This window comes from Micromonospora sp. 4G55 (assembly GCF_016803375.1).
Genome location: NZ_JAEVHN010000005.1, coordinates 1 through 48,768 on the forward strand (window position 1 = coordinate 1; position 48,768 = coordinate 48,768).

The window sequence follows — 48,768 nt, forward strand, 5'->3', positions numbered from 1 at the left end:
ACCGGTCGGAATCGGATCCGACCCTGTCGTCCCCGCACGAGCGGGGGTCTTCCCAGCATCAGCTGCTCGAACGGCGCGAACTTCCCATCGTCCCCGCACGCGCGGGGGCCTTCCCCGACCGGGGGCGGCCCATGTCGGACGTGCTGATGTCGTCCCCGCACGCGCGGGGTCTTCCCCGGCACTACCACGCGGCGTCCCGGCGGAGGCAGTCGTCCCCGCACGCGCGGATCTTCCGCCGATCCCGCTGTCGGCTGTGCCTGAAAACTGCCGGGAATCCCACCAGTCAACGCAAAGACCCGACTTGCGGCGGGAGAGGATTTCGTGTGCGCGCCAAGAGCCGCATGAGAGTTCATGCAACCGCCGTGGTCTTCCGCGTGTCGACCGTAGCGCAAGCGCACGTCGGTGGACGGCGGTGAGTGCAGGCATACGGGCCCGTACGGCCGAAAACCGCTTGCTTCGCCCGGTGGGCTCAGAAAACGCGGTATCCATGACGTTCCGACGGGCAGCAAGCCACCCCGCCAGGGTCCCGCTCCGCACCACAGTCCAAGGTCTGCCAGCAAGACCCGTACGCGGTTCCAGCGAGCGGCTGGGCGGGTGTCCATGCCGGGTCTCCAGGCGGCACGATGTGAGGCGTGACCGCGCCAGCCCGCCCGCCGCTTGCCGTGCTGGATGCGGTGCTCGAGCGGTTGACCTACGTCAACGAGGAAACCGGCTACACCGTCGCCCGCGTCGCCACCGACCGCAGCGCCGACCTGTTGACGGTAGTGGGATCCTTGCTGGGCGCGCAGCCGGGCGAGAGCCTGCGCCTGCACGGACGCTGGTCGTCGCACCCCAAGTACGGCCGGCAGTTCGAGGTGGACTCCTACACCACCGTGCTGCCCGCCACGATCCAGGGCATCCAGCGCTACCTCGGCTCCGGTCTGGTCAAGGGCATCGGGCCGGTGTTCGCCGAGCGGATCGTGGCCCACTTCGGCCTCGACACCCTCCGGGTCATCGAAGAAGAGCCCGCCCGCCTGGTCGAGGTGCCCGGGCTGGGACCGAAACGTACGGCGAAGATCAGCGCGGCGTGGGAGGAGCAGAAGGCCATCAAAGAGGTGATGGTCTTCCTCCAAGGCGTCGGGGTGTCCACGTCACTGGCGGTGCGGATCTTCAAGCAGTACGCCGACGCGTCCATAGACGTGGTCACCAAGGAGCCGTACCGGCTGGCCGCGGACGTGTGGGGCATCGGGTTCAAGACCGCCGACACCATCGCCCAAGCCGTCGGCATCCCCCACGACAGCCCCCAACGCGTGATGGCTGGGCTGCAATACACCCTGTCCGAGGCCACCGACAACGGCCACTGCTACCTACCCGCACCCCAGCTGGTCGCCGACGCCACGAAGATCCTCAACGTGCCCGGCGACCTCGTCACCCGCTGCCTCGACGACCTCGCCGCCGACGAAGGCGTCGTCCGCGAAACCCTGCCGGGTGCCCACCGTGAGCCGGTGCAGGCGGTGTACCTGGTGCCGTTCCACCGCGCCGAACAGTCCCTCGCCGGCTCCCTGCTGCGCCTGCTGCACGACCGGGCCGACCGGCTGCCCCACTTCACAGGCGTCGACTGGGGCAAGGCCCTGGCGTGGTTGAAGGCCCGCACCGGCGCCGAGCTGGCCCCCGAGCAGGAACAGGCCGTCCGCCTCGCCCTCACGTCAAAGGTCGCGGTGTTGACCGGCGGGCCGGGCTGCGGCAAGAGCTTCACCGTCCGCTCGATCGTCGAACTCGCCGCCGCGAAGAAGGCCAAGGTCACCCTCGTCGCCCCGACCGGCCGCGCCGCCAAACGCCTGTCCGAGCTGACCGGCCACCCCGCGGCCACGGTGCACCGGCTGCTGCAACTGCGCCCCGGCGGGGACGCCTCCTACGACCGGGACAACCCCCTCGACGTCGATTTGCTCGTGGTCGACGAGGCGTCCATGCTCGACCTGATCCTGGCCAACAAGCTCGTCAAGGCCGTTCCGCCCGGCGCGCACCTGCTCCTGGTCGGCGACGTCGACCAACTCCCGTCGGTCGGTGCCGGCGAAGTCCTGCGGGACCTGCTCGCCGCCCCTGCTGTTCCGCGGGTGCGGCTGACGCAGATCTTCCGCCAAGCCGCCCAGTCCGGCGTCGTCACCAACGCCCACCGCATCAACGCCGGCCGAGCACCCCTCCTCCAAGGCATATCGGACTTCTTCCTGTTCCCATGCGACGACACCGACGCCACCGCCGCCCTCGCCGTCGATGTCGCCTGCACCCGCATACCAGCGAAGTTCGGGCTCGACCCCCGGCGGGACGTGCAGGTCCTCACCCCCATGCACCGCGGCCCCGCCGGTGCCGGCACCCTCAACACCCTGCTCCAGCAGCGCCTCACCCCGCACCGGGAGGGTCAACCGGAACGGCGGATGGGTGGGCGGGTGTTCCGCGTCGGCGACAAGGTCACCCAGATCCGCAACAACTACGACAAGGGCCAAGCCGGCGTCTTCAACGGCACCCTCGGCATCGTCACCGCCCTCTCCACCGAAGAGCAGACCCTCACCGTGCGCACCGACGAGGACGAGAGCATCGACTACGACTTCGACGAACTCGACGAACTCGCCCACGCCTACGCCATGACCATCCACCGCTCCCAAGGCTCCGAATACCCCTCCGTCGTCATCCCCCTCACCACCAGCGCGTGGATGATGCTGCAGCGCAACCTGCTCTACACCGCCGTCACCCGCGCCAAGAAGCTCGTCGTCCTCGTCGGCTCCCGCCGGGCTCTCGCCGCCGCCGTACGCACCATCGGCGCCGGCCGCCGCCACACCGCCCTCGACCACCGCCTCACCCGCCTGTGATACCGGCCGTTGAGATCGGTTCGGGGGCTTGTCGCCCTCCAGAGGCGCCCAGCGAGTCACGATCAGGCAAATCCCTGCTTGTTCGGTTGGCGCCGTCCGGTCACGGTCGGAGGTGCTCAAGGCCCGCAGGCAGGACAGCAACGTCGACCACCCGGCCGCCGTAGTGTCGACGATGTGATCGTCTGCGGTGTCGCCGCCTAGGGGTTGGAGTTGTCTGAGGCCACCAAGTCTCGCTCTGGTCTTGGCGCTGTCTTCGCCGAGCCGGGCTATCGGCGGCTATGGGCGGCGGGAACCACCTCGGCGTGAGGGGATGCGTTCAACACGGTTGCGTTGAGCCTGCTGGTCTTCGACGTCACCGGCTCCGGTCTCGGTGTCACCGGCGGTCGCGGCCGAGATCATGCCGGTGCTGCTGCTGGCCCCGCTCGCCGGCGCGGTCGTCGACCGTATCGGCCCGAGGCGGGTCATGGTTACCGCCGACGTCGCGCGTATGGTGCTCGCCGCGCTGCTGCCCCTGCTCGCCGGTAGCCCCGCGGCGATCTACGCGGTGGCGTTCGGGATGTCGGCTGCGGCAGTGTTCTTCAACCCCGCCGCAGGGGCGGTGCTGCCCGTTCTGGTCGGCGACGATGAACTCGTCTCCGTGAACAGCGGTATCTGGACCGCTGCGGTGCTGTCGCAGATCGTGCTCGCCGCTGGCGTCCTCGTCGCCACCGCCGGCTACACCCCCGCCTTTCTGATCAACGCCGTGAGCTTCGCCGTCTCGGCGTTGTTCCTGCTGGGCCTGCGGATACCTCGTCCGCCCCGCGGCCGGGTGTTCGCTGGCTTCGACCTCACGTGGCAACTCGGTCGCCTGATGTCCCTCGCCCTCGGTGGCATCACCGCCGACCTCCTCGGCCTGCCCGCCGTCTACGCCGGCGGTGCCGTGCTGCTCGCCTTCGCGGTCGTCATCGGCTGGACCGTGGCGGGCATGCCCGACCAAGAGCAAGATGGGCTTGTGAAGGTGCAGCTGTTGGTGGTCGAGGATTGCCCGAACGAAGGTCGGGCCGCCGCCGTGCTGCGCCGCGCGCTCGACGAGGTGGGCCTGCCGGCGGTGCCGGTCACCATTCGAGTGGTGACCAGCCAGGCCGAGGCTGAGCAGCTCGGCTTCCTCGGCTCACCCAGCTTTCTCATCGACGGCTCGGACCCGTTCGCCGCACCCCACCACCGCCCCGCCATGGCCTGCCGCCTCTACCGCGACGGCCCTGGCCTGTCAGGTGTGCCACCGATCGGACGCCTGCGTCAGGCGCTCAAGCAAGCCGCCGACATCACCGCGACGAAGCCGCTGCAGTGACCGTGATTCCCTCCCGCTACCGGCCGCCGGGATTTAACCAGGCAGCCGGGCGGTGCGAGAGCTTTTCACGACGTGAGGGACCTCGCGAGCCGCACCGCTGGCGGTAGCGCTTGCCCATATCAGCTGGAGCACCTGACGAGTCGATGCGGCAGCGCCCAAGATCCGCGTCCACCCAGACGTCGCCGGAACCAACTGACTCGGCCGCGCTTCGGCTAATCAAGCGATGACTGCAACGATCAGGCCAGCGGGAGTCTGCTCAGTCCGTGCCGGCCTGGTGCTTCGAAGACCTGCGCCTCAGGCTCCCGCTGCCGTCTGTATGAACAGCGGGCGGCTAAACCGGGGGCCCTCCGGGTGGTCGTATCGCGCCCATCCTAGCGACGCCCAGAAGTCGTCGGCTTCCTCGCTGAACGCGAGCAGCCGTCGTTCGGGATGCCTTGCCACTAGCGCCTGCATGATCTTGGTTCCGACGCCTCGGCGTCGCTGCGAAGCCGCTACCTCGATGAGTTGGATCTCAAGTGCTGTGTCGCCGAGTTGAGGGGTTCCTACGTAGTGATCGATCGCGACGTCGGAATCAAGCTCGATCCGTGCCACCTCGACCCCATCACTGTGGACCTCCAGCAAGGTGTACGAGCTTTCGCCGTAGAACGACCGGTGGTTCCACCAGCTCGGGTTGAAGTCGTCGTTGTCCGCGAACGGAAACCAGACCAACCGGTCACCCGGTCCGGGCCGCTTCTCGATGAAGTCGAACGTCACTCGACGCATCCTATTTCGATGCGTGGATCGGGCTGGTGCCGGAGGTGGCAGCAGTGCCACCGCCAGTGCGCTCGGCAAACGCGCCCTCACCAACGACAAGATCAGCGTCGCCGGGAACAGCGTCATCGAGGAGATCCTCGGCCGCGATGGCGTCGTCGCTACGTCAGCGGTGTGTTCGTCGCCATCGGCCACGACCCGCGCAGTGAGCTGTTCCGCGGCCAAGTCGACCTCGATGCCGATGGCTACGCGAAGGTCGATTCTCCGAGCACCCGCACCAACCTGGCCGGCGTCTTCGCCGCCGGCGATCTTGTCGACCGCACCTACCGGCAGGCCATCACCGCCGCCGGCACCGGCTGCGCCGCCGCCCTCGACGCCGAGCGGTACCTCGCAACCCTGTCCTGAGTGGCCGCCGTGACCGAGCTGGTCGCTCGCCCGCACGCCGGCCACGTCGACCGGGCCTAGGCAACGACGGCTGCCGCCGCAGGCAACAGATGATGTTTGGCTCGATGCCCTCGGCTCACGGCGGGCCTCCCGCGGTATGCGATGGTCTCTCGCGTCGTGGCAGCGGGGGAGTGTCGGTGGTGCCGGTTAGGCTGGCGGTCAGCAGAAGACCCCGCAGCCACGGGCGCACGGGGGCGACTGGCTACGGGGCCGTTTCTTGATTCGCACCCAGGAACATACCCGGTGAAGGTTGCCGGCGGCAGATGATGGCGCCGCCGGGCGAACTTTCTCACCCGCGCCTCCTTCTTGCTGTGCCTGCGGGGTTCGGCCATGGCCGGCTTCCGGCCGGAGAAGGAGGACCGCGATGTCGCTGGAGGAACAGCTCGAAGAGGGCCGCAAGACCCTTGAGGTGACACTGGAGGAACTGCGTGAGGCTCGCAGGCGCCGAGGGCTGCTTTGCGCGGCATTGCTCGACGCGTTCCCCGGTGCCCGCACGTACATCAACGGATCGGTCGCGCACGGTGACGCGAACACGCCGCTGACCGACGTTGACCTCGGCGTCGTGGTCGACGTGGCCGGGTACGGCCCGAACGGTGCCGGGCCGTTGCCGCTGATGGAGCAGGCCCGCGACGCGATTCGGGAGCACCTCAAGGACGAGTTCGACAACCTGACGGTCACCGTCGAGGGCCAGAAGAGGTCCGTGCTGGTGCGGTTCGGCGCGCCGGTCACCGCGGGCGAGAAGGACTTCACCGCCGACGTGATCGTGGCCCTGGACCACCCGGACGAAGGGTTGTGGATCCCGAACACCACGATCGCCGCCGGGTGGGACCGGGCGCACCCGGAGGAGCACACCGAGCTGGTCTTGCAGGCCAACGAGGACACCGGCAACGTGTTTGCCCGCACGGTGCGGCTGCTCAAGCACTGGCGTGCCCACCACGGCAAGCCGCTGTGTTCCTGGAACATCAAGGCCTTGGCTCTGGGCTGCATCGCGGACGAGAAGCGGCCCCTGCTGCAGGCGCTGCACGACTTCTTCACCCACGCCGCCGACGAGATGGCCGCCGGGCTCACCGACGACCCGGCGGACGTCGTGGGCAAGATCAAGCTGCCGTCCGGGACTACCCGCGAGGGCGCGGCCTGGCGGCTCGGGCTGGCACGGGACAAGGTGGCCGCGGCCATCGAACACGAGCAGGCCGGCCGGCCCGCACTGGCCCAGCACGCCCTGCACAGCGTGCTGCCGCACGTGGTCGCCGACAGCGACCAGGGCGCGCAGATGGCCGAGCAGGCGCTGCTGACCACCGGCGCGTCGGCCGCCAGCCTCATCGTCCCGGCGCCGGACACCCCCGCGCGGGCGTGGTCGCCCCGGTGACCGACTGGTACGGCCGGCGAGCGTCGTGGTGGGTCCCACTGGAAGCCGCCGCCCGGCGGCGGCTGGGACCCGCCCTGTCGCACCAGCACATCCTCGACCCGTCCTGCTACACCGGGCAGTGCGAGATCCTCGTCTACCGCATCGAGGCGCTGGAGGTGGTCGGCGACCCGGAGCCGGTCGACGTGACGATCCGCTTCCACAAACTGCCGCCGTACAACACATACGGGCTGGCCCCGGAGGACTACCCCCGGGTCTTCGCCAAGCCGGGGGGCATCTCCAAGCACCGGATGCCGACGACGGCGCGTTGTGCATGTGGATGCCGCTGGACCCGCCGCAGCGCCGGTGGACCGACGACAAGGGGCTGCTCGAACTCGTCGAGCTGACCCGCCAGCACCTGTTCCTCGAGAACTACTGGCGCCAGAACGACGGGGTGTGGCTGCTTGAGGACGCACCGCACGGACTTCCTCGAACCCAGGGAGGTGACAGCACATGGTCTACGCCCAAGCCGCGCAATCCGGCTGGACGGCCGCGCAGACGGCGGTCGTCATCGTCGCCGTGATCGCGATCCTCGGCGGTGTCATCTCCGCATCGGTCACCTACACGCTCAACCAGCGCGCAACCCGCAGGGAACGGCAGGCCAAGGCGTTCGCCGAGGCACTCAACGCCGTCGAGGACTACGCCGAGATGCCCTACCGGATCCGCCGCCGCCGCGACACCCCCGAGGCTCGCTATGACCTCACCGACGAGGTCAGCAAGATCCAGTCTCGGCTGGCGTACCACCAGGCCCTCCTGCAGATCGAGGCACCCGAGGTCGCCGCCAGCTACGTCGCGCTTGTCCGTGCCACCAAGACTCAAGCCGGCGGGCAGATGCGGCAAGCGTGGCAGCAGCCGGTGCTCACCACCGACGCCGACATGAACCTGCCGGTCCGCTACCCGCGAGACAAGATCGATGTCGCTCGAGGCACCTGCATCTCAACCATGCGAGCCGTCCTCCGACGACGCCGGACACGCCACGCGCCCACCCTTCCCACCGCCAATAGCGACCAGCCCCAGATCGCTCCTCCGACCGATGGAGACGATCAGCATTAGCGTGGCCGGGACGCGCCCGGCGATCCCTGGCTGCTCGGTGGCTGCTCGGACGTCGGGAAACTGGCACCGACGGACAGGGACGCAGCCGGACTGAAGGACCAGCGCGGAACCCTATAATCAATCGACGACCGGGAGTGTCACCTGCGCGTAGCGCCTGGACCTGCGGAGACGTAGCCGGACGTCAGCGGACTGAAACGGTTGTGGGCGGACTCGTGTGTGCGCCAGGATCTGACTACGGATCTGTGAGAAGGTTAGGGGTTCGAGTCCCTTCGGGCGCACAAGATCATAAGAGCCTGACCCGCGGAAACGCGGGTCAGACCTTTCATTTGTCCGTCCCTTATGGACGTGTGGCTGCTCGGTGGCTGCTCGTCCGACGAGGGTCCCCTCCGTCCCGGCTTGTCCGGTGGATTTCGAGCTGGTCCATGTGGGGCTTGGCGATGGGGTCCCGGGTTCGCATGGCCGCGAGGCATACTCCATCGACCCAGGGTTATGTCCGGGTGGGTTCCCTCGAGCCGATGGCTCGGCTGGGGCCGGTGGTTGGCCTTGCCGAGCCGGTGGCCGCTGCCGATGCGGTGAACCATCCGGAAGCGGTCGTGCGGATAGAGGCCAGTTTGGAAGGCCGGGAATCGGCGTCGCTTGTCGTCGATGGTGAGGCGAGCGCGGCTGAAGTCTTCACGCTTCGTCAGGACTGGCGTGTTGCCGCCTCGGCAGACCCGAACGTGCCCGTTGCTGTGCTGTCGTGGGGGCGGGCTGCCCCGAAGTGGGGAAGCACCCTGGTGGGGCCGCCTGCTCCAACGCCGGTGACAGACCCGGTCTGCGTTGGATCCGGCGGGTCATATCCGGGATGGTCACTCGTCCGGGTGAACGCCTTCCGGCCACCGCCCGCTTCATCCCTGGGCGAACGCGGCTCTGGCGGAGTGACCGGCGACCCCGGGGGGCGCTTGGTAGCCGGGCGCTGGCCGCATTGTCCGGCCCGACCGGTGTCAGCGCGGCCTGCCCCGCCGGCGGCGTATCAGCCACAGCACCAGTAGCACGACCACGGCGATAACCACCAGGCAGCAGAGCAGGCCTGCGCCACCGCGCGGCCTGCGCGCGGCGGCCTCCATCACCCGCTCGCCGGTCCCCGATGCCCAGGCCGTGACGGGTACGAACACCGAGAGCACGACCGCACCAAGGACCGCGGCGAGACGGCCCCACCATTTGTTCCATGCAGACATGCCCTCATCTTCGCCGAGAAGGACAACCGCGGCATGCCAGATGAATGAGACGAGAAGCCACAAATACGGCGAACGGCCGGATGTGCCTCCGGGTCCTCGCGACGAGTAGCGACGACAGGACCGAACCTTGCGACCTCTGGGCTACCTGCGACCTCTGGGTGATGAGCCCAGCAAGCAGTCGCCGGCGTCCGCCGGATCCACCTTTCTACGTCGTGTAAGGCCTGATCATGGTGCTGGTGCCGCTGTCCATGGGTCCACCGGTGTACAAGAGTCTGCTGCGCTACCTGCTCGCCGCTTTGCCGGTGGCGCTCGTGCTGGCCCGCAGGGCACACCACCCCAAGGTCGACGGGTGGCTGGCCGCCGGCTTGGCCCTCCTTCAGGGCGTGCTTCCTTTCGTGATCTGGCTTGCGTCACACGGCCGGGTGACCAGGGCCCAACGGCCTGCCCGCGCACGGCACCGGTCGGTACTGTCACGGGCGTTGGAGCGGCGGGCGCGGAAGTGGTGCCGGGCCCGCCGCTCCCACCATGTCGCCCGAAGGGGTTCCCGCGTCGGCAGGTCTAGCGTCCTTGCCGCCCCGCCCTTCGGCGTGTGGTGACGGGGCGACGGACCATCAGGGGGCCGCCGCCGACAGCAGCGGATGTCCGTCGCCCCGTCGCCCAGCAGTCATCCAGCCGCGCCCGCTCGTCGCGGACTCCGAGCGAGGGTTATCCCCTGTAGAGGTGTGCGAGGGTCGCGCGGATGGCCGGGACCGTCGGGTGTTGATGCGTCTGAACGGGTCTGGATCGCGCCGTTGGTACCTTGGTCCCCTGTGTTCGCTAATGTCATTACGTTGCGGCAGGCGAACGGGTGGCGGGCCGGGCTGTCCGTGCGGCGCGTGGATGGTGGATCGTGCTGGGCGCCGCGCGCGACGGCCAGACGAGTCGGCCAGCGGGAATGGCGAGCTACTTACCTTGGCCGGCGGAAGCGCCGTCGGGAAGCGCCGAGATGAGGTTTCCGGCGAGGGGCATGCCCGCAGCCGAACTGCGGGCACACCCTCGCATGCCCCTCCTCACGGGTTTGGCCGGCGAAACTGCTGGGTCTCGTCGCTCACGTTGCCGGACTGGTACTGCCGCAATGCCCCGCCTCGGGTGCCGGACATCGACGACTCCGGCATCACCTGGGTGGGCTGTGCGCCCCGGTCGGCCATCTGCCGCTCGTAGTCGGCGCGGCCGGCGCCTTGCGCCTGCCGCTGCTCGCGGATGGCCCGGGACTCCTCCGCCATGCGGTCGAGCCACCGATCCCAGCGGGTCTGCATCGGCTTCACCAGGCCACCGCCGACACCGATGATCAGGATGCCGGCCACCGTGGCGAGGAACGCGATCAGCACCGGCATGGTGACCGTGGTGGCGATGCCCACCTGGTTCAGCGCCGCGATCACGCCGAGCGCCAGAATGAAGACCGCCGCCAGATTGGCCAGCACCCGGCCGTACGAGAGCCCGCCGAGCGCACTGGTGATCAGGTCCCGGACCGCGTTGGCGATGGCGGCGGCGGCGATCACGATGACGATCGCCACGAAGGCCCGCGGCAGCCACGAGATGACGCCGCGGATCAGGTCACTGATCGGGTTTGGTCCCCAGACCCCGAAGGCGAACTGCAGGGTGAACAGCAGGACCGCGTAGTACGCCAGTCGGGCCAGGATGTCGCTGGCGTCGTACTTGCTGCGTTCGAGTGCGCGTTTCACGCCGCCGCGTTCGACTGCGCGGTCGAAGCCCACCCGTTCCAGTACCTTGTCCACGATCTTCAGGACGGCTCGGGCGACGAGCCAACCGATCACGAGGATCACGATGAACGCGACCGCCTTCGGAACGAAGAGCAGCACGGACCGCCACAGATCGACCAGGGCGCTGCTGATGTTGACCTGGTCGACCGCGAGGGTTTTCTGCATGATGTCCCTCCTGTCGCACGAAACTGCGAACGCCCGCATACCCGGACGGTCCGCCGGCACGCCGCGCCGACTCGCGGATTCCCGACAGGCCCTGGCGAAGAGGTAGTCGTTGCAGGGCTTCCGGCGTCTCAGTTCGGGTGGTTCGGGAGGCCTCCACCTGGAAGCGGCTCGTCAGGATTGGCAGGATCCGGCGCAGCGGGTCGGCGTTCCCTGCCGGTCATCGGGCAGTAGCACACCCTAGCCGGGCTGCCACGCCCGTTGAGGACGGCCACGATGATCCGGTCGGCTCCTGTCGCCTTCCAGCCCGACGGGTGCACCGTCCAACGCAGCGAGATCATCTCGAGATGCTTCGCTACTGCTACCACTGAGCGCGTCCAAGCGCCGCCGGGCTGTCGGTAGTAGGCGATGGGGGCGCCGGATACGCCTGGATTATTGCCTCGCTGGGTGCATAGCAGGTCGGCGCATTCGATCCCGGCGCCTGGTCGTTAGCCGGCCCGGCCCCGGTCCCGAGATGTGACACAACGAGGTATGGGCCGGCCAGCACGGGGACGAGGTACTGGGCCAGGCGTTGCCGGAGCTGCCAGGTTGCGATCTCTGTTGGTGGTTGGGGTGATCGGATGGTGGGCATACCTCGATCTGGTCGCCTCGTTGGTGTGCCTCTGCGGCGATCTGACCGATCCGCTTCCCGCGTATGCGGCGGTGGTGGCGGCGCCGGCGACGGCGATGCCGGCCTTGAGGGTACCCATCGTGCCGAAGCCGCAAGGTGAGCCGCCTGCCACCGGCCCTGGTCATTTTCGGAATCAGTAGGGGCGTTCGGCTGACCGGCTGGTCCCGGTCAAGGCGCAGGCGAATGCGGTGGTTTAGTGGCGCAGTTTGTCGCGGAGGTCCTGGACCTGGTGTTCGAGTCGGTCCACCGCCTTTTCGTTATTGAGGAAGGTGGTGACACCGGCGGCGAAGGCGATGGCTACCAGGACCGCGAGCAGGCTGAGGACCAGGCCGCCGATGGCGACGCCACGACCGGTCACCCCCGGGCGTCGGGTCATCCGCAGTGCCACGAGACCGAGGATGAGCCCGATGATCCCTAGCACCAGTCCCACGGGCGCGAAGACGGCGGTCAGCACGCAGACCAGGGCGGCGACCCTGAACACCAGGGCGAAGGCGGCGGCCGGGCTTGTCTTCGCCGCTGTGGCGGGGCCGGCTGTCGCCGGTTGGATGGGATAAGGCGTTGGTCATGTCAGCTCCTTCCCTCGCAATTGCAAGGTTGGCCGCGATTGACCACATCTGGGGGCGTTATGCCTGGCCGCCGATGGCCCGTGCCTCACTTCGATAGACGCCAGGGGCACAGAATGGCCAGGGGGTGGCCGGGTACGCGGGTGGTGCGCGAGAGGAGGACGACCGGTGCAACTCACTGAACAGCAGGTGCGTTCGCTGTACGGCCAGGACGTCCAGGACCAGTCGGGTGCCAAGATCGGCAGTGTCGGCCAGGTGTGGGCCACTGCGGGCTACCCGGCCTGGGTCAGCGTGCAAACCGGTGGTCGCCAGGAGCCGATGGCCCCGCTGGGCAACGCGCAGATGCAGGACGGGCGGCTGAAGGTCGCCTACGACAAGGCAACCGTCCAGAGCGCCCCGAGCGTGCCGCCTGGCGCCAATACTCCGCTGAACGCCGAGCAGACCGCGCAGCTGTACGCGCACTACCGGATGCAGCCGCAGCAGGCCCCGCAGGGCCGCGAGGAACTGATCCGCTCCGAGGAGCGGCTGCGCGTGGGCACCGAAAGCCAGCCCGCCGGCAAGGTGGTACTGCGCAAGAACGTGGTCACCGAGAACGTGCACACCACCGTGCCGGTCGAGCACGACGAGGTGTACGTCGAGCGCGAGCCGATCACCGCCGAGAACGCGGGCAGGGTTCGCGCCGACATGGGCGAGGCGCAGCAGGAGATGCAGCTGCGCGCCGAACGTCCCGTGGTGGCCAAGGACCGGGTGCCGGTCGAGCGGGTCCGCCTGGCCAAGAACGAGGTGGTCGAGGACCAGCCGATCGACGAGCAGGTCCGCCACGAGGAGGTCGAGGCGAACATCCCGGAGCCCAGCCGCCGCCGGCGGTGAGGCGGGTATCGCCCCGGCGAGGTCGGACGGGCGGGCGGGCGGGTCACACGATCCGCCCGCCTCGGTGGCTGCCAGCCGGTTTCTGACAACACACCCCGAAGGCAGGACGACCGTTTCCAGTAGTGGCAATGTCCAGGACGGTCCATCTCGTGAAGAAAGCCCGTTCCTTGCCGGTATGGAGTGCGATGCACGAACGGGTTACAAGCATCCGCAATGCCGCTCTTTGTCTTTTTCTCGGTTGCACGATGGGTGGAGCCAGGCTGAGACGCAAGGAGAGGGCGTGCGACGTGAGACGTAGGGGAAGCAGGAAATGGCCGCTGCTGCAGGCAGCGGCGATGGTCCTGACAGCGGCGGCGGCTACGGTGGCCGTTGTGCGTGCGAGCCGGCGCGCCCGAGGTGACGCAGCGGTGGGCGATCTTCCCGCTCCGGGCAGCGGGTCTTCCGTCGCTGAAAGCGTCGAAGCGCCGTCGTTGAGCACCGTCGCGACCGGCGCGAGCGGTCACGCCGTCTCTTCGGCAGCAGCCATTCGCTGACGCGGGCTGCCCCAAGCAGATTGCACCGCGGCCGGACATGGCGCGGAAGGTGGCACAGCGCCTGATCGCCGCATCCCGCTCGGCTCGCAAACCCCCTGTTAGGAGGTGACGCATGAATGGCGTGCCCGATGGCGACCGGAAGGCACAGGAGCCGGCGGCAGAGGCTACGGTGGCGCAACTCATCGAGCGTGCCGCCGACCAGATCAGCCGGCTGGTGCGCGACGAGCTGGCCTCGGCCCGCGCGGAGTTGACCGGCAAAGGCAAACGCGCCGGCTTCGCTGCGGCGATGTTCGGCGGCGCGGGCGGGGTGGCGCTGTACGGCGGGGGCGCCCTCGTCGCCGCGTTCATTCTGCTGTTGGCAACGGTCATGTGGGCGTGGCTGGCGGCCCTGGTCGTGGCGTTGGTCCTGTTCGCGGTGGCTGGTCTGCTCGCGCTGTCCGGGAAGAAGCAGACCAGCCGGGTGAGGCCCCTTGCGCCGCAGCCGACGTTGGACAGCGTGCGCAAGGACGTCGAGTCGGTGCAGCAGGCCGCCAAGGAGGGGAGACGGCGATGACGGCGAGCGAGAGCAGCGACCCGGACCGCACCCGCGCGGACATCGAGAGAACCCGCGCTGATTTGGCCGACACGGTACAGGCGCTGGCAGCCAAGACGGACGTGAAGGCGCGGGGCCGAGACAGCGCCCGCCAGATCAAGGGTCGCGTCCGGCACCAGCTGACAGATGCGGCCCAGGCGATGCGCGGTACTAGCGCGACAGTGCTGCGGACGGCACGGCAACGAGCGGACAGCACAGGCCTCACTCGCGCCGCGCGCGGCTTGCAGCAACGCGGCAATGCACTGGGCCAACGCGCGATGCGGAACACGGGGAAGTTCCGTAGCAGCGGCGAAGCTGCCGCAACGCAGGCAGGCCCAGCCGCCGTCCGTTCGATCCGGCACGTGACCGCGAGAGTTCGCTCCGCAGCTCGCCGCCGCCCGGCTGCCCTCGTCATCGCCGCCATGACCGGCATCGGCGTCGCCCTGGCGGCGCGACAGCTCCAACCAGGCAGACGCGCGCGTCGCCGACCTTGACAGGTCGTGTCGCCTACAGCCGGATGCCGAGGGGTGCTCGGGCGCAGGAGCAGCTCAAACCAAAGGCTCGCAAGGCGAGGGGACCGAATCAGTCGGTCGGCCTGCTGACCATTCGGTCAGGCCACTGACCCCGGCGCTCGCACGGTCGTCACCTACTGACCGGCGAACGGCGGTACCAGCCGACGACCGAAGTTGCGCCACGGGTGCACGGAAGTCCTCCGGTAGGTGGTCCACCCCTGGGAAGTACTCCGGTTGATCTCGTAACAGCCGAAAGGCCAACACGAATTTTCGGCTCAGGGTCGCGTTGATCGGCGGGTGGCGGCTTAACGCCCTTGGTGTGGGGTAACCGCCGGACATGCGGGCCAGGGATCTGGTTGTTGTGATCACCGGGGCGTCCAGTGGCATCGGGCGGGCGACCGCTCGGGCGTTTGCCGGTCGGGGCTGCGCTCTGGCGTTGGCCGCTCGCCGGGGTGACGCGCTGGAGCAGGTGGTACAGGAGTGTGTGGCCGGTGGTGGGCAGGCGATGGCGGTGCCGACAGATGTCAGCGACGCCGCCGCGGTCGATGAACTCGCGCGGCGGACGCTGGAGCGGTACGGGCGTATCGATGTGTGGGTCAACGACGCCGCGGTGAGCGTGTTCGGCCCGTTTCAGGACGTACCGTTGGAGGACTTCCGGCGGGTTCTTGACGTCAATGTGATGGGCTACGTGCATGGGGCGCGGGCCGCGCTGCCGGTGATGCGGGAGCAGGGCAGCGGCGTGTTGGTCAACGTGTCGTCGATTGTCGGCGTGGTGTCCCAGCCGTACACGCACGCCTACACCATGGCGAAGTTCGCGATCCGGGCGCTGAGCGCCAGCCTTCGGCAGGAGTTGCAGGTGGAAGGCGTACGCGGGGTCGAGGTGTGTACCGTGCTGCCGGCGACGATCGACACTCCGCTGTTCCAGCAGGCGGCGAACTACACAGGTCGGGCTGTGCGGGCGATGCCGCCGGTCTACCCGCCGGAGCGGGTCGCGCGGGCGATCGTGAACCTGGTGCGGCTGCCCCGGCGGGAGGTGGTCGTTGGCTCGGCCGGTCGCGCACTGGTGATGCAGTCCCGGCTGACGCCCGGGCTGGTCGAGAAGCTCATGGCCGTCCAGGTCGACCGGACGCACCTGTCGCGGGAGCGGCCCGCACCCGCCAGCGTCGGGAATCTGTATCAGCCGGCCGGGGGGTCGGGGTCGGCGCATGGGGGCTGGGATCGCAGCCCGCGGGCAGCGCTGCGCCTGGCCGGGACCGCAGCGGCAGTACTACTGGCCGTGACCACGGCCGCGGGTCGCCGGCTACTGAGATGAGCGGCTGGGGGCGGTCCCAGTTCACTGCGGCGGCGGGTACGCGGATGCATGCCGCCGTCCTCGGCCCGCCGGGCGCACCCGACGTGGTGTGCGTGCACGGCCTCGGGTGCTCCCACCGCTACTTCCTGCCCTTCGCGCGGCGCCTGGCGCCCGCGGCGCGGGTGGCTGCCCCCGACCTGCCCGGCTTCGGCCGCACGCCCGGCCCACGCGAGGCGCTGGACGTCCGGGGGCTGTCCCTGGCACTGGCCGACTGGTTACGGGCGACGGGACGCGGCGGCGCACTGCTGGTGGGCAACTCCAGCGGATGTCAGGTCATCGTTGACCTCGCCGTGCACGCCCCGCAGTTGCTCGGTCCGGTCGTGCTCAACGGGCCGACGGTGGACCGGCACACTCGCTCACCGCTACGCCAGCTCCTGCGAACATTTGCCAACAGCCGGCTGGAACGCCCGACTCTGAGCCTCGTCATCGCCCGCGACTACCTGGACTGCGGGCCGCGTCGGTTGCGGGCGACCTTCAACTACCTGCTCGGTGACCGTATCGAACGCAAGCTGCGCCACGTGCGTACGCCGGCCGTGGTCGTGCGGGGCTCCCGCGACCCGATCGTGTCGAGGCCGTGGGCCGAGGAGGTCGTCGCCGCACTGCCCGACGCCGTCTCGCCGAAGTACCCGGCGCCGGCCACACTCTCAACTACTCGGCCCCCGACGAGCTGGCACGGATCACCCGGTTGCTCCTCGAGGAGACGGAGGCGTCGTCGTGAGGATCGACCACAAACGGGCCCGCGTGGCGCGCCTGGTCACCGACTTCGACTCGTCGGTGAACATGGTCCGCGCCCTCGGCCGGTTCCTGCGGGGCAAGGACCACCGCGGCATGTCCGTGGGCCCCGGCTCCGCCCGGCTCGCCGACGCGCTGTCCGCGCTGCCCGCCCCGCTGCGGCGGCGGATGTTCATCGAGATGGGCGCCTTGCAGGGCATCCCACTGGACCGTGTCGGCCAGGTCCGGGCCGAGGACCTCGCATACTGGGCGACACGGCAGTACCCGGACGGACCCTATCCGGCGGTGGTGATCGGCGCGGCCAGCGGAGGCGGCCTGCACCTGGCTGCCGCGTTGGGCGCGCCGTACCTGCCGCAGACGGTGCTCGTCGCCCTGCGCGACCGCACCAGCCATCCCGATGACCCGACCGGCGCGATGCGCGCCATCGCGCCGCTGGCCGCCCGGGTCGCCCGGGACAATCCGGACCTCGCCGTCTACCACATGCACGACCCGGCCCAGGACCGGCCGATGCTCGAGCGGATGGCCTACCTGCGGCTCAAGCGTCTACGGCTCGGCCCGACATACGAGCGCTTCCTCGCCGAGCGGCTCATCCCCGGCGGCACCATCATCCTCCTCGAATGCAGTCGTGACTGGCGCACCACCCAGGTGGCCGACCGCACCTACTTCCAGTTCGGCGCACTCGGCGGCGTTCCCGAAGAGGAATACTTCAACGGCCGCGAGCGGATCGCCGAATACCTCGCCCGCCAGGGCTCACCGCACCGGCGGTGGCAGCCGCCGCAACCGGACACCCGCCGGCCCGAAGCCGAGTGGGGCTTCGACCCGGCACTGCGCCCCGACGTCGAACACCTCGCCAAGCGGTACGGCTACCGGCTGCGCCGGCTGGTCACAGCGGAACCCCAGCAGCTCAGCCCGTTCGTCGCCGACCTGTACCGGTGGTGGTACCACCGACGCGGCCTGCCCGGCAACCGGCTGCTCGCCGAGTCGTACGTGCAGTGGGATCCACTGTGGGTGTTACGGCACGGAGCCGTGCCTTTCTGGCTGAGGTTCAACATGACACCCTCGTACGAGGATCTGCGCCGCTACCTCGACGGCGCCGCACCATACGACCACATCCACATCAACCTTTTCTCCCAAGGCCTGTGCTCACCCGGGGTGGTACCCACCAAGCAGTGGCGCGACCTCGCCGACTCGCGGGCCCACATCAGCGGCGGCCTCATCGGCGTCGACGAGCAGGCGTATCCGGTCGATGCCGGAAGCACCCTCCGCTACCAGCCCGCCTACCAGGCGCTCCCCCCGCGTCACCCGCTACCCCCACCGCTACGCGCCGACGACATCGACCAGTTCCTCACCAGCACAGACGGGACATACCCAGTCGAATGGATCTAACTCGACTCCGGTGACGTCAGCCCCAGGTCGACCCGCATACCGCTCCAGCCAGAAGCCCACAAGGGCCAGCCCGACAACGACGTCCTAAGTCATCAAGGAAGCCGGCAGTCCTAATAGCCGGATAGGGCGGGCGCCCTCCTCGAAGGGGATGTTCGCGGCACAGCGAGCGTGAGGTTGAACGGGCCGTACCGCAGCAGTGGCAGCAGCGCCGCGACCGTGATCGCAAGTCGTTGCTCGGGCCGGGGACGGCGGGCCAGCAGCCACAGCATCAGCAGCCCCAGCCAGCTTCCACTGACCACCTCCGCCGTGCCGTGCTACCGCGCGTGCGGCCCGTAACCGGGCCCGAAGGTGTGACGGCGGTTCCAGTCGGCCGCCCACGGCCCCACGATCATGGAGGTTGCGCTACCCACGAGCATGCGCCGACCCCACCCGCGACCACATCGCCACCCCCGGTTCTCGCTCACCCAGCACCACCGCGGGTTCCCGCCGCTGGCCCTCGGGGAAACCCGGCAGGACCGGTCGCAAACGATGAGGCGGCGGTCGAAGCCTCAAGCGCGGCTCCGCCGACCGGTGTGTGCCGTCCACCGCAGTCCCGCCCGGTCCAAGCTGAAGCCGAGCAGCGCACCACGTCGGAGGGCGTCCCATGATGGCTGAGTCGACACCCCGCACCCCACCACCGCTAGGGCCCGACTGCCGTCATGTGGTGGCGGTACCTGCGGCGTGGAACCAGCCGACTCAGCCTCTCCCGCAGCAACGGCAGGACTCCCGCGACTGGTGGCCGTACGTCGTGTTCGGCGGGATCATCCGGCTGGTCGGAGGCTCGCCGCAATGGTGGTCGTATTGGCCAGGTGACCGGTGGCGTCAGCGATCCAGACGGTTGGGACTTCTTGCCGGTGTTGCCGTCCTCTGGGCCTTCGTAGTCAGCCCAGTGATCACGTTGTTGAAGCCAAGAGGGCCAAGGCTGGCCGGTGGCACCATGGCGATGCCGCCCACATGCCCGCTGACACGGTTGATGCGCCCCGCCGGGTCCGGGCGGGGCGCATCGGTTTGCGGTACGGGTAACAGGCTCGGCATGAGCCAGTCGAGCAAGCAGGTTCACTCCGTTGGCAAGGCGGTCGACGACGGCGGTCGGGTTGAGGTGGTTCTGAGTGCCGGAGCGTGCGTGCGGGCGTAGCGCCACGAGGTCGTTCCCGGGTAGCAGGGCTCCAACGAATCTGGTTCTACCGGTCGTCATCTGTTGACTGCTGATCCTCGGCGCATCTGGCACGTGGGCGTTGTGTTCAGCTGTATGTGACCCTGTCTCGGACGATGTCGCGGACGCGGTCGTATACGGCAAGCGGCGGCCCGAGGAGCAGGTTGGCGGTGGGCGACTCGGCTCCGGGGTGCGGCCGGGTAGGCGCCATGGCCTCGGCGGCGCGTACCGCTGCGGCCATGGCCTGCAACCGGTCGGCGTCCACCGAGGAGCGCAGGTAGGTGAACTCGTAGCGTTCCTCGCGGGTGGCGTGTGCGATGACCTCGTCGCGTAGCGCGAGCAACCGCTGCCGGAAGTCCGGCGCGTCCAGCCCGCGCTCGTAGAGGTCGGCGAGATGTTCCTTGGCCCGGTGCTCCTCGGCGAGCCGGTCGTCGACCACCGGCCCGCCGGCCTCGATGGCTCGCCGAGCGTAGGGATGCACAATCTCCTCCTCGGCGGTCTCGTGCACCGCGAGCAGCCGCACGAGGTCGTCGAATGCCTTCCGCTTCTCGTCGCCGGTAGTGGACAGCACGGTGCGGAACAGTTCCTCGATGCGTGCGTGCTGGGCCAGCAGCACGTCGATGACGTCGTCGTCGGTTCGGGTCACCGCCTGCCTCCGTCCTGCCGCAGGGCCTCGACCGGGTGCGGACCCTCGGTTTCGATCCGGTACTCCTCGCCGAACTTCTCCCGGTGCATGTCGATCACCCGCTCCGACGGTGGCTGTTCGCCGCCGTGGATCTGTTCCTGCATCTTCTCGAACCGCTCGTGCGCGTCGCGCACGTAGCCGGCACCCAACGTGGTGAGGTCCATCTGGGTCGCCAGGAGGTGACGCAGGAACTCCTTGTTCGGTTCGAACATCAGCGGCTTGGGCAGCTCACGGGCGACCACCTCTTCGGGCTCGCGCCCATCGTGGCGGCGCATCAGGTCGCAGGCGACCCGCAGCTGCTCCAGCTCCATGTTGAGGTGCAGTTCCCAGATGGCCCGCACCTTGGGGTCCGGCTCCTGCTCCATGAACGAGTGGTAGAGGTAGACCTCGTTGTACTCGTGGTTGACCAGCCGTTCCCACCAGGTTTCGCCCGGGTCGACCAGCGATTCGTAGTGGGTGACGTGTTCCTCTTCGATGAGGCCGATCTCCTGGTACAACTGCCGGGCGATCGGTTCCATGTACTGGGGGCCGACGTTCATGTAGAAGTTCATGGTCTGCTGTTCGGCGGACATGATCGTCAGGGCGTGCAGCTTGGACAGGGGATTCACCGTGTTGCGGTCGTACGGGTCCCGGACGTTGTCGTACGGGTGCCGGTGCTCCACCTTCGTCGGCCGGCCGGGCATCACCTCCGTGAGCCCGTCGACCACCTTCTCCGCCCGGCGGTGCTCGACTATCTCGAACAGGTTCGCGTACCGGTAGAGGTGGTCGAAGTCCTCCAACACCCCGAACTCGTACGCCTGCTTCAGGTACGGGTCGGGTTCCATTCGGGCCACCCAGGCGGTCAGGTCGACAGCGACCTGCTCGTACGCGATGGTCGTCTCCAGCGCGCTGGACATCCCGGGCAGCAGCCAGTTCACCACCCGTTGCTGCTGCTGTTCGAGATACCGGATGTAGGCCAGCTGCCGGCGTACCTCAGGGTCGGTGCAGTGCCGGGCGAACTGGTGGCTGAACATCACCGCCTCGACCTCGATGCCGTTCATCGTGATCACCCGACAGCGGGTGTACGGGTCGGTCTCCTGCGGGTCCAGCGGCACCACGTCCAGCTCCCGCCAGTTCCGAATCTGCCGATCCAGTGGGACGCCACGTTCGGTCAGGGGGTTGAATGTCATCCTGAATCTCCTCAGCCGGACCGGAGCGCAATGCCGGAATTCTACCGCTATGCCCCCTGCCTCATATCGAAAGCCGGCCAATTGAAAGGCTTCGGCGGGCGGCATGCGGGGCACCAAGGCGATCTGGCCGCAGAGGACCGGGAGCCCCCACCCTCCTGGACCACAGCGCCCGGCAGCGGGACTGTAAGACGAACCGCACCTCTCTGCGGCAAGCCGTGGCGAGGAGCCGCAGCGCCGCCCCGCCCAGCCGGTTCACCTCCTGGTACTCGGGGTCGGCCAGCATCCAACGGAACGCGGCCACCCGACCCACGATGAGGAAGATCTCGCTGACCTGACGCTCCCGCCAGTTGAGCGTGTGGTGCTCCGATGGTGCTCGGACGTTCAACACCTCATCAGCACGGGCGCAGCTGTTCCAGCATTGCAGCAGCTCTGCGAGCCACTGACGGCGCTGGCTTATCGAGCGCACCGGGCGGACCAGCGGAAACGAAGGGCCCTCCGTCTGGACGGAGGGCCGCTGAACGAGTGCGTTTTAGGAGTTTATGTTCAGGATCGAAATATCTTGCCCGATTCCGACTACGGATCAGAAGGTTAGGGGTTCGAGTCCCTTCGGGCGCACAGCAGGTCAAGGGCCGGTTTCCCATCACGGGAGACCGGCCCTTGATCTTTCTGACCCCCACGGCTGACCCCTACGCCTACGCGTCGAAGAGGAAGCCGAGCCGGTCGACCGAGTCCTGCTGCACCCGGCGGGTCGCCTCTAGATAGATCGACTTGGTGACGGTGGGCGAGCTGTGCCCAAGCACGTCCTGAATCCGTTCGAGCGGCACGCCCTGGTCGTAAAGCAGCGTCGCGCACGAATGGCGCAGGTCATGCACCCGAATACGCCGGACCCCCGCCCGCTCGCATAACTGGTCGAAGTGCCGATTGATGTTGCGGGGCTCGATGGGAGTGCCGATCTTCGTGGTGAACAGTACGCCGACCATGTCCGTGACCACTGGTGGTGGCGGCCCGGGTGGCGTGTCGGCCGCCGCTTCTACGCGTTTCACGTGACGTTTGAGGACCAACCTGAGCTGTACCGCCTGGCCGACTCGTACCGGTCGGCGCTGACCGCAGCTCCCCCCGCGACGCTCATCCCCGATCAGTGGCTACACCTCACCATGCAAGGCATCGGCTTCACGGATGAGACCAGCGGCGCAAGGCTGGCCGCAATCATCGAGGAAGCAGGCGAACAACTCGCACGGGACTGCCCGCGGTCGGCGTCGAGTTCGGCGAGATCGTCGTTGCTGACGAAGCTGTCGTAATGCCCGCGATACCTGCTGAACCTGTCCAGCGACTACGAGCCGCTACGCGGACCGCCATCGGTCGCGTCGTCGGTGAGGACCAGGTCCCGGAGGACCCCAGTCGGTACCGGCCCCACGTGAGCGTCGCCTACCTAACCGCCATTGGCCCGGCCGAGCCATACATTGAGGCCGTGCGGTCCATCGCGCCTGAGCCTGCCGTCGTCACGATTACCCACGTCGACCTGATCGAGATGCACCGAGACCGGCGCATGTATGAGTGGCAAGTCGTCGCCCGAATGCCGCTCGGCTAGCTACTGGCGGTGTTCGTCGCCCCTCCGGGGCAGCGCGAATGTGATCCGACAACTGATGCGCGACGCATCTTCCCCATGTGATGCGCGACAGCGCGATGAAGCTAGGGGCCCATCAGTGCGCCTCGGGACGTGCGGATCTGCCGAGATGCGGCTGCTTGCTCGTTGTCCGGTGCGCGGCTACGCATGATCGTGGTGCGATACCGGCGAGTCCTCCCCGCGCCGTACCGGCCACGGGAGCGGGCGCGCTTCGCCGCCGGGGTCGCTGCTTGCGGCGACCGGCAGGGCCTGAACACGCTGCGGGGTTCGGAGTAGGACGACGTGACCGCTGTATCCGGGGCCGAGGACGATGGCCTGGTTGGTGGGTGGGGCGCCGACGACACTGCTCTCCACCGTGGGTATCGCAGGAGCGAAGTCAGGCCCGCCCAGGTCTGCGGCGTCTGCTGCGTCACCGTCGCCCATGATGCCTCCTTTGTCTCGTCGACTCGGCGGGTGTGAGACGCCTGATGAACCGTGCCGGCCATCGAGGTCTCAGCTCGCACCATATCTTGTCATCCACTATATTCGGTGGATGAGTTCTAGGGTCATGACGGAACCGGCCTTCTTCATCCTCACCGCGCTTGTCGACGCTCCACGCCACGGCTACGGGATCGTCGCGGACGTGGCAGAGCTGTCGCGAGGGCGGGTGCAGCTGAAGATCGGCTCCCTGTACGGGGCTTTGGACCGGCTCGTCGGCGACGGCTTGGTCGAGCTGGACCGTGAGGAGGCGTGGCAAGGGCGGTTACGCCGGTACTACCGATTGACCGAGCGGGGCCGCGACGCCCTCGCCGCGGAGGCGCAACGGCTGGCCGCGAATGCGCGTCTCGCCTCGACCCGGTTACGTAGCCAGCGGAGCCCGATCACGGGGCCGGCGCCGTCATGAGCCGGCTCGAAGAGCGCTACCGCCTCGTGCTGCGGCTGCTGCCCGCCGCCTATCGGCAGCAATGGGAAGACGACATGGTCGCCGCCTTCCTGGACAGCATGGACACCGACGACCCGGAAACCGCCGCGTACGCCGCAGACTACGGCCGGCCGAGCCTGGCGGAGGTCGCCAGCATCGTGTCCCTGGCTGTCCGGTTGCGTCTCGGGGCCCGACGCGCCACCCCGTTCCTACGCCTGGGGACAAGCCGTGCGACTGGCGACCCTGATGGCGATGCTGACCCACGCCGTCATGGTCACCGCCAGCGTCGCCGTCACACTGTGGCTGTCCGGGAAGATCGCCTGGTTGCCGGCGCCCGCACCCGCATGGGCGCTCACGCCGTCGGGGAGTATGTGGCACACCGCGTGGAACCTGGCCGGCTACGCCTGGCTGCCGGCCTACATCGCGCTCGTCCTCGGACACCGCCGCGTGGCCCAGGCCGTCGGCCTGCTCGCCATCGTGCCCCCCGCCGTCACCACCGCCGTGGAGCAGGCCGCCACTGACGTACCGCTATCCGTGACGCCCTGGGCGCTGCGGCTCACCGACGTCGTCCTGGTACTCGCCATGGCGGTGTTTCACCGCGACGCCCCACCGGTGCCGCGCCGCCCCTGGCTCCTCGCGATACCGATCGGCATCCTGCTCGTTCCCCTGCCGCTGTTCGCCATCCAGGCCACCAGCCAGGCACCGAGGCTGCTGGACTGGCCTGGCCTGGCCTGCGCCATGGTCGCCGCCGCCATCGCGGTCCACCTGGCCCGGCGGGCACCCGGGCAGCCAACTCGCACGCTGCCGTGGTCACTGGCGCTCACCCTGCTCGCCGCGACCACCCTCGCCCTACGAATCGTCACCCTGCCTGACTACATCGACCAGGCACAACGCACCACGCTCGTCACAATCGCAGCAACGGAAGTCATCGCCGTCCTGACGATGGCCCTACCGCTCGCCCGACGAGCCATCCAAGCACTGCGCCGACTTCCACCGATCCCCGCCGACGCCCAATGGCCCACCACACCGACCGAGTAGGACCCACCCCGGCGCACCGACCCGCACCGATCGATCCAACCCCACACCGGAACGCACTGTCATGCCGCGATCAGCGCGCGGAGGTGTCGCAGATCACCTGGCGGTAAACAGGCGAAACGCACAGGGCCGGTCGCTTGCGACCGGCCCTGACAGCAACCGGTGGCAGCAACGTCATTCCGGAGTCCCGTCATCGAGCAGGCCGCCCAGCTGATCCAGCGCCGCCCGCTTGTCGTCCAGGCTCATGTCCGTAGACAGTCATGGTCATCTCCAGCGTGCTGTGCCCCACGATGTCCATGACGGTCCGGGGCGGCACGCCCAGGGCCCGAGACGCAGCCGTGCCGGAGGTCGTGCAGCCGGATCGCCGGCAGCCCGGCGGCGGCGCACTGGTCCTGCACGAGGCGGGCGGACTCACGGCGGAGATGGGCTTGAAACGCAGGAGCAGGGCCTTGCCCATACCAGCTAACAGCAGCCTTGATCTTTTGCAGGACGAGAGCACATATGATCGGTGGCCCGCGTGAAGGGGGTCAGATGGAGACATGGCGATTCGTGGCCGCTGTCATGATGATTCTGACCATGGGCCTCATCGGTGCCGCCCTAGCGACAAACTTTCGAGGCGTGACCGAGTGGCACATGCGCCGGTCGATGGCCACCGCGAGCGTGCTACGGCGAGTTCCGCCGTGGCGCTGGCTTCCGGATGCCCAGTACGACGAGCGCCTGGCGCGTTTCGTACTGCTGGAAAGGGCAATTGGCGCGATCTTCGCTGCGGCCAGCGTCATGTTCTTGATCGTTCTCGTTCACGGAGTCCTGTCCGGCGAGCCGATGCCGTCGAGCCGATGAGGAAGCTGCGGGCGTCTGGACCTCCTAGGCGAGCGGTCCGCATCTAGTCCGCAAGAGGTCAGTGGACGGCGGGGGAGTGCTGTGAGATGTCGAGAGGCCTTTTCGCTGCTAGAAGCCCCACGTGGGCAGGTCGACGGGGCGGGCACGTGATCTCATAATGCGTAGGTCGCTGCGATCCCGGTTGGAGCCACAGTGTTGCAGCTCGTCGGCCGCTTGCCCGATGCTGTCGAGCATGACCACGGCTAGGCGGGAACCGCCGGCATCGCGCGAACAGGCCAACCGCCTGACGCTGATTGATCGCTGGCGCCACTTCGTACTGGACCAACCGGTCCTCGTAGATACCGGCGAGACAATCTGGATCGAAGACGGCCACCTTCTGGTGCAGCGGGTCGATGGGCGACTGGACTCGTACCCCGGCTCCATGAACCGCTGCGGTTGCCGGGACCGGCGCGACGGTTGACAGCAACCGGTGACAGCAACAGCTTCGGACCACGAAGCACGGATAGAGGCACCCGCAGCAGCAGGGCCAGCCACGGACACCGGGGTCGGACGTTCCGCACAGCCTCGCCGAGGCTACGGATCAGAAGGTTAGGGGTTCGAGTCCCTTCGGGCGTACAAGCCAGGAAAAGCCCCCGACCAGCCACAGCGGCGAGTCGGGGGCTTTTTTTCGATCAGGGCCGGCCGGCCTCGGCCGACTGGGTGTTCGACCGACGCCGGTCGGTCTCCGAGCTCGGTCGCGGGTTCGCGTCGTCCCGCCGGCGCTGCCGAGGTCGCGGCGCTGATCGTTGCTCGGTGGGCCCTTCGGCGGCGTCGGGGGCCGCGGCGGGTGGTGCGGTACGGCTCGCTGCGGTGTTTACCAGGTCCGGCAGGTCCCGCCCGGCCACCAGTGGTAGCTCTCGCGTGGCTGCCGCGATCGGCTCGCCCGCCGGGTCGGCGACTCGGGCCACACGTGCCCGTCCCGTCGCGGCTCGCGCCATCGGTGCCGTGCTGCGGGTCGTTGCCGGCGGCGGGGTGTCGACCGGATCCGCGGCGGAGCCCGCTGCCTTCTTGGTCGACGATGCCTCCGCCCGGCTGGTGGCCAACCGGTCTGATGTGCTTCGCGGCGTTCGGCGCGGTGCGGCTGCCGGCAGGAGCGGGGCGATTTCCGCGTGCAGCGCCGCCCAGCCGGAGGCGGGGGGCGGGTCGGACTGATCCGTGGTCGAGGTGAGTTGCCCCGTGCTTTCGGACCGCTCCAACTGCTGGCCGCCCGGGTCCGGCATCGCCGCCCGGGACCGGTCCGGTCCCGGGCGCTCGGCACCGTCTCCCGCCTGTTCGGTAGCGTTCGCCTGCTGAACGGCGTCCCCGGCCGGCCCTGGCCGCGTCGAGCCGTCGGAGGCCGCGTCCGCCGCAGGGGCTTCGGGGGCCGCGTCCGCCGCCGGGGCGGCGACCGTGATCGGCTTGGGAGCGGGGGCGAGCAGCCGCTCCGGGGTGTCAGCGAGCAGCCGCGCGGCCGAGGCCAGTGCGACGGGGTCGGGTTGACCGGCCCGACGCCACCGCCGGCGGCGGCCGCCCGCCGGCAGGTTCCCGGCCAGCACGCGTGCAGGTGCCAGATCGGCGGCGATCAGCGCGGTGAGCCCGTCGTAGTCCGCGTGCTCGGCCAGCCGCCGGGCGATCTCGTCGAGGTCATACACGGCCACGGCGATGTCCGCAGTGGTGGCGTCCAGTGCTCGGCGGATCTTGCGGTGCAGCACCTTGCTTAGCGCCGCCTGCCGCCGCTCGGCGCGAATCTGCGCGCGGGCGGCGTCGAGCGAGCCGTACAGCCCGAGGTCGGGGTCGCCTTGGCCAGCGAGCGGGCACGGCGAGTCAGCCACGGGTGTCGCAACCAGTGCCCGACCGGTTCGTACGCCGGCGTCGTGGGTGGCAGCTGCTGCCTGGCGCGCAGCCGGTCCCGCCGCTGGTTCTCGGTGTTCATCAGCCACGCCAGATAACCGAGCAGGGACATGCCTGCGTAGAAACCGCCTTCGAGGTGGTTGCTGTGAGCCAGCCAGTTGAAGGCGACCGCGGCGGTGGCGATGCCGGCCGACAGCACGCGGGACAGGATCGCCGGTTCGCCTAGTCGACGGCGTACGTCGGCGTTCGCCAGCACCACGACGCCGCCCAGCTCCAGCGCTCCAACGGCGGGAAGGGCCACGTACCACGGCATGCCGAGCCGTTCCATCGCCCCGGACACCTGGCCGCCGAGCGCGATCAGCAGCACCACAACGTAGAACCCGGTGCGCAGCACGGCGACCTGCCGCACCGCCCTGGCCAGGTCCGCGTCCCACGCCTCCCGCGGGTCGGTGCCTTGCGCCCGGCCTGTGGCGCCTTGCGCCCTGCCGATTTCGTTTCCGCCGGTCATCCGGGTCCGCTCCGGTTCCTGGAACACGCTGAGCAGGTTCCTCTCTCACTCCGGCCCCGGCCTGACCGCGCCGCGGCCGCCCGACCGGGCAGTGCCGCCCGCCGAGTCGTAGGTACCAGAGCCCCGCTCCGGCTGCCGCCCGTCGTCCGCCGCATGCTACAAGGCTGCCGGCCGAAGCGGAGATTCCAGCTACCACGCCGGGTGCATCGGGTCGCCCCTCCCACGCCGCACCGCCGTCATCGGTGCTCACCCGCCCGACATCCCTCGCACCCGGCCTCGCGGTCGCCATCGAGGTGGGTGCCGCTCGTCCGGGCCTGGCGTCGTCGCGCCCGCTCCGGGATCGCGGGATGCCGGCTTGAAGCGCGCCCGGGTACGGCCGGCACGATCCGCGGGTGCCCGACAGACGGACCATACGAAACACCCGTGCAGGTGGCGGTGGGGCCATCGACGGCGCGGCCGGTACAGCGTGGTGGCGCGTCGAGCCAGGGCTTGCTATCGAGCCAGGACGACCACGATCGTGGCAAGGCATCCGATCAGCACCGTGGTGCTACCGAGCATGACGTACGGCCACCAATCGCGCGTCTGCTGCGGTATCTGCTTGGCCGGACGGGCCGGCCGATCCCGGGAGACACGTGCTCGCTGGCTGTTGTTGACTGGCCAGCGTGGCGGCGGTGTGTGGGTGGTCGATTCGACGATCAAGGCGCCTCCGCAGCGTCAAGGGTCACTGTTGCGGGTCGGTAGGGGGACCGGGCGGGACAGCGGGGAGGTAAGAGGCCGGCCCCACCGCCCGGCTGAACGGACGGCCAGCCCGCCGTAACCGTCCCTTCTGGCCAGCGCCTGTTGGCTGGCTGCCGTTACAGGCTGGTGGCGGCTGGATGTAGCTGACCGCAGCCGCCGTCGGGCGAACCGACGTGCCCCTGCCCCTCGTCGGGCTGACGGTTCGCCTGCCGGTCGGTCCGCTACTGCCCGGGCTGATCGGCCAGAACCCTGCAGTGGTTGCCCGCTGCCGCGAAAAGAGCGCCCGCAGTGTCCAGTCGGCCGACCGCGCGATGGGTGGCGGCGAGGGTTTTCCACTGGAGCGGGTCAACGGTCAGCACCGCGGCGGCCGGATGGTTGGCCAGCAGATCGAGTCGGTCGGTGTCGGCGAACGAGCGGGCCGCCTCGGCCAGGCACATCACGGGTAGCCCGAAGAGGCCGCCCTCGTCGGCGACCTTGGCGATGGCTTCGTGCACGGCGGTCGAGCCCTCGGTGAACGCAAGGATGGCGGCTGTGTCGAGGATGAGCCGGATCGGAAGGTCGTTCAGGGTGGGCTGGTCCGGTTGCGCGGGTGGGGTGGATGAACGGTGGCGGGCTCGGCGCTGCCCTGGGGTGCGCCACATGGGGTAGGTGGTAGTGCCGCCGGGGAGGGTGAACGGTTCGAGGGGGACGTAGCCGTGCCGGGCGTACAGGTCTCGGTCGGCGAGGGTTGTCACCTCCGTGTAGGTGGGGAGCAGGGCCTGGCCCATTCGAGCGTTGCTGGTGGCGAGCAGGGTGCTGGCCCGCCTGACCCGGTACGGCTCTTCTGTGACGGTGAAGAACGCCAGGTGGTTGTGCGGGCCGTCCGGTCGGTGCGTGTGCAGGACGTCGTCGAGGTGCAGGAAGCGGTCCACGTACTCGCCGCAGGCGACCGCGAGCCGCTCGCCGTACGCGGTCGGCGGTGAGAGGGGACCGTACCGGTGCAGCCACACGGCGGCGGCGGAATGATCCCGCAAGAGGTATGCCTCGCCGAACAGCAGAGCGTGTTCGGTCCAGACGCGGACAACGGCGCTGAGGATGTCCCGCCGGCGGTGTTCGTCGGGTACGAGCCATGCGCCGATCGCGCTGTTGACGAACGGGCCGACGACGAGATCGACGATGTGGGGGATGTCCTGCCAATGGGCACGGCAGACGGGCAGGTTGTTGATCACTGGCGTTCTCCGGTAGCAGATGCGGCTGGTCAGCGATGGCGTAGTCGCCGGGCTGTGCGAAGTTCTGGGACGTCATGTCGCCCGCCAGCAGAGAGCCGCTTCTTCTTCACGGACCGTGCCGATGAAACCAGGAACGGTACGGGCAGAAGCGGTTCCGCAGGGCCGGGTAGGTCGGGACCGGACCACAGGTGGCAGCGGCGATGACGGCGTCGGTGTGCGCCGAGTGGTCGTCGCGGCTGTCCCGCTGGCGGGAGGATGGCCGGAGTTGCTCAGGCGGGCCTGGTGTCCGGTTGGCCAGAGCGGCCCGCGAGCTTCTCGCTTGCAGCGACGTAACCGCCGACAAGCTGCACGGCAGGGGCCCATGAGGGCAGCGAAGCGTCAGCCGGGATTCCTGTTCCGCCGGCAGCGGAGCCCTGGCCGGCGGCGCTGGCGGGAGCGCCGCGAGTCAACCCGAGGGCGTGGACCGGGTTGTCTGCCGACTGCACCTGACTCGTCCCGGCCGCCTTCGGTGACCGTGGGTCAAGGCTTGCTGTCACCGACGTCCGCGCCGCTGGCGGGGCTACCGGGTAGACCGCCGCTATCGGTGGAAGCGGGCGGACGATCGCGGTGGGCGGTGCGACCGCCGGTGCCTCATCCGTCGAAGGCGGCGCGTCGACGGCGGGAGGCGTCGACGGCGCGGCGGGTGAGCCGATGATCGCCTGGGTCAGGCCGAGCACCGGGGCCAGAGCGGGCGGTAGAACGTCAACGATCGGCTCGGTCACTGGCCGGACGACGGCGCTGACCGGTTCCAGCAGGCCTGACCCGGCGACCTCCTCCACAACGGGGGACGCCAGGCCCACGACCGGACGCGTCGCCGAGGTGACCTTCTCGACGACCGTTTCGGAGTCGGCGGCCGCCGTCGGGTCCACCACCTGGCCTACCGCGGTCTGCGCACCCGCCGACCGCTCACCCCTCGGCATTCGCACCGGTACGTCCGGGCCCCCGAGTTGGCCCCGGGGTGCGACCGTTGCCGAACCGCCGACGCGGCCTGACGCACCTTCCATCGCAGGGGTGAGCGAGAAGGGCTCACACCCCAGGGAGTCGGCCAAGAAGGTTCCGTCGGCGCTGAGCAGGTTGCCGACGGTGCAGGATGCAGTAGGCCCGGCGGCCCGAGCGGCGCCGTCGGCAACCGCCTCGTGAAAGCCCCAGAGACCGACCACGCCACCGATCATGAGAGCGCCGCGCAGCGTCCACCGAGCCAGCCGGCCTGGACACCGCAACAACAGGCACCTCCGATGGAATGCCTTGCTTCACCCCAAGGCCTGTGATTGTCCCGCAGTGACCGTCCGCACGTCCTCCGACACACCGCGGAATCGATGTCACCGCCCAGCCTGACCCAGACGCCGAGGCGACGGTCAGTCGTGCGGCAGCCCGGACCGCCTGTGCTGCCTCCGCCAATCCCCGGGCGGCCACGGCTCTCCCCTCGCGGTGACATTGCAGTCGCATCGTCAACCGGGTACCGTCGGACGCAATGCAGATGCATTGCATAGAGAGAAGGTCGACATGCACGTGATCGCGTTGTCCGAGGCGACCGCCGACATGGTCGACCTGGTCGGCGGCAAGGCGGCCGGGCTGGGCGAGTTGATCCAGCGGGGCGGGCGGGTCCCCGAGGGGTTCTGCGTCACCGCCGAGGCTCACCGGCTGGGTGTCATTCCGCAGGCGGAGATCGTCGCCGCGTACGAGCGGCTCGGTGCGGGCCCGGTGGCGGTGCGCTCCAGCGCCACCGCGGAGGACCTGCCGGAGGCGAGTTTCGCCGGGCAGCAGGACACCGTCCTGAACGTCACGGGCACCGCCGAGTTGATCGCTGCGATCAGGAAGTGCTGGGAATCGCTGCACACCGTCCGCGCGACCGCCTACCGCGACGCCCGCCAGATCGATCATCGAACGGTGTGGATGGCTGTCGTCGTGCAGCGGATGGTCGCCCCGTCGGTGGCGGGGGTGTTGTTCACCGCGAACCCGCTGACCGGCCGGCGCGACGAGATGGCGGTCGACGCCGCGCCGGGTCTCGGCACGACGGTGGTGGACGGGGCGGCGACGGTAGACCACTACGTCCTCGACGATGTGACCCGAGCCGACGCCGGATGTCTGACGTCCGCGCACCTGGCGGAGCTGCGGGCAACGGGTGAGCGGCTGCAGGGTCACTTTGGCTGCCCGCAGGACGTGGAGTGGGCGTTCGACGGAGACGGCGTGCTGTGGTTGCTGCAATCGCGGCCGATCACCAGCCTGTTCCCGCTCCCTCCCGACACCGGGAAGCCCTTACCCCGGGTCTACCTGGAGTTCGGCCACGTCCAGGGGATGCTGCAACCGGTCACCCCGATGGGCATGTCGACCCTGCGGTCACAGATCGCGGCGATGCTCGCCTCGCTCGGCGTCCGGGTCGAAATCGTCGACATCGGCGGTCGCCTCTACGGTGACCTGACCGAGCTGGCCCGGAGCAGGTCATCCCGCAAGCGGCTCGTCAAGCTCATGGCGGTCGACTTCGGTCCGCGGGCACAGACGGTGATGCAGCACGTCCTGGCGGATCCGCGGTTCGCGCCGACCAAGGGCAGCACCGAGCGCGGCGCGCCGGCGGCGTCCCTGCGGACGGCCGGCCGCGCGGTGGTGGGGATCCTGCGCGCGCTGGCCCGTCCCGACGCGGCGCGGATCCGAATGTTCCAGGCGATCGAGGAGGTCAAAGTACGGTCGACGGCCCCCGCCGACCTGCGGACCGCCGCCGACCGGCTCCGCTTCCTGCAGGCGCGGGACTCCGAGGACAGCGCCGACGCGATCATGTGGCCGATCGTCACCGGCATGCTCGCCGCCGCGTTGCCGGCTTCGCTGCTCAAGGGCATCGCGAGCCCAGCTGAGATCCACACCGTGCTGGGCGGAATGCCGCACAACGTCACCATCGAGATGAATCTCGCGCTCTGGCGGCTCGCTCAGGGCGCGGGCGAGCACCGTCTGCTTCTCCTCGACACCCCGCCGGACGAGCTGGCCGCGCGGTATCTGCGCGGGACGCTGCCCGACGTCGGGATGGACGGCTTCCTGGACGCCTACGGTCATCGCGGCGTCGCCGAGGTCGACCTCGGCGTACCGCGCTGGGCGGAGGATCCGGCGCCGGTCTTCGCGGCGATCGCCAACTACCTGCGGATCACCGATCCGGAGCAGGGGCCCGACCAGCGCTTCCAACGGGCCGCCGCCGCGGCCGAGGCCGCCCTCGAGGAACTGGTCAGGCGGACCCGCCGCCAGCGGCCGGTACGCGGCACGATCGCCGGGTTCCTGCTGCGCCGGGCCCGCTCGTTGGCCGGCCTGCGCGAGGCCGGGAAGTTCGCCGGGCTGTACCCGCTGCGGGAGACGCGCCGGCAACTGCTGCTCATCGGCGCCGACCTGCATGGCGCCGGGCTGCTGGAGCAGCCCGACGACATCATGTTCCTGACTCTCGACGAGGTGCACGCCGCGGTGCACCGGAGCCTCGATCACCGGGCGACGGTCGCCTCCCGCAGGGCGGTACACCGCAGGGAGTTGCGCCGCCGGACCGTGCCGGTGGCGCTGCTCTCCGACGGCACCGACGTCGAGACCGTACTGCCGGCGGCGCCCGCTCTCGACGGCAGCCTGACCGGCGTTTGTGCGTCGGCGGGACGGGTGACCGGCCCCGCCCGGGTCGTCCATGACCCGGCCACCGCCCACATCGAGCCCGGCGAGATCCTGGTCGCCGCGACCACCGACCCCGGCTGGACCCCGCTGTTCCTCACCGCCGCGGCGCTGATCACCGAGACCGGCGCGATCATGGCGCACGGCCCCACCGTGGCCCGGGAGTACGGCATCCCCGCCGTCATCTGCGTGCCCGACGCCACGCGGACGATCTCCACCGGTCAGCTCCTCACCGTGGACGGCGGCGCCGGGACCGTCACCGTCCACTGACCGCCTGACCGCCTGACCGCCTGACCGCCTGACCGCCTGACCGCCAGCTCACTACCGCGAGGACGACCATGACCGACATGAGGGCCCGGCCGGGGCGAAGGTGGGCCCGCTGCTGCGCCGGTTGGCCGCGATGGAGGCCGCGATGTGGCGCAGCCTGTACGTGTGGGCGCGGCGCAAGCCGCTGCCGCTGGCGCCGGGCGATGAGCCGTTCGGCTACCTGGGCGTGGTCAAGCCGATCCTCGGCATCTTCATCGGCCTGTCGGCCGTGGAGATTCCGATCTTCGACTTGATCGTCACCAACGTGGTGCCCTGGGGGCCGGCCCGCTGGATCGTGCTCGTCCTCGGCGTCTGGGGTCTGCTCTGGATGGCCGGCCTCTACGCGAGCATGCAGATCCACCCACACGTCGTCGGTGACACGGGCCTGCGGGTCCGGCTGAGTTCGGGCATCGACATCTGGATCCCGTGGACGGACGTCGCGGCCCTGCGCAAGCGTTACCGCTCGCTGCCCTCCAGCAAATCGGTGCAGGTCGAGCAGGAGGGGGACCGCCGGGTACTGCACGTCTCGGTCGGCAGCCAGACGAGCATCGACGTCCTGCTGCGCCGGCCGATGGCCTTCGACCTGCCCAAGGGCCGGTCCGAGCCGATGGACGAGTTGCGGCTGTACGCCGACGACCCCGACGGTCTCCTGCGCAGCGCACGCGGCACCCCCGCGACCGGAACCGTCAGCCGGTAGCTGCCGCCCGCTGGCGGAGTGTCCGGGCCACCCACTGTGAAACGATCGAGGCCATGCCCAAGAAGGTCGATCACCAGGAGCGACGCACCCTCATCGCTGACGCGTTGATGCGAGTCGCCGCGGAGCAGGGCTTGGAGGCCGTCAGCCTCCGTCACGTGGCTGCCGAGGCCGGCGTGTCCGCCGGGATGGTCCAGCACTACTTCCGCACCAAGGACGAGATGATGGCGTTCGCGTTGGCCGTGGTCCGCGAGCGCAGCCAGATCCGGGTGACCGAAGCGATGGCGCGACTGGGCGAGAACCCGTCCCCTCGGCTGTTGCTGCGCACGATGATCGCCGCGCTGTTGCCGCTCGACGAGCGGACCCGCGACGACGGACGGGTGGCGCTGGCGTTCCTCGCCTACACCGCGGTGCGACCGGCGGCCGCGCCCAGCCTGCGCGAGGACACCGAGCAGCTGACCGGGTTCATCGCCAGCCTCCTCCCGTCCCGAGACGCCGTCGCCGCCGCGGCCGGCCTGCTGGCGCTGATGGAAGGGCTGGGCGTCTATCTGCTCGGCGGGCAGTACACCACCGAGCAGGCGTTGGTGGCGCTGGATGCCCACCTCGACCTGCTCTTCGGCTCGCGGACGGGTGCCTGACCAGCGGTTGACCGGTGCCTACCTGCGCCGTCAGCGGCGCGGCAGTCAGCACCTGGGCGTCGGGGACCCGGTTCACCCACCATCGTCCAGCTCACCCCGCGGGGCGAAGTGACAAAGGAGCCGTGCGTTGATCCGCATCCGTGAGTTCCGCTGGCGCGACTACGACGATGTCGCCGCGCTGTGGGCCGCGGCGGGGCGGGACGTGCTGCCCCGGGGGGAACTGACGGCCAAGCTCACCCGGGACCCGCAGCTGTTCCTGGTCGCCGAGCTGGACGGTGCGGTTGCGGGAGTGGTCCTGGGTACCTACGACGGCCGCCGCGGCTGGATCCTGCGCCTGGCCGTGGACCCTGCCCACCGCCGGCAAGGCATCGCCACCATGTTGATCGGTGAGCTCGAAGCCCGGTTCACCGCGATGGGATGTCCGCGGGTGAATCTCCTGGTCATGCCGGACAGCGCGGCGGCGCTCAGGTTCTGGCAGAAACTGGGGTATCTGCCCATGCCCGACGTGCTGTGTTCCAAGCCCATGGGCGGTGCGTCGGGACAGCCGCTCGGGTAGCCGCACGCATCTCCGGACCAGAACGGCGGATGGGGGTCCGGCCGTCCCGGCCGGACCCCCATCCGCTCAAGCTCCACCAACAGCGTCCGACGGGCTAGGACCGGATTCCCTGAGTGGTGACGAAGTACGGGTCGATGCTCACCTGAATCTGCAGGTCGACCTGGAACCGCCGTTCCCAGGCGACGGCGGCGCGTCCCTCATGGGTCACCGCGACCGTCGGGTCGACACCGATCCCCACGATCACCTCCGTGGCGCCGAAGGTGCCCGACTGGGTCACGCGGCGTGCCTCCACGCTGCCGACCGAGTTGTTGAGGCCCTTCCCCTGCCAGACCACGATGCCGTCACCGTCGTCGTCGAGGCGGACCGAGTGCAGACGGCCCCAGGCCGACAGCAGCACCGGCTGCCCCACCGTCTGCGCCGGACTGATGGTCACGGCGTACAGGTACCCGGTGGAGAACAGGTCCCAGGTCAGCATCATGTCGCCGTCGAGGTCGCCGGCGATCGAGTAGTTCACCACGTCCGTGTGCAGTGCGGGGGTGAGCTGACGGACGTTGCCGACGGTCCCGTCGCGGGACACCCAGCGACCCCAGACCGTCGTGCTCTGGGCCTGGTCGCTCCAGTGGCGCCAGGTCAGGAGTGCGTCGCCGTCCCGGTCCACCGTCACCTTGGCGGCGAAGTGGCGGTCGATCGGCGAGAGGGGCGCGGACACGGTCTTGAGCTCACTGAGGGTTCCATCAGCGCTGAGCGTGCGGGCCTGCACGACGTTGTCGTTGGCCCAGGCGAGGACGGCGTCACCGTCGCGGTCGTACGCCACCGCCGGGGTTTCCGCGGACGCCGGAGTCGACGCGAGCACCACCGGCGACGACAGGGACCCGCTCATGCTGTACCGGCGCATCATCGGGAAGACACTGCCGTCGTCGTGCCACTCGGCCCAGGTCACCACGGCGTCGCCGTCCGGGTCGATGGCCACGTTGGTGCCGTGGGCCTGCACCCCGCCCGCCGACACCGTGATGAGCGGTCCGAGCGTGCCACTCTTGGAAATTCGCCGGGCGTAGATGCTGTTGTCGACGCCGTTGAACGCGCGCCACGCCACGATTGCGTCGCCGTCGTCGTCGACCGCGACCTGCGGGCTGTGCGGGGCCTGGCCGGACGGTGACAGGACGGTCGTGGCGCCCCACCTGCCGTTGTAGCTGCGGGATTTGAACTCGACGTACCGCGGGTGCGGATAGTCGTGGGATTCCCGTACCCAGACGAAGAGCGCGTCGCCCTGCCGGTCATAGGTCTGTTGCTGATCGTAGGAGTCGTACCCCGCCGGCGATATGGAAAGGGGCTCGCTGAACGCGGCCGAGGCGGGGGCCGGTATCGAAACGACACCGGCGAGTGAGAGCGCGAGCGCGATGATCGCGACGGATCGTCGCGTCCTTGGGCGGCCATCGTTGAGGCCTCCGAACGTTCCGAGGTTACGCGGTGACTTCCGGTTGTGTGATTGTCGGGCCGGCCATGAATCGCGCGGGTCAATTCCCCGCAGCCGCCGGTGCGACCTGTCGGAGCATAGTGGATGCCGCGGATAAGCGATGGCCCGCCGTTATTGCGGAGCGGAGGCCGGGCACCTCGAGCCTGCCGACAACCACCAATTCCTGCCGTCGCCGCAGTTACCGAAAGCCCAGTGCCGGTGACATTCAGCAAAGCGCACCAACCGTGTTACGCCACGCTGGTCCGTACGCCGGGAACCTGTTGGCGCTCCTGCTTGGCCGTGTACATCGCGGCGTCCGCCCGCTGGATCAACTGCTCACCGTTCTCGGCGCGGTCGTTGCAGACCATGCCGATGCTCGCTCCGATCACGACCGGTTCACCGTCGACCGCGAACGGCTCGCGGAAGGCCGTCTCGATGCGTAGGCACAGTTCGGTCGCGTCGTAGCGCTCCATGTCGACGCGGAGGACGACGAACTCGTCGCCGCCGAATCGGCTCACCGTGTCGCCCGGGCGCAGGCAACGGCCCAGCCGCTCGGCCACCTGGATCAGTAGTTGATCACCGCCGGGGTGGCCGTACCGGTCGTTCACGGTCTTGAACCCGTCGAGATCACAGAAGAGCACGACCACCGGCCGACCGCCCGCGAGCGCGGTGTCCAACCGGCTGGCGAACTCGTGACGGTTCGGCAGGTTGGTGACGGGGTCGAAGCTCGCCTGGTACCGGAGGACCCGCACCCGCTCCGACCACACGCCCCAGATCCGGAGCATGACCAGCGGGGTCACCGCGGCCGTACTGACGGCCAGCAGGGCCGTGTCGACGTCCCGGCCGGACAGCTCACTGGCCCCGCCCACGGCCGGCATGGCGCACAGCGCGAGCCCGAGGAAGACCAGCCGCCCCTTGCTCAGGTCGTCCTTCGGCCCCGGACCGGGCTGGAGCAGGCGTACCACCGACCGGGCGAGCCCGCACAACCCCACCGCCGTGTAGCCGGCGAGGTAGATCATGTCCGTGTACGCCGGTCGAGAACCGGCTCCCGGTACGACCACCAGCGCGACGGTGATCACCCCGGCCAGCGAGAAGCCCATCGCCGCGACCAGGAACCACAGCGCCGAAATGAACTCCCTGGCCGTGAGCAGCAGCCGGGTCAGGCAGCCGAAGACGCCGGTCAGCATGAAGACCGTCACGCACGTCGCGATCTGCGACACCTGCGCGGCGGCGACCTCCCGCAGCTGCGGCAGCAGGAGGAAACTCCAGATCACACCGCCGACCGCCATCGCCACGATGGTGCTGTCGATCAACCCGCCGACGTCGTCACGACCGCGCCGCGCGACGATCGTGATCGCCCCGCAGAACATGAAGACCTGGGCCAGCGCCGCGAAGATCGCGGCGATCGTGCCGTCGCCGCTCGGCAGCCCCATCGCGAAGACGTACCAGTACCAGGCCACGTTGCCGGCGTTGAAGCTGACCAGCGCGGCGAGCAGGAACCACATGGCCTTGCGGCTGTCGGCGGGTGTCCGGTTCAGCCCGACCACCACCGCGGGGACCGTCGCGAACGACAGGACGAGGTAGTCGACCATCCGCTGCGCGTCGGACAGGTACGGATAGACCGCGATGCCGGTCAGGCAGAGCGTCAGGTAGCCGAGGCTGAGGCCGAGACCGCCCGGCACCGAGTGCAGGCCGCGATACCGGCCCATCGGGCGCGCTTCCCAGTCGACCCCGTCGAACACGCTCACGGCAACACGGTAAGGCGGAGATCGACGGCCGCCAACCACCGGAATCGCTACCCCGACGCGAGCCCACCCGTCGCCGAACTGAACCGTCCCACCCCGACCGTCCCGGCCAGCGGGATAGACGGATGGCGGCCCCGCACCCGGCGGGATACGGTGCGCGGGACGGACGGTGCGAGCGGATCGCCGTCGATGCGCCGGCCGCTCCCGGCCCGTACGGTGAGGACGACGTGACGGGTTCCACCGATGACAGCCGCCCCGGGTGGGACGCGCTGCCCGACCGGCACGACGCCCTGAACCCCGCCGGCCTGTGTCCGCGCTGTGGCCGGTCGACGACCGACTACGTCTGCCTGCACTGCGCCGCCGAGCACGACTTCCGGGGCGCCTCGCTGGTCCGCCGGTTCGTCGACGTTCCCGACCGGTACTCCGAGGAACCGGTACCGTCGCCCGCTCCCGAGCCGTACGACGAGCCGCCGCCCGTTGCGCACCCGCTCACCCCGGCGCCGACCTGGACGCCGGCACCGGACGCCGGGCCGAGCCCGGCCGGAGCAGGCCGTGCGCGACGAGGGGCGCCGGCCGTCCGCACCCGTCACCCGCTCGCTTCCACCGGACGGGGACCCCGGGGGATGCTCGCGGCCGTGGCGATCGCCGTCGGGGCGATCCTGCTCGCCACGGTGGTCGGGATCGTCGGTGCCGTGCTGACCGGCCCGGGTGACGGGGGAAGCCCGGGCGTGAAGGCGACTCCGAGCCGTTAGGCCCGGCCCGGGACGCACGGGAATCGACCTGCGACCCGCGTCCGGCAGGTCGAGCGCCGATGCCCATCACGGGGGAGCCGTCGAGCCGTCGGTGGCAGGATGGGCCGCCATGCAGCGCTTTCGATCCTCAGACGGCACGGAACTGGCCTACCGGCGCGTGGGCTCCGGTCCACCGCTGGTCTGCGTCCCCGGCGGGCCCGGCCAGGCGGTCGAATACCTGGCCGAGTTGGGTGGCGTGAGCGCGACCAGGACGTTGATCCTGCTCGACAACCGGGGGACGGGCGCGTCGGAGGTGCCCGCCGATCCGGCGAGCTACCGCGTCGACCGGCTGGTGGACGACGTCGAGGCGCTGCGCCGCCACCTGGCGCTCGACCGGATGGACCTGCTCGGGCATTCCGCCAGCGGCGGCATCTGCCTGCTCTACGCGGACCGGCACCCGCAGCGACTGGACCATCTCGTCCTGGTGGCGCCGTCACTGCGGGTGGTGGACATCCAGTCGGACCTCGCCGTGGCCGACGTCCTCGCCAAGCGGGCGCATGAACCCTGGTACGCCGAGGCGGTGGCCGCGCTGCACGCCGACGCCACCACCGAAGAGGAGCAGCAGCGCTACCGCTGGCTAGCCGCCCCCCTGCTGTACGGCCGGTGGGACGCGGCGGCCCGGGCGCAGGCGTCCGCCGAGCCGGCCCAGTTCTTTGCGCCCGCCACCGACGGCTTCTACGCCGGCTTCACCCCGGACCCGGCGCTGCCCGCTCGGCTGGCCACCCTGCCGGCGCCGACCCTGCTGGTGGCCGGGGAGTACGACATCTGGCCGACGGTCACGGCGGTGCGGGAGTTGGCCCGCCTGTTCGCCCGGGCCGAGGTGCAGGTGCAGCCGAGGGCGGGGCACTTTCCCTGGGTCGACGACCCGGCCGCCTTCGCGTCGTCGGTGGAGGGTTTCCTGTCGGCCGACCGATGAGCGGGTGACGCGCGGCCGTCCGTGTGCCACGGACCGGCCGGCGCGCCGCAGGGGATCAGCTCACCGGCGCGAGGTCCCGGCTGATCTGCATCGTCATGTCGATGACCTGCCACAACACCTCGGGCGCCGGCGCGCCGTCCTCGGTGGACACCGTCTTCGTGACTCCGTTGCGGTAGGTCACGGTGACGGTGTAGTGGAACCGGTCGGCACCCGGGCCCGCCGGGTACGCCGGCGAGAGGCGACGGAATTCCCGGGTGCTGGCCGTGGCCAGCAGATCGGCGGTGTAGATGTGCACCGTGCCGGTGGAAACGGCGTACTGCTCGTTGACCCCGGCGAATCCGCCGGTGCGGGCGACGGTCACCTGGTAGGCGTCGTTCCAGGCGGCGGCCCGGGCCGGTGCGGCGGCCGCGAGCGTGCCGGCTCCGACCCCGGTGAGCAGCGCGAACGCCGTGATGATCCGGCCGATGGCGCGCAGCATGGCAGACATGGCTGAACCCCTTTCCTCGTGGGAATGGTGGAACGCGGCGGATCCGGAAGTCAGCGGTCGCGACGCCCGGACCGGGCCGCCGATTGTTGTCGGCAGGCTCGCTCGCCCGTTCCTTGTCGCGACATTTCTAGCACCGGCGCGACAACAGATCCATGGGCCGTAAGTCCCAAGAGGACGGTGCGATCGGTGCAATTTGTTGCGATTGTTTCAGCCCATTTAAAGAATTCATTTCCCGGCTTTTTCCGCCGGTTAGGGTGCCCGCCCGGTCACCGCCCGGACGGGTGGGCCGAGAGCCAGTCCGGGTGCCGGTCCCGCAGCTCGTCCCGGCCCTCCCGGGTGGGCAGCAGCACGTCCGCCCCGCCGTCGTACGGCGCGTAGAGCCAGCTCAGGTCCGGCGGCGCGATGATCACGTGGGCGACCTCGTCGTCGGCGACCCGGCGCAGCAGGTCGTCGAGGCGTCCCGGCCGCCGGTCGACCCGGCTGGCGTACGCGTGGCCGAAGCAGAGCTCGGGCTCCAGATCCGGCCAGGAGAAGACCGACCAGCACTCCGCGTCGGGCAGCAGCTCGGCGAGGACCGGCTGCCGGCGGCCGGGGGTCGGGGTGCCCAGCACCTCCACGGTGATCACCACCAGGTCGGTGGCGCCCAGCTCGGCCAGCACCGTGTCATGCCAGTGCAGGATGGTCGAGTACTCCTCGTCGGTGCCGGCGTACCGCTTCGAGCCGGGCAGCGAGTGGAAGCGGACCCAGCGCTCCGGCTCCACCGGCAGGGCACGGAAGATCGGCGGGAGCTGGGGCCAGCGCGCCTCCCAGGTGGCCCGCAGCTCCCGTCCGCCTTCCTGTTGCCAGAAGCGGACCTCGCCCTTCGGCACCTCCTGCCGCCCGGACGCCGCCACCTCGCGCAGCGCCCGCACGTACGGGTCGTCGGTCGCTCGTCCGGGTCGGCGTCGAAGACCGCCACCAGGTCCTCGCCGTCGTCACCCCACGACCAGCCGTACACCGCGCGCCAGACCGCCAGGTTGGGGTGCGGCACGTCGGTGCACGCCTCGGCCGGCGCCAGCAGGGCGATCGCCCGGCCGAGCTGCTCCTGGCTCACCCGGACCGAGCCCGTGCCGCCGTGCCAGCCGACGACGGTGGCCAGGACGGCGGCGGGCAGCACGTTCCCCGCGCCGTTGACCCGCAGGAAGCAGATGTCCTCCGGGGAGCGCGGATATGCCAGGTCCACCGACGGAAAGCCGATGCCGTGCAGCACCGGCCGGCGCCAGCGCAGCTCACCTTCGAACCGGTCCCGCGCCGCGCCGATTTCCGCCAGCGTCGCCCATCGCTGCGTCACGGCCGGATCATGGCAGACCCGGCCGTGACCACGCGCCCGCGCGATACCGCGTCACATCCGCTCGACGGTCCGGATGCCGAGCAGGTGCAGCCCCTGCCGCAACGTCCGGGCGGTGAGGTCGGCCAGCACCAGCCGGCTCTCCCGCAGCTCGCCGGAGGCCCGCAGCACCGGGCAGCGCTCGTAGAAGGCGCTGAACGTGCTGGCCAGCCGGTGCAGGTAGCCGGCCAGGTGGTGGAACTCCAGGGTCCGCTCCACCTCGGCGACCACCCCCGCGAAGCCGAGCAGCTCGAACGCCAGCGCCCGCTCCGCCGGTTCGGTGAGCAGGATCTCCGCGTCCGGCCGCGCGTCCGTCCCGGCCCGCCGGAACACCGACCGGATCCGCGAGTACGCGTACTGGAGGTAGGGGGCGGTGTTGCCGTCCAGGGAGAGCATCCGCTCCCAGTCCAGCACGTAGTCGCGGGCCCGGTCGGTGGCCAGGTCGGCGTACTTGATCGCGCCGATGCCGACGGCCCGGCCGATCTCGGCGGCGGCCTCGGCGTCCAGCTCGGGGTTCTTGGCCCGGGCCAGCTCGGTGGCCCGGGCGACCGCCTCCTCCAGCAGCCCGACCAGCTTCACCGAGCCGCCGGCCCGGCTGCGCAGCATCCGCCCGTCGGAGCCGAGGATCGAGCCGAAGCCGAGGTGCACGGCCCGGGTCGGCGGGCGTAGCCACCCGGCGGCCTCGGCGACGGCGAAGACCATCGCGAAGTGCTGCCGCTGCGGCAGGCCGACGACGTAGAGCAGCCGGGTCGCGCCGAGGTCGTCGGTCCGGTGCCGCAGCGCCGCCAGGTCGGTGGCCGGGTAGCCGTAACCGCCGTCGCCCTTGCGCACGATCAGCGGCAACGGCTCGCCGTCCCGGCCGGTGAACCCGGGCGGAAAGACGCAGTCCGCGCCGTCGCTGGCGCGCAGCAGCCCGAGTTGGTCCAGCTCGTCGACGACCCCGCCCAGCCGGTCGTTGTAGGCACTCTCGCCCCGAAAGTCGTCCCGGGTCAGCGTCACGTCGAGCAGCTCGTACACGGTCAGGAAGTACCGCTCGGACTGCTCCACCAGCAGCCGCCACAGCCGCAGCGTCCGCTCGTCGCCGCCCTGCAACGCGACCACCCGCTGCCGCGACCGCTCCCGGAACGCCTCGTCGGCGTCGAACTTCACCCGGGCCGCCTTGTAGAACGAGTCGAGGTCGCCCATCGAGAGCTCCTGCGTCGCCTCGGCCTCCCCGAGGTCGACGAGGTGCTCGATCAGCATCCCGAACGGGGTGCCCCAGTCCCCCAGGTGGTTGACCCGCACCACCCGGTGCCCGAGCCAGTCGAGCAGCCGGACCGCGGCGTCGCCGATGACCGTGGAGCGCAGGTGCCCCACGTGCATCTCCTTGGCCACGTTCGGCGCCGAGTAGTCGACCACCACGGTCTCCGGCGCGGGCGCCACCGGCACGCCGAGCCGGCCGTCGCCGGCCAGCCCGGAGACCAGCGCGGCCAGCGTCCGGTCGGCCACCGTCAGGTTGAGGAAGCCCGGCCCGGAGACCTCCGCGGCTGCGCAGACGTCGTCCAGCTCCGCGTGGTCCAGCACCGCCGCGGCGATGTCGCGCGGCGGGCGTCCGAGCCGCCGGGCCAGCGCCAGCGCCGCGTCGGACTGGAAGTCCGCGCGCGGGGAGCGCCGCACCAGGGGGTCGACCGGGCCGCCGGCCACGGTCGCGAACGCCGGCGCCAGCCGGTCGGTGAGCAGCCTTTCAAGATCCATGGGTACGCCGATCTCGCTCGGATCCGCGCGGTCACGCGGATCTGGACACGGGAGGATGCGGGCGGACCGAGGACGATCGGCGATGACCGGCGGCTCGATCCGCCGGTCGCAGGGAAAAGGTCAGCGCGGGCGGGCGACGGATCGCCGGCGTCGCTCCGCACCGACCTGGACGTCACAGGACGGTCCGGTGGTGTGGGCAGGCGCGCTGGTCATGTCGGAGAGCCTAGCGGGCCGGCCGGCGACGCGTACACCGCGTTCCCCGGCGGCCCGGTGGCCGTACCGTCGCCGGTCAGGCAGTGGCGGCGGCCTTGCGGGCGCGCTCGGCCCGGCGCCGCACCTGCTGGTACGCCCCGGTCAGACCCATCGCCCGGCGGACCTCGACCACGGTCCGGCGGACCTGCTCACGGGTCCGCTCGGTGCCGTCCACGATCAGCTGGTCGACCAGGCCAGCGTCGGCCTCGATCCGGGCGCGACGCTCCCGGATCGGGTCGAGGAACCGGTTCAGCGCCGCCGCCAGGGCCTCCTTGACCTCGACGTCGCCGACCCGGCCGGCCCGGTAGCGGGCCTTGAGCTCCGCCACCGCCGCGCGGTCCGGGTTGAACACGTCGTGGTACGCGAAGACCGGGTTGCCCTCGACGGTGCCCGGCACGTCGGCGCGGACCCGGTTCGGGTCGGTGTACATGGCCATCACCTTGCGGCGCACGGTCGCCGCGTCGTCGGCGATCGCGATGGCGTTTCCCCTGCTCTTGCTCATCTTTCCCTGGCCGTCGGTGCCGACCAGGGTGGGCGTGTCGGAGGCGATCATCTCGGGCACCGGGAAGACCTCGCCGTACAGGTGGTTGAAGCGGCGGGCGATCTCGCGGGTCACCTCGACGTGCGCCGCGTTGTCCTTGCCGACCGGCACCACCTGCGCCTTCACGCAGAGGATGTCCGCCGCCTGGAGGACGGGATAGCCGAGCAGGCCGTACGGGATCTCCGCGCGGCCGGCGTCCCGGGCCATCTCCCGCACCGACGGCACCCGTTCCAGGCGCGGCACGGTCACCAGGTTCTGGAACAGCGTGTTCAGGTCACCGACCTCGGGGATGGCGGACTGGAGGTAGAACGTCGCCCGGGCCGGGTCGACCCCGCACGCCAGGACGTCGGTGACCATCTCCCGGGCGTTGCGGGACACCTGGGCGATGTCCTCGCGGCGGTGGCGGGTGGTCAGCATGTGCAGGTCGGCGATGATGAAGTAGCTCTCGTACCGCTGGTGCAGCGCCACCCGGTTGGCGATGCTGCCGACGTAGTGACCGAGGTGCAGCCGCCCGGTCGGGCGGTCCCCGGTGAGCATCCGTGCAACGGACATGGTGATGGGCCTTTCGTGCGGAGGATTGACGGGACGCGCACGCGCGCGATCGACCCGGGGCGTGGTCGCCTGAGGGTCGGTGGGGTCGGCTCGTCAGAGCACGAACCGCCATCGCGCGCCGGCGCGGAACCGCAAACCACCGGCACGAAGCACGTCGAGGATCCGCTCCCGGCCGTCGCCGGGGCCGCTCGGAAAGGACGGCAGGAGGTCACGCGGGAGGCCGTCGACGGCCTCCGGCGCGAGGATGACCGGCCGGACCATGTGTCCACGGTAACCGCACCGACGCGGATCGTGGGCCCGGCCGATCGGGTCAGCCCCTGCGGTAGCTCTCCTCGTAGTAGCTGCCCACCCGGCGCCGGTAGTCCGGCTCGCCGAACGCGTCCGGGTCGAAGGCCGGCGACTCCTTGACCTGCTCCCGGGTGCGGTCGACGTGCACCACCCGCTCCAAGTGGTCGACCCGGGCGATGGTGCCCACCGGCAGCAGCACCTTGCGGCCGAAGATCCACGGCCCGGTGTCCACCACCAGGTAGCGGGCGTCGGCGTCGTCGCTGGCCTCGTCGATCGCGCCGATCCGGCCGTCGGTGGCCTCCACCCGGTAGCCCACCAGGTCCACCGGGGTCCCCGGACCGGGAGCGTCCGGCCCGTCGTGCGCGGTCCGCCGCCGGGGCTCCTCGCCCGGGTCCGCCCGGTCGTACCCGCCGGCGAGCGCCGCCGGATCGCGCCAGGTCCACGGGTTGAACGGCTGCATCTGCGGACACCTCCGATTCGTCGTCGTCCACCTCCGAAGTGCCCCGCCCGCGCGCGCGGGAAACGGTACGGCAATTCTTCGTCCACGCGAATGCGCGCGGTGCGAAGTACGTCATATTCGGTGGGCGTCTATTTCTCCCACCGTCCGGCCGCTGCTCACCGGTGCTGTGATCGTTTCCACGCACACCCGGCGGGGTGGGGCAGTGTCCACTTGGCACATTCGTCCGGCGGGTGCTGCCGACGATTCTGGTCCTGCATCCGGCAGCACCGAGAAAGGGGACGCAGATGTTTCGCACCATTCGGCGTATCGGAATCGTGACGGCCCTGGCGGTGGGTCTCGTCGGCGCCGGCGGGGCGTCGGCGCAGGCGGCGGTCAACCCGTACACCGCGCAGTCGCTCTGCGGTTTCGGCTACACCCAGATCGACCAGGACCCCATCCGCAACCAGACGACCGGCACCCGGCTCGGCACCGTGCACCTGCTCTACAACCCGATGACCGGGTACGGCTGCACGGTGACGGTGAAGGCGGCGTACGTCGGCATGCTGACCCGTACCCAGGTCTACCTCGCCGCCCAGTACCTGCCCACCCAGACCGACGACGGCAACCGGCTGTACGCGGCCGGCCCCACCCGGGCGTACGTCCGCGGTGGTTGCATCATCTGGGGCGGCCTGATGGCCGACCCGGACGGCACCGTGCACTACCACGACCGGGCGAACCCGGCGATCGGCGGCATCGGCACCTGCTTCTGACCGCTCCCGGTCCCCGGGGTCCGCGCCCGTCGAGGGCCCCGGGGACCGAGCGGCCGCTCCGCCGCACCCGGTGGGCGGACCACTGAGCTGCGGGTACCGGTCGGCCGGGCGTCGCCCGCTGGCATACTGGCCAGCCATGGTGCTCTCCCGCGGCTGGTCGGTGTTCCTGATGGCGGTCGGGGTGTGGAGCTGGGTGATCTGGCCCCGGTTCGCGGTCGCCATCTGGAACGACCCGCGCGCCTGGTCGACCGGCACGGTCGGCGACGGCACACCGACCGGCTTCCTCTGGGTGCACGCCCTGCTGATCGCGACGTCGCTGGCGATCGGCACCACCGTCGGCGTGCTCGGCGTACGCGGCTGGCTCGCCGCCCGCCGGCGGTCCGCCTGATTGACGCCGCTTCCCGGCCCGTCAGCTCCGGGCGACGGCGAGGGACCTTCCGAGCTCCAATCCAGCCCCGGACCACAGTCACTTCCCCAGCCCCGTGGTGCCACCGGTTCCTCTTCCCTGGCCCGCGGTGTGGAACGACCGGCCTCTCCCTGTATGGGGAGCGGCAGGCCATCGGCCGTGAACTCAGGTGCCTGGCCGGCTCAGCGCGGGGACCTCGCCGCGCCGGACCATGCCGAGCTGGAGCGACGTCGCGCCCGGCCGGTCGCTCGATCACCCGTGGTGTCATGCCTTCAACGGCGCCCCGGAATCCCCCGGCGACTCCGTGCGTTGCTACCCCCGTCGGCGGGACCTCGACCTCCAGCGGGCCGGCGCGAAGCGCCTGACCTGCGGGGATAGTCAGGGGAAGATGATGTGACGGGGGACGCTACCCCCGGATTTGACGATCAAACCCGCAGACGCGTAACTTTCTCTCTGCCAGCGCGGAACGGACGAAACAGGGCGAAAGACCTGGAGGCCGGAGCGCGGGAACGGGCTTCGGGTTCTGAGGGTTGTACTCCTCGGAGCCTGGACCGGGCGGTGCCCCGAAGACGCTGCGAGGCGGATTTGGCGAGGCGGAACCGACCGGGTAAGGTTGTCGACCGGCAGGGCACCGGGCGAGCTTGCGGGAGACCGCAGCGGCCGGCCTGCCAAATCCGATGATCAAGCGCTGCGGGCAACCGCTGCGCGCGGTCGTCGGCGCCAACCCGTACGAAGCGTGGCAGACCGGGACACGCCGGTTGACACGGGGAAGACGGTGAGGTAACGTAGTAAAAGTGCCCGGCGCGGAAAGCGCCGGTCGCGACAAGAGTGAATAGCCCCGGGTCGGGGGTCCTCTTCGGGGGGTTTCCGGGCGGTGTGTGGTTGTTCTTTGAGAACTCAACAGGGTGCTTGTAAAGCCAGTGCCAATTATGATTTATACCCCGGACTGGTCAGGCTTTGTGTCTGGCTGGTTGGGATTCCTTTGGCAACACTTTTGTTGTCAGGACAGTTTTTCGACAAAGTTTTTGTTGGAGAGTTTGATCCTGGCTCAGGACGAACGCTGGCGGCGTGCTTAACACATGCAAGTCGAGCGGAAAGGCCCTTCGGGGTACTCGAGCGGCGAACGGGTGAGTAACACGTGAGCAACCTGCCCTAGGCTTTGGGATAACCCTCGGAAACGGGGGCTAATACCGAATATGACCTGGGCCTCGCATGAGGCTTGGTGGAAAGTTTTTCGGCCTGGGATGGGC

Annotated in this window: 44 protein-coding genes, 1 rRNA gene and 2 pseudogenes; 27 read left to right on the plus strand and 20 right to left on the minus strand. The window is 69.9% G+C overall.

The annotated features are described in order from the left end of the window. Positions 1-632: 632 nt before the first annotated feature. Together JNW89_RS01005 and JNW89_RS01010 are read left to right on the plus strand one after the other, a co-directional pair. A complete protein-coding gene (locus JNW89_RS01005; RefSeq protein ID WP_238447236.1) occupies positions 633-2,843 on the plus strand; it encodes an ATP-dependent RecD-like DNA helicase in 2,211 nt (736 codons plus the stop codon). A 403-nt stretch (positions 2,844-3,246) separates the two neighbouring features. Next, positions 3,247-4,170: an MFS transporter gene (locus tag JNW89_RS01010; protein ID WP_238447237.1), complete on the plus strand. Its 924-nt coding sequence runs from the start codon at positions 3,247-3,249 to the stop codon at positions 4,168-4,170. A 294-nt stretch (positions 4,171-4,464) separates the two neighbouring features. On the opposite strand, the gene JNW89_RS01015 is transcribed toward JNW89_RS01010, so the two are convergent. Beyond that, positions 4,465-4,923, minus strand: coding sequence for a GNAT family N-acetyltransferase (locus JNW89_RS01015; protein WP_238447238.1), 459 nt, complete (start codon positions 4,921-4,923; stop codon positions 4,465-4,467). A 70-nt stretch (positions 4,924-4,993) separates the two neighbouring features. Here JNW89_RS01015 and JNW89_RS01020 point away from each other — a divergent pair. From JNW89_RS01020 to JNW89_RS01035, 4 genes and pseudogenes are all read left to right on the plus strand, one after another. Then, positions 4,994-5,325: pseudogene (locus tag JNW89_RS01020) on the plus strand (FAD-dependent oxidoreductase); the annotation flags it as partial. A 403-nt stretch (positions 5,326-5,728) separates the two neighbouring features. Next, positions 5,729-6,730, plus strand: a complete 1,002-nt coding sequence (locus JNW89_RS01025; RefSeq protein WP_238447239.1) for a hypothetical protein — start codon at positions 5,729-5,731, stop codon at positions 6,728-6,730. Continuing rightward, positions 6,727-7,113 carry a hypothetical protein gene (locus JNW89_RS01030; RefSeq protein WP_238447240.1) on the plus strand — a complete coding sequence of 129 codons (387 nt, stop codon included), beginning with the start codon at positions 6,727-6,729 and terminating at the stop codon, positions 7,111-7,113. The genes JNW89_RS01025 and JNW89_RS01030 overlap by 4 nt, the downstream gene beginning before the upstream one ends. 106 nt (positions 7,114-7,219) lie before the next feature. Continuing rightward, complete coding sequence (locus tag JNW89_RS01035; RefSeq protein ID WP_238447241.1) at positions 7,220-7,819, plus strand: hypothetical protein; 600 nt, start codon at positions 7,220-7,222, stop codon at positions 7,817-7,819. A 983-nt stretch (positions 7,820-8,802) separates the two neighbouring features. Here JNW89_RS01035 and JNW89_RS01040 read toward each other — a convergent pair. The 3 genes from JNW89_RS01040 to JNW89_RS01050 form a co-directional block, all read right to left on the minus strand. Next, complete coding sequence (locus JNW89_RS01040; protein ID WP_238447242.1) at positions 8,803-9,036, minus strand: hypothetical protein; 234 nt, start codon at positions 9,034-9,036, stop codon at positions 8,803-8,805. 1,049 nt (positions 9,037-10,085) lie between these two features. Next, positions 10,086-10,961 carry a hypothetical protein gene (locus JNW89_RS01045; RefSeq protein ID WP_238447243.1) on the minus strand — a complete coding sequence of 292 codons (876 nt, stop codon included), beginning with the start codon at positions 10,959-10,961 and terminating at the stop codon, positions 10,086-10,088. Between the two features lie 860 nt (positions 10,962-11,821). Then, positions 11,822-12,109 carry a DUF4190 domain-containing protein gene (locus tag JNW89_RS01050; RefSeq protein WP_309139937.1) on the minus strand — a complete coding sequence of 96 codons (288 nt, stop codon included), beginning with the start codon at positions 12,107-12,109 and terminating at the stop codon, positions 11,822-11,824. A gap of 250 nt (positions 12,110-12,359) precedes the next feature. Here JNW89_RS01050 and JNW89_RS37940 point away from each other — a divergent pair, with 250 nt between their 5' ends. The 6 genes and pseudogenes from JNW89_RS37940 to JNW89_RS01075 all read left to right on the plus strand — a co-directional run bounded on the left by JNW89_RS37940 (position 12,360) and on the right by JNW89_RS01075 (position 18,146). Further along, complete coding sequence (locus JNW89_RS37940; RefSeq protein WP_238447245.1) at positions 12,360-13,061, plus strand: YsnF/AvaK domain-containing protein; 702 nt, start codon at positions 12,360-12,362, stop codon at positions 13,059-13,061. A gap of 645 nt (positions 13,062-13,706) precedes the next feature. Then, positions 13,707-14,147, plus strand: a complete 441-nt coding sequence (locus JNW89_RS01060; protein WP_238447246.1) for a phage holin family protein — start codon at positions 13,707-13,709, stop codon at positions 14,145-14,147. Further along, on the plus strand, positions 14,144-14,659 hold the full coding sequence (locus JNW89_RS01065; RefSeq protein WP_238447247.1) for a DUF3618 domain-containing protein: 516 nt from the start codon (positions 14,144-14,146) through the stop codon (positions 14,657-14,659). Before JNW89_RS01060 ends, JNW89_RS01065 begins: the two co-directional genes overlap by 4 nt. Positions 14,660-15,014: 355 nt before the next feature. Next, positions 15,015-15,989, plus strand: a complete 975-nt coding sequence (locus JNW89_RS01070) for an SDR family oxidoreductase (RefSeq protein WP_238447248.1) — start codon at positions 15,015-15,017, stop codon at positions 15,987-15,989. Positions 15,990-16,033: 44 nt separating this feature from the next. Further along, positions 16,034-16,636, plus strand: a pseudogene (locus JNW89_RS38445) (alpha/beta fold hydrolase); the annotation flags it as partial. A 106-nt stretch (positions 16,637-16,742) separates the two neighbouring features. Beyond that, positions 16,743-18,146, plus strand: a complete 1,404-nt coding sequence (locus JNW89_RS01075) for a hypothetical protein (protein ID WP_238447249.1) — start codon at positions 16,743-16,745, stop codon at positions 18,144-18,146. Positions 18,147-18,256: 110 nt separating this feature from the next. On the opposite strand, the gene JNW89_RS01080 is transcribed toward JNW89_RS01075, so the two are convergent. The 4 genes from JNW89_RS01080 to JNW89_RS01095 form a co-directional block, all read right to left on the minus strand. Further along, positions 18,257-18,445: a hypothetical protein gene (locus tag JNW89_RS01080; protein ID WP_238447250.1), complete on the minus strand. Its 189-nt coding sequence runs from the start codon at positions 18,443-18,445 to the stop codon at positions 18,257-18,259. Between the two features lie 981 nt (positions 18,446-19,426). Next, positions 19,427-19,984, minus strand: coding sequence for a hemerythrin domain-containing protein (locus JNW89_RS01085; protein ID WP_238447251.1), 558 nt, complete (start codon positions 19,982-19,984; stop codon positions 19,427-19,429). Then, on the minus strand, positions 19,981-21,192 hold the full coding sequence (locus JNW89_RS01090; protein WP_238447252.1) for a hypothetical protein: 1,212 nt from the start codon (positions 21,190-21,192) through the stop codon (positions 19,981-19,983). Before JNW89_RS01090 ends, JNW89_RS01085 begins: the two co-directional genes overlap by 4 nt. A gap of 692 nt (positions 21,193-21,884) precedes the next feature. Beyond that, positions 21,885-22,172 carry a tyrosine-type recombinase/integrase gene (locus JNW89_RS01095; protein WP_238447253.1) on the minus strand — a complete coding sequence of 96 codons (288 nt, stop codon included), beginning with the start codon at positions 22,170-22,172 and terminating at the stop codon, positions 21,885-21,887. 63 nt (positions 22,173-22,235) lie between these two features. Between JNW89_RS01095 and JNW89_RS01100 the strand changes: the two genes are divergently transcribed. From JNW89_RS01100 to JNW89_RS01125, 6 genes are all read left to right on the plus strand, one after another. Continuing rightward, positions 22,236-22,490, plus strand: coding sequence for a hypothetical protein (locus tag JNW89_RS01100; RefSeq protein WP_238447254.1), 255 nt, complete (start codon positions 22,236-22,238; stop codon positions 22,488-22,490). Further along, complete coding sequence (locus JNW89_RS01105) at positions 22,490-22,780, plus strand: 2'-5' RNA ligase family protein (protein ID WP_238447255.1); 291 nt, start codon at positions 22,490-22,492, stop codon at positions 22,778-22,780. Before JNW89_RS01100 ends, JNW89_RS01105 begins: the two co-directional genes overlap by 1 nt. A 583-nt stretch (positions 22,781-23,363) precedes the next feature. After that, the gene (locus tag JNW89_RS01110) at positions 23,364-23,699 is read left to right on the plus strand and encodes a PadR family transcriptional regulator (RefSeq protein WP_238447256.1); all 336 of its coding nucleotides are present in this window, start codon (positions 23,364-23,366) and stop codon (positions 23,697-23,699) included. Positions 23,700-23,963: 264 nt separating this feature from the next. Then, complete coding sequence (locus JNW89_RS01115; protein WP_238447257.1) at positions 23,964-24,755, plus strand: hypothetical protein; 792 nt, start codon at positions 23,964-23,966, stop codon at positions 24,753-24,755. A 546-nt stretch (positions 24,756-25,301) separates the two neighbouring features. After that, complete coding sequence (locus JNW89_RS01120) at positions 25,302-25,592, plus strand: hypothetical protein (RefSeq protein WP_238447258.1); 291 nt, start codon at positions 25,302-25,304, stop codon at positions 25,590-25,592. Positions 25,593-25,812: 220 nt separating this feature from the next. Beyond that, positions 25,813-26,052, plus strand: a complete 240-nt coding sequence (locus JNW89_RS01125) for a hypothetical protein (RefSeq protein WP_238447259.1) — start codon at positions 25,813-25,815, stop codon at positions 26,050-26,052. Between the two features lie 211 nt (positions 26,053-26,263). Here JNW89_RS01125 and JNW89_RS01130 read toward each other — a convergent pair whose 3' ends face one another. The 4 genes from JNW89_RS01130 to JNW89_RS01145 form a co-directional block, all read right to left on the minus strand. Next, a complete protein-coding gene (locus JNW89_RS01130; protein ID WP_238447260.1) occupies positions 26,264-27,442 on the minus strand; it encodes a hypothetical protein in 1,179 nt (392 codons plus the stop codon). Further along, positions 27,328-27,996 carry a hypothetical protein gene (locus JNW89_RS01135; RefSeq protein ID WP_238447261.1) on the minus strand — a complete coding sequence of 223 codons (669 nt, stop codon included), beginning with the start codon at positions 27,994-27,996 and terminating at the stop codon, positions 27,328-27,330. The genes JNW89_RS01130 and JNW89_RS01135 overlap by 115 nt, the downstream gene beginning before the upstream one ends. Before the next feature lie 932 nt (positions 27,997-28,928). After that, positions 28,929-29,915 (minus strand): hypothetical protein, encoded by a 987-nt coding sequence (locus JNW89_RS01140; RefSeq protein ID WP_238447262.1) that lies wholly within the window; start codon positions 29,913-29,915, stop codon positions 28,929-28,931. A gap of 269 nt (positions 29,916-30,184) precedes the next feature. Further along, positions 30,185-31,114 (minus strand): hypothetical protein, encoded by a 930-nt coding sequence (locus JNW89_RS01145; protein ID WP_238447263.1) that lies wholly within the window; start codon positions 31,112-31,114, stop codon positions 30,185-30,187. 343 nt (positions 31,115-31,457) lie between these two features. On the opposite strand from JNW89_RS01145, the gene JNW89_RS01150 reads away from it, so the two are divergent. The 4 genes from JNW89_RS01150 (at position 31,458) to JNW89_RS01165 (ending at position 35,778) form a co-directional block, all read left to right on the plus strand. After that, positions 31,458-33,854 (plus strand): PEP/pyruvate-binding domain-containing protein, encoded by a 2,397-nt coding sequence (locus tag JNW89_RS01150; protein WP_238447278.1) that lies wholly within the window; start codon positions 31,458-31,460, stop codon positions 33,852-33,854. 100 nt (positions 33,855-33,954) lie between these two features. Next, positions 33,955-34,587 (plus strand): hypothetical protein, encoded by a 633-nt coding sequence (locus tag JNW89_RS01155; protein ID WP_238447264.1) that lies wholly within the window; start codon positions 33,955-33,957, stop codon positions 34,585-34,587. A gap of 53 nt (positions 34,588-34,640) precedes the next feature. Beyond that, positions 34,641-35,222, plus strand: coding sequence for a TetR/AcrR family transcriptional regulator (locus tag JNW89_RS01160; protein ID WP_238447265.1), 582 nt, complete (start codon positions 34,641-34,643; stop codon positions 35,220-35,222). A 127-nt stretch (positions 35,223-35,349) separates the two neighbouring features. Continuing rightward, positions 35,350-35,778, plus strand: a complete 429-nt coding sequence (locus JNW89_RS01165) for a GNAT family N-acetyltransferase (protein WP_238447266.1) — start codon at positions 35,350-35,352, stop codon at positions 35,776-35,778. A gap of 94 nt (positions 35,779-35,872) precedes the next feature. On the opposite strand, the gene JNW89_RS01170 is transcribed toward JNW89_RS01165, so the two are convergent. Both JNW89_RS01170 and JNW89_RS37475 read right to left on the minus strand, forming a co-directional pair. Further along, entirely contained in the window at positions 35,873-36,871 is a 999-nt protein-coding gene (locus tag JNW89_RS01170) for a hypothetical protein (protein WP_238447267.1), read from the minus strand. Between the two features lie 608 nt (positions 36,872-37,479). After that, a complete protein-coding gene (locus JNW89_RS37475) occupies positions 37,480-38,979 on the minus strand; it encodes a GGDEF domain-containing protein (RefSeq protein ID WP_238447268.1) in 1,500 nt (499 codons plus the stop codon). Between the two features lie 122 nt (positions 38,980-39,101). Between JNW89_RS37475 and JNW89_RS01180 the strand changes: the two genes are divergently transcribed. Both JNW89_RS01180 and JNW89_RS01185 read left to right on the plus strand, forming a co-directional pair. Beyond that, positions 39,102-39,728, plus strand: coding sequence for a hypothetical protein (locus JNW89_RS01180; RefSeq protein WP_238447269.1), 627 nt, complete (start codon positions 39,102-39,104; stop codon positions 39,726-39,728). A gap of 109 nt (positions 39,729-39,837) precedes the next feature. Further along, positions 39,838-40,683: an alpha/beta fold hydrolase gene (locus JNW89_RS01185; protein ID WP_238447270.1), complete on the plus strand. Its 846-nt coding sequence runs from the start codon at positions 39,838-39,840 to the stop codon at positions 40,681-40,683. Between the two features lie 55 nt (positions 40,684-40,738). Here the strand turns inward: JNW89_RS01185 and JNW89_RS01190 are convergent, their stop codons facing one another. The 6 genes from JNW89_RS01190 to JNW89_RS01215 form a co-directional block, all read right to left on the minus strand. Next, positions 40,739-41,170, minus strand: a complete 432-nt coding sequence (locus JNW89_RS01190) for a protealysin inhibitor emfourin (RefSeq protein ID WP_238447271.1) — start codon at positions 41,168-41,170, stop codon at positions 40,739-40,741. A 266-nt stretch (positions 41,171-41,436) separates the two neighbouring features. Then, on the minus strand, positions 41,437-42,081 hold the full coding sequence (locus tag JNW89_RS01195; protein WP_238447272.1) for a hypothetical protein: 645 nt from the start codon (positions 42,079-42,081) through the stop codon (positions 41,437-41,439). 470 nt (positions 42,082-42,551) lie between these two features. Then, positions 42,552-44,270, minus strand: coding sequence for an arginine--tRNA ligase (gene argS / locus JNW89_RS01200; protein WP_238447273.1), 1,719 nt, complete (start codon positions 44,268-44,270; stop codon positions 42,552-42,554). A gap of 289 nt (positions 44,271-44,559) precedes the next feature. Continuing rightward, positions 44,560-45,615 (minus strand): tryptophan--tRNA ligase, encoded by a 1,056-nt coding sequence (trpS, locus tag JNW89_RS01205; RefSeq protein WP_238447274.1) that lies wholly within the window; start codon positions 45,613-45,615, stop codon positions 44,560-44,562. 93 nt (positions 45,616-45,708) lie between these two features. Beyond that, the gene (locus JNW89_RS01210; protein WP_170285391.1) at positions 45,709-45,876 is read right to left on the minus strand and encodes a hypothetical protein; all 168 of its coding nucleotides are present in this window, start codon (positions 45,874-45,876) and stop codon (positions 45,709-45,711) included. 49 nt (positions 45,877-45,925) lie between these two features. Beyond that, entirely contained in the window at positions 45,926-46,363 is a 438-nt protein-coding gene (locus JNW89_RS01215; RefSeq protein WP_238447275.1) for a PRC-barrel domain-containing protein, read from the minus strand. Positions 46,364-46,647: 284 nt separating this feature from the next. Here JNW89_RS01215 and JNW89_RS01220 point away from each other — a divergent pair, with 284 nt between their 5' ends. The 3 genes from JNW89_RS01220 to JNW89_RS01230 all read left to right on the plus strand — a co-directional run. Continuing rightward, the gene (locus JNW89_RS01220; RefSeq protein ID WP_238447276.1) at positions 46,648-47,112 is read left to right on the plus strand and encodes a hypothetical protein; all 465 of its coding nucleotides are present in this window, start codon (positions 46,648-46,650) and stop codon (positions 47,110-47,112) included. A 136-nt stretch (positions 47,113-47,248) separates the two neighbouring features. After that, positions 47,249-47,500, plus strand: a complete 252-nt coding sequence (locus JNW89_RS01225; RefSeq protein WP_238447277.1) for an SCO4848 family membrane protein — start codon at positions 47,249-47,251, stop codon at positions 47,498-47,500. Between the two features lie 1,043 nt (positions 47,501-48,543). Beyond that, positions 48,544-48,768 (plus strand): 16S ribosomal RNA (locus tag JNW89_RS01230); the annotation flags it as partial.

Coding starts and splice junctions, on each gene's coding strand:
- JNW89_RS01025 (WP_238447239.1), top strand. CDS start 5,729: ATGTCGCTGGAGGAACAGCTCGAAGAGGGCCGCAAGACCCTTGAGGTG.
- JNW89_RS01035 (WP_238447241.1), top strand. CDS start 7,220: ATGGTCTACGCCCAAGCCGCGCAATCCGGCTGGACGGCCGCGCAGACG.
- JNW89_RS01040 (WP_238447242.1), bottom strand. CDS start 9,036: ATGTCTGCATGGAACAAATGGTGGGGCCGTCTCGCCGCGGTCCTTGGT.
- JNW89_RS01045 (WP_238447243.1), bottom strand. CDS start 10,961: ATGCAGAAAACCCTCGCGGTCGACCAGGTCAACATCAGCAGCGCCCTG.
- JNW89_RS01060 (WP_238447246.1), top strand. CDS start 13,707: ATGAATGGCGTGCCCGATGGCGACCGGAAGGCACAGGAGCCGGCGGCA.
- JNW89_RS01065 (WP_238447247.1), top strand. CDS start 14,144: ATGACGGCGAGCGAGAGCAGCGACCCGGACCGCACCCGCGCGGACATC.
- JNW89_RS01070 (WP_238447248.1), top strand. CDS start 15,015: ATGCGGGCCAGGGATCTGGTTGTTGTGATCACCGGGGCGTCCAGTGGC.
- JNW89_RS01090 (WP_238447252.1), bottom strand. CDS start 21,192: ATGACATTCAACCCCCTGACCGAACGTGGCGTCCCACTGGATCGGCAG.
- JNW89_RS01095 (WP_238447253.1), bottom strand. CDS start 22,172: ATGGTCGGCGTACTGTTCACCACGAAGATCGGCACTCCCATCGAGCCC.
- JNW89_RS01105 (WP_238447255.1), top strand. CDS start 22,490: ATGCCCGCGATACCTGCTGAACCTGTCCAGCGACTACGAGCCGCTACG.
- JNW89_RS01110 (WP_238447256.1), top strand. CDS start 23,364: ATGACGGAACCGGCCTTCTTCATCCTCACCGCGCTTGTCGACGCTCCA.
- JNW89_RS01115 (WP_238447257.1), top strand. CDS start 23,964: ATGGCGATGCTGACCCACGCCGTCATGGTCACCGCCAGCGTCGCCGTC.
- JNW89_RS01125 (WP_238447259.1), top strand. CDS start 25,813: ATGCTGTCGAGCATGACCACGGCTAGGCGGGAACCGCCGGCATCGCGC.
- JNW89_RS01150 (WP_238447278.1), top strand. CDS start 31,458: ATGCACGTGATCGCGTTGTCCGAGGCGACCGCCGACATGGTCGACCTG.
- JNW89_RS01160 (WP_238447265.1), top strand. CDS start 34,641: ATGCCCAAGAAGGTCGATCACCAGGAGCGACGCACCCTCATCGCTGAC.
- JNW89_RS01180 (WP_238447269.1), top strand. CDS start 39,102: ATGGCGGCCCCGCACCCGGCGGGATACGGTGCGCGGGACGGACGGTGC.
- JNW89_RS01185 (WP_238447270.1), top strand. CDS start 39,838: ATGCAGCGCTTTCGATCCTCAGACGGCACGGAACTGGCCTACCGGCGC.
- JNW89_RS01190 (WP_238447271.1), bottom strand. CDS start 41,170: ATGTCTGCCATGCTGCGCGCCATCGGCCGGATCATCACGGCGTTCGCG.
- argS (WP_238447273.1), bottom strand. CDS start 44,270: ATGGATCTTGAAAGGCTGCTCACCGACCGGCTGGCGCCGGCGTTCGCG.
- trpS (WP_238447274.1), bottom strand. CDS start 45,615: ATGTCCGTTGCACGGATGCTCACCGGGGACCGCCCGACCGGGCGGCTG.
- JNW89_RS01210 (WP_170285391.1), bottom strand. CDS start 45,876: ATGGTCCGGCCGGTCATCCTCGCGCCGGAGGCCGTCGACGGCCTCCCG.
- JNW89_RS01215 (WP_238447275.1), bottom strand. CDS start 46,363: ATGCAGCCGTTCAACCCGTGGACCTGGCGCGATCCGGCGGCGCTCGCC.
- JNW89_RS01220 (WP_238447276.1), top strand. CDS start 46,648: ATGTTTCGCACCATTCGGCGTATCGGAATCGTGACGGCCCTGGCGGTG.
- JNW89_RS01225 (WP_238447277.1), top strand. CDS start 47,249: ATGGTGCTCTCCCGCGGCTGGTCGGTGTTCCTGATGGCGGTCGGGGTG.